This window comes from Vibrio sp. B1FIG11 (assembly GCF_905175335.1).
GTDB lineage: Bacteria > Pseudomonadota > Gammaproteobacteria > Enterobacterales > Vibrionaceae > Vibrio > Vibrio campbellii.
Genome location: NZ_HG992752.1, coordinates 2,132,578 through 2,190,248, shown reverse-complemented (window position 1 = coordinate 2,190,248; position 57,671 = coordinate 2,132,578). Strand labels below are relative to the sequence as shown.

Here is a 57,671-nt window from a genome sequence, read left to right as displayed (position 1 = left end):
GGCACTTTTTAGTCAAGGTCTACGGCAAGGTGTAAAGACAATCTCAATTTACACTGTAAATGGGAACTCGTTCTTTTGAATGATATTGATATTTGAGCTAAATAAGCAATTTGTAGTCTAGTCAGTATGGCCATTAAGCATACCTCCACTTTTATTCAGATATCGCTTGCTATGTACCAGTCAAACTTAGGTAGTGTGGCTAATAAATGAATCCAAACTCGATTTAGAAATTCTGTGTTTGTCTGCCTCAAGCTCAGAAATTGCGGGGCATCCTTTAGTGATGTGAGCCTGATTCTGAGAATTGAGAGGTTTGTTCAGAAAATGATTTTGGTTAGACTGAGTTAGGTGATGGGTAGCAGATGGATTGGTTATGTGGAAGATATGCCTTGAATGGTCGGAAGACAAAACGAGGATTTTTGCCCGCTTACCAGGAGATGTTGAACTGGGAAGTGAGCTAAATCAAAAGGAGTTGCCTGAACAGCTTCAAGCAATGAATGCCAGTCAGGCGTTTGTTGATGAAGCTGAAGTGGTTCGATTCATTAACTGTGCTCGTGAGCGTAAAGCTGAAGCATACGAAGGCATCGTCGTCGCACAGATTAAGAATGCTCAGGTAGAAGTTGAACTGTCGAACAACGACATGCTCGCTAGTATGAACATCACTGGCGCTTATGGTGGCCGCGGTTTGCGTGGTCCTGAAATCGTTCAAGCGCTTGCTCATGCGCGAGTGTCGAAAGGCATCAACAAATTGGCGCTCAAAAAAGTCATGGTCGTCAGCAGTCAACTCAAACCCGGAGAGACCTTTACTCAACCCGTCGCTGTTGGTAAACAACCAATTAAAGGTAAAGACGCTATCTTTACGCCTCTCGTCAAAGACATCACCAAACGTATCCTCAAGCCAAAAGAAGGCCAAACCACTTGCGATAAGATTGATTTACGTAACTTAGGTGAAACCATTGCCGTTGATATTGGCGACGAGGTCATGCATCGAACGCCTGCTACCAAGGGTATTCCAGGCTTTACTGTGCAAGGTCGCGTGATTCCTCCTCAAGCAGGCAAAGACAGCCCTATCAAACCGGGCAAAGGAACGGAAATCAGCAAAGCCGATCCTAATCTTCTGATTGCTTCTGTGTCTGGTACGCCTCTCATCAAAGACAAAACCATTGAAGTTGATAATGCGCTGTGTCTGAACAGTGTGGGCGTAAATACCGGACACGTTAAGTTTAAAGGCAACGTCATCATTGGCGGCAATATTGAATCTGGCATGATCGTTAAAGCGACCGGCTCTATTACCGTTGGTGGGTTTATTGAATCCGCTGACGTGCAAGCTGAAGGCGACATCCAAGTTGCGAAAGGCATTATTGGCCACACAGTGAGTGATGGTCAGCCGAAAAGCTGCCACGTTCGAACCAAAACATCGATTCGTGCCAGTTACGCCCAGTATTGTGAATTGCAGTCTGGCGAAGACATAGAGCTAGCTGTGCACAGTATGAATAACGACATTGTGTGTGGACGCAACCTGACGGTACTTGATGCCAGCGGTAAAAACGGCACTTTAAGCGGTGGTGATGCCAAAGTAGGAAGTAAGGTACTTTGTTCTCAACTTGGTGTAGAAGGTGATACAGCAACGAAAATCGAGGCTTTTGCCTGTTACGCTGTATTCAAAGAGCGTATTGCCAACTTAAAAGAAGAATACAAGTCCGCCCAAGAAGGCACGATGGATGTGATTCGTAAGGAGCTTGAATTTAAGAAGCGCCCGAAAGCAGAACGTACCGACGAAGAACAAGCTCAAATCGAAGTATTAAAAGCACAAAACAATGAGCGTCTTGATGAGGTTAAACAGAAGCTAGAACACACAGAGCACGACTTTGAGGTCTCACTGGAAGAGAATATTGTCGAAGCCAAAGATCGCGTTTTTACCCGTGTTACGGTGCAATTTGGAGACGAACAGGTGACAACCAAACGCACCCATGGCGGTTGTGTGTTTAGCTTTAACCAATACGAAATCAAAGTGGCGGCAAATTTAGAGGAAGAAGACGTCGTCGCGATTTAACTCTTTAATTGGAAGTTTGAAAAAAGCCCGTGTATTGAGAGGTACACGGGCTTTTGCTTTTAAACGCTAGGCAATGTGTTCTTGGTAGTAAGCACCAAGCGCGCGGACATCACTGCTGCACATTATCTTCATTGCTTGTTTAATATGGTTAATGGGCCAATCCCACCATTTAATCTCTGACAACATGGCAACACATTTGTCGTCAAAGCGCTGGCGAACAATATGATTGTGACCAACAACAATCGAGTAGGGCGGGACATCTTTAGTGATGACTGAGCGCGCACCAATCACGGCACCATCTCCAATTTTCACGCCCGGCATGATCATCGCTTCGCTGCCAATCCACACATCATTACCAACTATGGTATTACCTGCGCGTTCAAAGCCGCTTTGTACATCTTCTCCAAACTCTTCAGGAGAAAATGGAAAGGTAGAAATCCAATCTACCCGATGGCCTTGATTGCCAGCCATCATAAAGGTCGCGCCAGAAGCGATTGAACAGAACTTGCCAATGATCAGTTTGTCCACTTCACCATAAGCGCCATCTTGCCACTCTTGTTGGGTAACGCTGTCGCCCATCAAATAACGAACCGATTGATCTTCAAATGTTTTACCGTGATAAAACCCCGAGTAATAACTGTAGTCTCCTACCTGAATATTCGGGTTAGTGACATGGTCTTTGATCACTTGTCCTTTTAACCAAGTATCGAATACGTTCATTCGTGATTCTCCATTCCAATTTTAAGTTGTAAGCAGTGTAGAGCCTTTCTATTATTTCCAGTAGATTGTTTTTAGAGAATCATAATTCCCATATGGAAATAAAGTGGCTAAGCTATGTGCCGATGTACATCGCTCTATGTGAAGAGAAGAGTATTGCTGGTGCGGCGAAAAAACTGCGTTGCTCAAACGCGCACGCGAGCCGTCAATTGAGGCAGTTAGAAGAGATTCTGTCAGTGCAGTTGATTCAGCGTACAACAAGGCAATTTAATCTAACTTACGATGGGCTGCGCTTTTATCAGCAAGTAAAGGGTTTGATGGAAGGGGCAGAACAGATTAATGAACAAGTGATGGAAAGTGACCGAGTCGCCGGGCATTTGCGCATCGCCGCGTCGGCGTCATTTGGGGCAGCGTTATTGAACCGAGCCTTGATCGAGTTTCGCCAGTTATATCCTGAAGTGACGTTCGAAGTGATCTTTTCAGAAATGCCTTTGGATCTTATTGAGTCTGGCTTTGATGTGGCGTTTTTCTTCACGAATAATCCACCCGAGGGCTATATTGGCCACCATCTGCGCTCTTTACACTGTAAACCGTTCGCACATAAAGCGTACTTGTCTAACAAACCACGCATAGCTACGCCGGAAGATCTTTATCAGCTTGACCACATTGTGTATCGCAATGAAGTGTTAAATCTCGATACGTGGCACTTTCATCATATGGAAACCAAGCAAAAAGTTTCAGTAGCTTTGCAAAGTGTACTCAGCTTTAATTTGGTTCAATCCATGCTTGAGGCCACTCTTGAGGGATGCGGCGTTGCAATGTTGGATGAATTTGCATTGGAGAAACTCAGCGGAGAAGAGCGATCGCAACTCGTGCCGTTACTCCCTGAATGGCAAACGGATGCGATCCTACCGCTCTATATTCTTTATCCTAAACGTGAGCATTTACCAAAGCGAACGCAGGCGTTTATTGAGTATTTCAAACAGCAATCATTTTAAGCTGTAATCATTTTTAACTGACAGGTTGTCTTGAGCGTGCAGGTCTTTAATCTCTGCAGTGCCTTGAAAGTGTTGATTACAAGTGCGGCAGTAGAATTGAGGCGCTAACTCGTGATAGTGGTTACCGGTAAAGCAGCGTGATACCGATACCATCAAACGGGCTGTTTTGCCGTTGATGTTTTCAGGTTGAGTGTTGATGCGTTTCATCACGCGTTTGTGTTCAGTCGGTTTGTTGCAGTGTGAGCAGAATTTTACAGGCATAAGGCTCTCAAATTGATTCAGTGATGATTAATTGATGAGAGAGTACTTTGCTTAATGATGAAAAAGTAAACATGCATGTAATGATAATTGACAGCAATGCCTATTAGGAAACTCATTGAGTGGCTAGTAACTGAAAAGAAGGAAGATTTCACTCCTCGATATTTTAAAGGCAGGAAAAATATCGAGGAGGAAATCTTAGCTAACTAAAACGAGTGTATGGACATTTACAGCTCGTAACGTAGCCCGAAGTGGTAGTAGCTTTCATCTGCATGTGCACCACCAAACGAGACTTCTTGTGCGTTGTCGTAACCGCGTGAGCCATTACGGTCAACGTAACTGGTGTAGATAGAAGAGCGAGGGGTCAGTTTGTACTGCACTTCAACGGTTGTGTCTGTAAGCTCAAGCTCGTCGCCGTCGCTGTTTTCTAGAGAGCGGTATCCTGCACGTAGCGCCCATTTGTCATTTACACTGTAAACTGCGGTCAGCTCCATGACTTTATCGGTACTGGTTTCAGAGAAGTAACCTTCTAGCTCATCTTCTGAGTAAAGCGCACCTAACATCAAATCACCCAAGTAGTAACGCGTACCTACACCCCAGAAGGTGTAATCGGTATCGTTATCTTCACGCGCATCGCCTTTGCTCTTTTGCATTGCAACTACAGGGGCGAGTGTGCCTAAATCGTCCATTTCTAGGGTGTAACGTAATGTTGCGTTGTAGCCGTAATCGAGTTCAGAGGTGCTGTTACCAAGAATGTAAGCCACCGATGCATCGAAGTTGCCAATGCGGTTTTGGTATTGCAGCGTACCGTCTTGACGGAAAACTTGTGTCGCGGTTTTATCCACTTTATTTGCTTGGCGTGCCATAGATACGTCTGATGACGCGAACACATCACCAATGTCGGTGAACATGATCAACCCTGATGCAACACGGCCACCTGTGATTCGGCCGTAATCTTGCGCATCAATACCGGCCCAAACGTAACGTGCTGTCAGAGAAGGCTTGTCGTTCACTTGGTTGGCGTATTCGGCTGCACCTACTTGGTATTGCGCTTGGCCAATGATAGAGGCGTGTTCGTTGATGGTTTGTGAGCCATTCAAACCAATACGGCCATCAAATTCGCCGTTGGCATCACCGTGTTCATCATTTTTATTAGTGACGTTAAAGCCAAGACGAGAGTAAATGTTCAAAACCGACCCGTCTTCTGCTTGGTAAAGTTGAGCGGCCATCGCTGCGTTCGATGCCATCAGAGTAGGGAGAAGTAGAGTCAAAATGTGCTTTTTCATGTGAACGACCTTTTCGTTTCTATTGTTTTTAAGCACGACAAAGCCCCTTCCGAATAACGGAATAAAATCAATGTCGTGAGAAGTAGAGAGAGGGTGCGCCCTTGAAAGCTCAAGGACGCGAGCTAGTCCATTCCTATAGGGGTTAGAATGATTTAGCTTAAATCAACGTCTTTGCAGCCAAAGAAGTAGGTAGCTAGGAAGCCAACAATGTAAGAGATAAGTAGACCACCGATGAACACCATCATGCCGGCAAAGATGCCGTTAGCCGAGGTCATCAGGGGGATTGCAACGATACCAGATGGGCCAAATACGGTGTTTAGACCGACAGGCAGGCCAAGGTAAGAGACCAAACCGATAAAGAAGCCACCCGCTGCGCCACCAATACAAGCGGTTACGAACGGTTTAACGCGCGGTAGCGTCACGCCGTAAATCAGTGGCTCACCGATGCCAAGTAGACCTGGAATGATGGCGCCTTTTACTTGTGTGCGTAGTAGGGCGTCTTTCTTGGCTTTGAAGTACAGCGCCATAGAAGCACCCACTTGACCGCCACCAGCCATCGCTAGGATAGGAAACAGCGAGTTAAAACCTTGTGCTTCCATCAGGGCAAAGTACACAGGCACAAACCCTTGGTGGATGCCAAATACCACGGAAATTAAGAACAAACCTGCCAAAATCGCGGCGCCTAATGGGTTGTCATTCAAGTTTAGGAACAACCAAGACATGCCTTTGAACAGCTCACCACCGATTGGCATGATGATCAAAAACGTTACTGCACCCATGATCAAAAGCGTGACAACTGAGGTTAAGATCATGTCCAGATCGTCAGGCATATACTGACGCACTTTTTTCTCGACCTGAGCACCAATGATCGCTGCCATCAACACGCCAATAATGTTACCGCGCGGATCAATTGCAAAACCGAAGAACTCATTCATTCCTGAATAAATGCCTGACGTTGCATCAGGGTTGTAACCCAACACAAATAGCGAAGCGAGTATGGCGCCATTGACACCTGAGCCACCAAAAGCTTGTTGAGCGTTGTAGCCAATTAGAATGCTCAAGAACGCGAACAGGCCTTTGCCAAAGACTTTCATGTAGGCAATCAAATCCAACATAAACTGGCTTGGCGTTTGGTCGAGCACGAAGATTTGTTCCAATAACGTGGCAAAACCAAGCAGCAAACCCGCAGCGATAAAGCCGGGAATCAGCGGTGTAAAAATGGTGGCAAACTTACTCAGAAAACGCTGAACCGCGCTGGTTTGCTTACTCTTCATCTGTTTTTTCTGTTCTGCAGCGACAGCAGAAAGATCCTGTTGTGGTGCGTCAGGCTCTTCGCTGTCACCAGAGATTAAGCTGTCGATCAGCTTATTCATCATATCGGCAGCTTGTTGAGCTTTACCGGGACCAAGAATGATCTGGAATTGCTCGTCGCTTTCTACCACACCCATTACGCCGGGAATTTGTTTAATGACGGATTGATCCGCCAAGCTGTTATTCGCGAGAGATAAACGCAAACGTGTCATACAGTTACCGCACTTACTTACGTTGTTACTGCCACCCACTGCGGCGAGCAATTGCGATACTGTGTTTGAGGTAATTTTTGCCATAGGGACTATCCTTCAGGACTCGGGCTATTTAGTTATTATTTAGTGCTGCACGAATAAAACCGTTGTGCTCGGCGAGGCGGGACTTGGCTTGCTCTGCATCCAAATCAGCCAGAATCATTAAAATGGCGGTCTTACAGTGACGTTCACACGCTTCAAGCGCTTTTTCTGCTTGTTCTTTTGTTGCGCCTGTTGCTTCAATCACAATGTTGGTTTGACGCTGAATCAGCTTGGCGTTGGTGGCTTCTACATCCACCATTAAATTGCCAAACACTTTGCCGCTGCGAATCATTGCGCCAGAAGTTAGCATGTTCAGCACCAGTTTTTGTGCTGTGCCCGCTTTCATGCGTGAAGAGCCGGTGACTACTTCTGCGCCCACCACCGGAAGAATGGCGATGTCGGCCGCTTCTGCCATTGCACATTCAGGGTTACATGCGATTGATGCCGTTGTTGATCCAACAGATTTTGCGTACTCCAAACCACCTAAAACATAAGGAGTACGGCCACTGGCAGCGATGCCAACCACAACATCATGCTGAGTCAGATTCAGTGCTTTTAAATCGTCTTGACCCATTTGAGCGTTGTCTTCTGCGTTTTCTACCGCTTTCAAAATCGCTTGATGACCACCAGCAATTAAACCGATAACCATATCTGGGTGTGTGCCATAAGTTGGAGGACATTCACTCGCATCAAGAATACCAAGGCGGCCAGATGTACCTGCGCCCATGTAAATTAAACGGCCACCATTCGCGAACGCTACAGTAATAGCATCGACAGTTTGCGCGATTTGTGGCAATACGGCTTGCACCGCTAAAGCGACTTTCTGATCCTCTTGGTTAATGACTTGCAGCATCTCGATGGTAGAAAGCGTATCGATCTCTGCGCTCGCTGGATTGCGGCTTTCTGTCACCAATCGGCTTAAATCAATTTTCATGTTTTGTACTCTTCGTAAATGTTCAATCTGAGGGCGATTCTATGGAATAAAATATTCAGGTTTGGTGATAAAAATCACACTTGAGGTTATTCTTTGTTCAGTAAAAATTTGGAATAATGACCGAGAATACTGATGAGATAACCTACGTAGAAACAAGGGTTGTTAAGTTAATCAGGCGGTTAAACAAAAGTGTGATTATTTCTGTTTTGGAATAATTTATTTAAAGTTTTTGGAATTTTGTCGTGTCCGTTATCAATAAAATCGTCGCAAGACGTACTCAACTCTCTCAAAGTGGTCGTTTGGTTGGCGATTGGATTGTCGAAAATGCAGCGAAAGCCGCGCAATTGACCAGTCAAGAGCTTGCTGCGCAAGTGCAAGTGAGCCAGTCAAGCATCGTCAAATTCACCCAGAGAATTGGCTATAAAGGCTACAGCGAGTTCAAATTGGCGTTGAACGAAGAGATTGGTCGTAAGCAAGCGATGCAATCCACGCCTCTGCACAGTGACATTTTGGCGGATGACCCGATTGCGGTGATTTCGCAAAAACTGGTTAAAGCGAAAACCGACGCTATGTTCCAAACGACCAATGCGCTCTCTTATGAGGCGTGTCATCAAGCGGTGAAGTGGTTGAGTGAAGCACGTCGTGTGCAAGTGGTGGGCATTGGCGGCTCTGCGCTTACCGCAAAAGATTTGAGCTTTAAACTGCTTAAGCTTGGGATTACCGCGCTATCTGAGCAAGACAGTCACGTACAAATTGCGGTTGCGCGCACGCTCTCTTCACAAGACGTGCAGATCGCGATTTCTTTTTCAGGAGAACGCAAAGAGATTCTGGTGGCTGCGGAAGCGGCGAAAGAGCAGGGAGCAAAAGTGATTGCTTTGTCTGCACCAGGGAGAAGCCGATTGAGAGACATTGCCGACATCACGTTTGATACCATCGCCAATGAAACAGAGCATCGTAGCTCTTCCATTGCTTCGCGTACGGCACAAAACGTGATTACGGATCTGCTGTTTATTATTTTGGTGCAACAAAGAGACGAAAGCGCGCGTCAGTTGATCAGTGATATCAGTACCGATATCAAGCAGATCCTTACTTGATCGCTTCGTATCGCTAGAAATTAAAGATCTGGATCGTGCTGTAACAAAGCAATAAACGCATCGAGATGCTTTTCGATCGTGAGATCCGCCGAGATCGGTGGCAATTCTACTGTAATACAAGGTAGTTGGCGTTCATTGCACCAAGTACCGAAAGACCCTGGCGTTTCGTAATCAACATCGTCAACGATAGGTAGATTGAATTGCTTGCCAAGCCATTTGGCCAAATCAGAATGAGCGGGGTCATCGACAAACGCTAATGGTTCATGAAACGAGACCACAAATTTTGGTCTGCGCAGTTCAATCAAACTAATGAGTGCGTCAACTTCTGGTTCTAGCTGTTCTTTGTTGCCTGTTTTTACTTTCACATCTCGAACAGGTGTATGTGAGCTCCAGCGATAGACTGTGCCGTGCTCTGTCCAATTCTGTGTAGGAAACGCACGGTTTAGATCGACTTGATTGGCGTTGGCTCGCGTACCCAGTTGGTTTGCATCTGGGTTCATCGATAAAATCACATCGTGTTTCAGACACTCCACTGGCAAGCTTCTTAACGCGCACGACAATCCGGCGATTGAGGCGGTCTCGTCGCCGTGTGTCCCCGCGAGAATAAGGCCTCGCGAGTTACTTTCTACTTGTGCTGGGAAGTACAACAACGGCGCGCCCAGTACCGATTTTCCATATGATGTTGGCGTAATTAAAAATGCCGCTCTTTCCGTTCTTGGAATTAGACTCACCGTAATCTCCTGATTGTTCGAGTAGTATCTGTTCATCACTCAAGCTATATATAACTCATGTTACAGCCGTTGAACTTAGCATCTTGAGATTACTCGGATATAAACTGAACACTTAAAGTTCGTCAATGCTTGTATGATGAATAATGGTACTTGCTTCAAAAGACGTGTTAGGAGAACGAAAAACGATATGGATTTTAAAAAGCATTCAACAGCGTTGCTGGTTTCCTCTTTATTGACCCCATTTTTATCCACTTCAGCTTTAGCTGATTCTTTACCTGATGGTGTGCGACTCGCACCAGAACAGCATTTAGTACGAGCAAACGATGCAGAAGCGGCGACGCTAGACCCTGCGAAAGCCGAAGGCTTACCAGAGATGCACGTAATTCGTGATTTGTTTGAGGGATTAGTCATTCAAGACCGCGATGGCAATATCGTTCCTGGTGTTGCGGAATCTTGGCAAACCGAAGACAACCAAACTTTTGTGTTCCATCTGCGTAAAGACGCCAAATGGTCGAACGGCGATCCTGTGACAGCGGATGATTTTGTTTATTCATTGCGTCGTGCTGTGGATCCGAAAACCGCTTCTCCCAATGTTTGGTATCTCAAACTCACTAAGCTCAAAAACATCGCCGACGTAGCAGAAGGTAAAAAGCCACTGGATGATCTTGGTATCACCGCCGTCGATAAACATACTCTGCGCTTCGAACTTGATAGTAAGGTGCCGTACTTTGTCGCAATGACAGGCCACACTTCGATGATGCCCGTACACAAAGCAACGGTTGAGAACAGCGAAAAGCCGTGGAGTGATCCGCAGCAGTTTGTTGGCAACGGTGCATTTGTTCTGGATAAATGGGTGGTGAATGAGCGCATTGAGCTGAAAAAGAACCCAAACTACTGGGATAGCGCGGATACTCATCTCACAGAGGTGACATACATTCCGTTTGAGAACCAAAACGCATCGATCAATCGCTATGCGGTGGGGGAAGTGGACATCACCTCAGATGTACCAACCCATATGGCGCAAAAGCTGAAGAAGGATTACGAGCAAGCGTATACCGCGGTTCCGCTACTTTGTACTTACTACTACGCGTTTAACACCACGCGTCCTCCGTTCGATGATGAGCGAGTTCGAAAAGCCGTGTCTTATTCGATGATGCGTGATGTGATCACGAATGGTGTCACGCAAGTGGGTAACCTGCCTGCTTATACGTTCGCACACCAATACACCGCCGGCTTTGATGCGACTCAGCCAGAATACAGCACATGGACGCAGAAACAGCGTGATGAAAAGGCGCGTGAGCTGCTGAAAGAAGCAGGATACGGTGATGATAAGTCTTTAGATTTCAAATTGCTGTACAACACCAGTGAATCGAACAAGGCCATAGCAGTGGCGATTGCTTCTATGTTGAAGAACAACTTGGGCGCGAAAGTCGAATTAGAAAACCAAGAGTGGAAATCTTATCTCGTTGCCCGTAAGCAAGGGGACTTCGATGTGATGCGTGCTTCTTGGTGTGGAGATTACAACGAAGCATCCACCTTCTTGAGTCTACTGCGCTCTGGTTCATCAGGTAACTTTGCGCGTTACAGCAGTGAAGCCTACGACAAGGCGATGAACAGTGCATTGGCCGCAACGGATGAGAAAGCGCGCCAAGGTTTCTATGACCAAGCCGAGCAATTGTTGGCGGCAGATATGCCAATCGTACCGATTTACTACTACATGCAAGCGCGTTTGGTTCGTCCTACGGTTGGCGGTTTTGCCAAGAATAACGTAGAGGGCCGTATCTACTCAAAAGACCTCTACATTAAGAAGTAGCGCTCAAAACAAGCGATAAATACGAAGCCCCGAAGATGTATCTTGCGGGGCTTCTTTTTATTGTTAGCGAGTGGAGAGCTTGTTCACTAGCATAGCGACTCGTTTGCCAAGATACTCCGCCGTTGCAACATCTGAGGCATGCAACTGACCATCTTCACCGCCTTGAGCAACAATGCCACCTTGTACGCCATATCGGTTCAGATTCTGCTCGCCAGAATTGCTGATCTTATCCAATCCGACCCACATCATGCCATGCTGACTAGCTAGCGTTTGTAGGTATTGTAATGTGCAAGATTGGTCGCCATTCATTGCTCCACCACTGGTAAAGCCAGCCGCAATTTTTCCTGCCCATTTTTGGTAATACCAAGATTCACTGCTTGCATCTGCAAATGCTTTAAACTGTGCTGCTACGCCGCCCATATAGGTCGGTGAGCCAAAGATAACCGCATCGCACTCAGCAAGTTCATCCATTAGGTGAGGATTCACAAAACGTCCCTCAATGATCTCACTGCCTTCAATACGGTGAGAGAGAATTTCAAATCCACCTTGTTGCTCAATGCCCTGTTGTTCAACGCCTGCGGCAATCGCACGAGCAAGCTGACCAGTAACGTCGGTTTTAGAGAAATAAATAATCGCAATTTTGGACACAATGGTTCCTTTTTCATTGTTGATTTTGAATCGTGCGAATAAGGCTAAAACCTCAAGCTTGGTTGAGGTCAAGGGTTGATTTGAAATGGGGTAAGTACGAATTGGTACCCAAAGATATTTTTGAGCTTTCTTCTTTGATAGATCAATGGCATAACTACAGTGAATGTAATGATGGCGAATGTCGTGTATAAAAGCGTCAAAGTAATATCTTAAAAAGGATGAGTAGATGATCGTTTTATCAAGGGTTGTATCACTGTTTCTACTATTGATGTTGGGAGTTATGCTGTACACCGAGCTTTCAATTAGCGACGGTAATACCAATCTTTATGCTTTCATTCCTTTTGCGCTAGTTTATTTATTACCTTTGTTCCCTAATTCGATTCTGGTCAAAATTAAAGTAATAATCATAATGGCTTTCGTGGTCTCTGTGGTGCTGTGTTTCGGTGTTTGGTTAACGTTCCCTGCATCAAGGGGAGCTGTCATCGGTTACTTTTTCGTAATTAACATACCAATATTTTTGACCCTTTATCAGAGGGTGAAAGCGGAATAAAAATAGCTGATGTATACCCGTGATCATTAAGGTGTCTTAGATTCGACATCACTTATCGCTAAAGGATAAATAACTTATGACGATTTTTTTCTTTGCTTGCACTATTTCTATTTTTTGCGTGTATTTAAGGTTCGTAAAGAAGAAGCTTCCTTTGGTTAAAGTGGCGCTATTGGTTTCGGCGATGTGTCATGTTTTTATCATGAAAGAATACAGTGGTGACCTTCAGCTTATGCGTTTTTTCTCTTCACTGTTTTTTGCCATTAATTTTGGGTTATTTGTGACCACCAAGTGATACTAAAAACAGGTGTAGATACATCAGGTTTTTAGTGTGTTATTTCTTTCTATGGGGGATAAGTACGTTAGTTGGTTTTTTGGGCTCCCCACATTCAATAGCTTAGACTTCGATGTGGTTCATGTTGGTGAGTTCAGTAGCAGTTTGTTTGGATACTTTTTGGAAGCCTAAGTAGCAGCATGATATTTATTACGAAGATAAAGAAAGAAGCGAATAAACATGGTTATAATTTCTAGAGTTTTGGCGGGACTATTTCTCATAATGATAACCATTATGATGGTAAAGCTTTATTCATATGGTTATCGACCACCAATATGGATACCGTTATACCTGTATGTAACGCTTTCTCTTCCGTTGTTAAATAATCTGACGATATATAAAATTCGGCACTTTATATTTATTGTTTTTGTTGTTTCTATATTTGCCCATGCTTACATATGGTTTAATCTGCCTGGATTAGCTAATTCAGTCGTTAAGCATTTTTTCGTTATTAATCTCCCTTTGTTTGGTTTACTGATTTACCGAGTTCTAAATGATGAGAAGATTAGTGTTAGTAAATAGCTTGATTTAATGGATTTTTACTTAGTACAAAGTAAAGCAATCTTTCCTCTTCTGGGTATCAGTTCTATGAGCATAAGACTTCGGTAAGACGAACCAAGAACAAACAAAAAGCCGATGTAGATACATCGGCTTTTTCGTGGGCTATTTCTTTCTGCGGGTATAAATGCGTGAGGTGGTTTTTGGCTCCTCAGGCTTGGCTTTTTCTTTTGCCAATTTGAGTACCGCTTTTTGTAGCACAAGTTGTTTGGATACGTGATTAGGTTGCTGCTGGATCTACTGATTGCGACTCGTGTGAGCTGCGTCGTATCTGCAAATAGTGTAGCTAGTATTCGTGCTGCTATAAATGTTGCTCTGTCTGCTAAAGGCTGTGTTAGTTATATGAAGACAGAGTATAATGTTAGTAATATCATGGGCATCACAGATGTTATGAAGACAGTTGTCACCGTGCTATTAGTTATTTTAGGGAATGCTAATTAATAATGTTCATTCGCTTTTTGTTACCATCGCTAACGTTAGTCGTAAGCCTAGTCTGGTGGTTTTATTTACCACCAGAATTCAGACCTGTGAAATTTGAAAGGTTAACAGCTACAAATATTTCATGCGAAAAGTATTACAGTGGGCGGTCACATACATATGGGCTTACCATTTACACTGACGGTAGAGAGTTTTACTTTGATGAAATGTCTTCTTTTAAGTGTTCGCTTTTATTAAATCAAGTGAAGATAACAGATAAAATAGAATTAGCCTTTGACAAAAGAAGTAAAAGTAGTGAGCGCATTCCAATATATCAATTATTAGTTAATGGAGAACTTCTGTTAACTAGCAATTATAGAGATGGTTCCATATGTGAATTTTTCCCTGCAAGGAACTGTCTTAAAATAAGTAATTCAACAGACTGAACCCATTAACTTGTTCATGTTATTAATATAAGCAAAGCCGATGTAGATACATCGGCTTTTTAGTGGGTTATTTCTTTCTGCGGGTATAAATGCGTGAGGTGGTTTTGGGCTCCTCTGGCTTGGCTTTTTCTTTTGCCAGCTTTAAGACCGCTTTTTGTAGCATCAGGTTGTTTGGGTAAGTGATCAGGTTGCCGCTGTCGTGCTTGATCAGCACATGGAACATGCGGATTTCCTGAATCTCACCACTGATGTCTTCGTCTTTATCCACGACTTTAATTCGATCACCGACGCGGTATGGGAAGACAAAGAAGATCAGAAAGCTTGCTGTGATGTTACTTAGAATCGACCATTGCGCGATGAAAGCCACACCCAATACCGCAAAGATAGACGATAGGAAGAGTGACACATCGCCATAGCCAATACCGGTTACGATGGCGAAAAGCGAAGCAAACAAAAACAAGAACGCGACGTTGAAGCAGCGCTGAATAAAGCTCAAGCGCGCTTTGTTTACGCCTTTAGCTTCTGCCAAATTTAGGATCGCACGGTTGGCGATTTTCTTAAGCAAGCGATAAGCGATCAGAATGATGACGCCCATCAACACTTTATAACCGATAGAGCCAGCCGTGAAATACTGACTGATTTGCTCTAAATGCATCCAATGATTCATTTCTTCAACTCGAGAATATTAAGAAGGCGCGAGTTATAGCCGATTTTGGCTCGCTAGTAATTAATTATTTTCAGTGCAGAGTACGATTATTGCTGAACAAATTTTGACCTATATCTCAGTTCCGAATTGAGAGGGAATGAACCCTGATATCTGGTGTGTCGGCAGCTGCTAATCTAGATCAGTAGCTTGTTGATGTTACGTACAGAGAGGGGATGCAATGGAAGAAGATGAAAGGGCCATTATGGGGTTAGTGGCTATTGTTGGTTTTGTGCTGCTTTGGATATTCCTCGAAGAGTTTGGTTACTTTGGTTTATTAACCCTCTATAAATAAGCCCCGTAAAACTCTGGGTTCGACGGGGCTTTGATTTTCTGCTTACGCGGTCTTAGCTTACGGCGCGAACCTTGCCTTGCTTCAAGTCATTCAGCACTTGTGCTTTCGGACCATCAGCAATTACGCTGCCTTTCTCCATCACTATTACACGATCAACAATATCGAGCATTGAGGTTTTGTGCGTAATCAAAATCAGCGTTTCACTTGGTTTTAGCTGTGCTAACTGGTGTTTGATGTGCATTTCTGAACGGTTATCCATTGCACTGGTTGGCTCGTCCATTAAGAGCACTGGAGGACGACCCAAGAACGCTCGTGCAATCGTCACAGCTTGGCGCTGACCACCAGAGAGCATGCCGCCGCCTTCGCCTACTTGACGCTCAAGACCCGCAGGATCTGATTGAGTGAAGGTGGTCACGCCCGCACGGTTGGCGGCGTCTAATACGTCGCGATCATCGGTGAGCGGGCGACCTAGGGTAATGTTGTCGCGAATAGAACCGAAGAACAGATTCGAATCTTGCGGTACGCAGCCGATATTGCGTCGTACATCCACGTGGTGAAGTTGTTCGATGTCAGTGTCATCAATACGCACGTGACCTTCTGTCGGCTTGTACAGACCCATTATCAAGCGTTCTAGCGTGGTTTTACCCGAACCAATACGACCGATGATTGCGACTTTTTCACCTGGATTAATCGTCAGGCTTAAATCACGAATCGAGGCCACTGGCGCATCTGGGTAATGGAAGGTCACACGGTCAATCTCAATCTTACCTTGCACAATAGGGCGGTGAATGTAGCGTTTGCCTTCTTCTTGCTCGTCTGGCATTTCCATCACTTGGTTGATGATGGTCATTGAAGATTTCGCTTGGTTGTATCGAGTTGAAAGCAAAGAAAGCTGAACCATAGGACCAATCGCTCGACCACTCAGCATGGTTGCAGCAATCAAACCACCCATGGTTAGGTCACCATTGGCAATCAAGTACACGCCTAGAATGATCATGCCGACGTTACTACTTTGCTGCACAAAGCCCGCTGCGTTTTGAATACTGTCGGTGATACGACGGCTCTTGATGTTCCAGTTTGCCATGTGCGCAACGGCTTCTTCCCAACGGTATTGGAATTGGCTTTGTGCACTTAGCATTTTCACCGTTTCTAAGCCAGATAAGCTCTCAATCAAGTTGGCGTATTTCTGTGAAGCAAGACGAGAACCTTCTTCAATCGAGCGGCGAAGTGGACCTTGAATCAGCGCCGAGTGAATCATCAGAATCACCACACCAATCATTGGTACGTAAACCAGATCGCCCGCCATCAGCCAGATGATGACTAGGAACAAAATTGCGAAAGGTAAGTCAATTAGCGCACTTACCGTGGCCGAGGTGAAGAACTCACGAATGGATTCGAACTCTTGCAAGTGTCGAGCAAAAGCACCCACTGAAGGTGGTTTGGACTCCATTCGGATACCCATCACTTTGCTAAACAGCTTGGAGGAAATCAGGATGTCGGATTTTTTACCCGCAACGTCGATGAAGTAGTTACGCAGCGATTTGAGTAAGAAGTCGAACAGGAACACCACGAAGATACCGCTCGCCAACACCCATAAAGTCTCAAACGCGAGGTTTGGTACTACCTTGTCGTACACCAAGCGAGTGAACATTGGTGCCGCAATGGCAAAGATGTTGATGAGGAGAGAAGCGATAAGTACATCGCGGTAGATGCGTTTCGATTGCCACAAGGTTGACCAGAACCAGTGACCTTCTTTGGTTTTGAGCACTTCGGGAGAGCGCTCGTCATAACGGAATTGCTTTTTAACTAAAAAGTAGCGACCAGTGTACTGCTCAAGTAGGTCTTCTAGCGGGATGGAGATAGGCACCATTCCGCTTTCTAGGGTGGTGATTTCAGCTTCTTGTTTCTCAACATCGATGCTATTGAGAACGCAAGAATCGCCACCCTTTAGAAGTAAGATAGCCGGCAGAATCAGGCTCGAGATCTTGTCTAATTCTGCACGGTTTTCCTTGGCAACCAATCCGGCCCTTTCCGCCGCTCGTGGTAGCAGAAACGGAGTGAGCTTGCCATCAGAGAGCGGAAGGCCGTTAATCAGCGCTTCCGGTGAGTTGGCTAGCCCGAAGTATCGGCTAACGTAAATGAGCGAATTCAGTAAAGGGTCTTTCATCCTTGGTGTACCTTCGTTATTCCTTGTCGACAATGAAGCCTTGGAAGACTTCAACAAAATGCTCGGTTAGGAAATCCAACTGAATCTGTGTTTCAACACGCGATGCAATCGTCGTAATACCCAAGTTGTGAGCGGTACGAGAAATCGATGTCAGCGTGAATTTTTGTTTCTCGTCGTGCAAGTTGTGGGTGAACAGATAATCCAGTTTTACGTAATTCGGGCGGAATTCCTGAATGTACTCAAGTGACTGGAAGTTACGGCCGTAGTTATCAACACCGAACTCCGCACCCGCTTGACGAATCGCATTACACAACAGAGCTGTGTGGTGCGGATGGTCAATGAAACACGCTTCTGGAAGCTCAAAGTGCAACATAGGAGCCACTTTTGAGTGCTTCTCTAGCATGCTAGTGGTCCAACGAATGAACGATGGTTGAGACAAGCTGCTTTGCGCAATGTTGATGGCTACTGGCTCTTTTAGCTCGCCACTTTCAAGCATCTTGATCATCGACTCGATGACGTATTGGTCGAAGATGTTGGTTGCTTCTAACTGTTCAAGAGCAAACAAGTATTGGTTCGCACGGTAGGTTTCACCATCTTTTTCGATGCTTGAGAACACCTCATTATGGAACACTTTACCCCAAGTATTCTTCGCAGACTGGAAGCGGAATTTAATCCAATCGCTGTGAATCGCTTCTTCAACCAGCGCTTTCCATTGCTGTTTACCCATTAGGTTCGAGGTGTTTTCACCACCCACGAAGCCGTAAGCTTTATCTGGCTGCGCTTTGGCTTTCGATAGGGCGTTATCCACCATCGATAGCACTTCTGTACGTGTTTTTTGATCTTTACTGTGGGCGACACCCAGTGATGCTTTTGGTTTCGCCATGCCAGTAGGATCGGTATTAAGGCCGTTCACACAGTTGACGATGCTGTCTGCGAGAATGCGCAACTCGCTCTCATCCATGTGCGGGAATAGTAGACCAAATTCATCGCTAGACAGACGAGCAATGGTTGCTCCCGGTACATCAATGGTGTTCTTGAGACGTTGAGACAACTCTTTCACGTGGGCATCGGCGCGTTGGTAATCTTTGGTCTCGTAAATGTCACCAATGTACTCAGCATGGAGTAGCGCGATACCCCCTTGCGTTTGCTCTGCCAGCCATTGATCAACTTGGTTGATGTAGAACGAGCGGTTACCCAGTTTGGAGATTGGATCTAGGTAAGCTTGAGCACGCAGACGCTGCGCCTCTTTTGCCTGTTCTTTAAATGACAGTTCGATTTGTGCCGACATCGAGTTGATGCCGTCGACGACTGCAATCAAGTCTTTGGTTTTTGGACGAGCCAATGGGTCGCCAAATTGGTTGTTAGCAATCTCGTGCATTTTCTTCACGATGGCCGCTAAAGGTTTGAGTGAGCGACGTAGGATGTAAGAAATTGCCACTAGACCAGCAAGGAAGATAACGCCAAACGCAGTCAGCAGGCGAATAAAGCCTTGCCACAGCTGCTCGTATGCTGCACCTGGATGGCTGATGATTTCCACCTCTGCAAGCTGCATCCAACCGCTGGTTACCACGCGTTTATCGTGAATGGCTTTGAACAGATTTAAATCGATAAACCATTGCGGCACACTCGTCGGTTTAACCGGGTATGAACGTACGATTTGGTAATCGGAATCTAACGCGGTGAGACGTACGACAGAATAAGTACTGCCGTCGAACAACGCATTAATCACGGATTCAACGGCGACCTTATCTTTGTCTTTTAGATACGGTGCCAGTGCCAAACCAACGGTGTTAATGGTGTTGTTGACCTCTGAACGTTGCTGCTGCTCCAAGCTGTCTCGAGTAGTGTTGAACTGGATTACGAATACTGATGCCATCAAAAGTAAAAAGACCGTAACCATTCCCACTACAAGCTTCTTATATAGGGTCATGTTTTTCACTCGTCATAGTTAATTTTAGGTTTCTTTAACTGCAACTTACGTTCACGCGAGCGTAAGTCATTCCAAAGGCTCAAACGTGAGGCTTTTCCTGCTAGCTCTCCACTGCTGGCAGAAGACTTCATTAGCCACAAGTTTTTACCATTAAAACTGTAAATCGGTAGTAAGTCGCTACGCTTGGAAGCTCGAACAATTTCTGGGTTGAGATTGTCGAGGATGAGCGGCTCAGAGCTTGGTGTTGGGTAATACGCCAGCACCATGTGAAATTGATTTAGTCTGATCGCTTTTACGTAGACCAAGCGCATTTTTGAATCTGGGATTCCGAGTTCGAGCAATGAGAAATACTTTGCTATCGTGAAGTCTTCACAATCACCGGCATTACTGCCTATAAACTCGAGTGGTGTTGCCCAATAGTCTTTTTTGCCCCACAAATTGATGTCATCGACAAAATAGAGTTGGTTAAAAAAGTTGTTCACACCGGAGAGTTTCTTTTTATTGCTCTGGACTTGTAAGGAATCCAAATTCTCTCGCCATGTTTTGACGCGCTGCCCTGCGCGTTCACCATAAACTGAAGTGACCGTATCGACCCATCGTTGCTCTTTGCTGTTGAGCGCCCCAATTTGGAACGAAAAACAACTGATGCTGATTAATAATGTAACTTTACGCTTCAATTTGGATGGCATATTCGACTCACATCACAAGTGTACCCTTGAAATGGGTTCGTTGGTGAGAAAAGTGCTTTTTATTTAACCACTTGTCATCATGTAAGAACACATTGTTTGTACCTTGCAAACACTTACTCCTTCAGTGCGTTGGTTTTGGCACTCAAAATCGGTTTGAGTAGATATTCCAGAACCGTGCGTTTCCCTGTGATGATATCAACAGATGCTGTCATACCTGGAATGATAGGTAAGTCCGCATCTTGTCCGAAACTGGTTTTCTCTGTGCGTACACGGACGATGTAGAAGCTGTTGCCTTCTTCGTCTTGTGTGGTGTCGGCACTGATGTGTTCCAGCTCTCCTTCTAAGCCGCCGTATTTAGTGAAGTCGTACGCAGTGAATTTCACAATTGCATGAAGATCTGGACGCAAGAAAGCGATGTCCTTCGGCGCGATCTTCGCTTCCACTAATAAGGTGTCTTCGGTCGGCACGATTTCTACAATGTCCATACCCGGCTGGATAACGCCACCAACGGTGTTGATATTCAATGTCTTGATGGTGCCCGTTACTGGAGAAACCACCACAGTTCGGTTTACTCGGTCTTCCAAGCCTACCGCTGATTCGACTAGTGCTGAGAGCTGGTCTTGTGTGCTGTTGAGTTTTTCTTGTTGCTCGGAGCGGAATTTCAATGCGACATCGATACGGTTGAGCATCGATTCGCGAATGCCCGATTTGATGACAGGGATCTTCAACTCGCTAGACGTCATTTCTCGACGGGTGTCGTTCACCTGACGTTGAAGCTTTAAGAGTTCAATTCTAGGTACGACGCCTTCATCAGCCAGAGGTTTGGTGATATCCAGCTCTTTCTTTGCATAACGATAGCTTTGACGAAGGTTGCTCACACGCGCTTGAATCTCCACCAAATCCTGTTGTTTCTGCTTAACTTGTTGGTCTATGACCGAAATTTGGTTGCGCAGGTTATCCAAGTCTTCGCGGTATTCTGCTTTCTGGCGTTGAGTCAGGCGAGGGCGGTTCTCTTCAAGTGTTGGTGGGAACGTCAGTTTGCCGTAGTCGATAACGACATTCTTTTCCCAGTTGCTGTCGTCAAAATCACGATTGACTTCGACACTGTTGATTGAGGCTGAAAGCTGCAGTACCGAGGCGGTTAAGTTGGCAACTTGCTGTTCGCGCTCACGAAAATCGGAGCGGAAGCGGGTATCGTCAATCAGCAGCAGTTGCTGACCTTTCTCAACTTGTTGGCCTTCTTTGACTAAGATCTCTTTGACCAAACCACCCTCCAAGTTTTGCACCACTTGGATTTGGGAAGAAGGAATGACTTTGCCTTGGCCTACGGTCACTTTGTCGATCTCAGCCCATGATGCCCAGCCAATGGCCGCAACAAAAAACAGCACCATCACCCACAGCATTAAGCGGGCACTATTTGGCGTGTTTAAGAGCAAAGCAGCGGTTTTGTCATCAACAAAGTCTAGCTCGTCGCTGCTCAGTTTGTTGTAGTTGTCTCGGCTCATCACATTCCTTGTTCTATAAAGACGGTTTATCTTTTTGATCTTATTATTATTAACCGAGCATGTCAGCATGCTCGGTTAATAAAAATGTGTGAAAGGGTAAGCATCCCTTTGTTTACTATGCCTTGAACTGTGTTTTGTCCAACTGATGTTTTTTTAGTTTGTCATACAAGGTTTTGCGCGACACTTGTAATTCTAGTTGAACCTCTTTGAGTCTGCCTCTGTGTCGTTGCAAGGCGTCAAACAACAAGCAGTATTCAAAGTGTTCTGTGCGTTGAGTCATACTTTGGATTTCGATGCTCTTTTCACTGCTCCAATCCTCCATACGAAACACATCGGGTTTTAGCGCTCTTAACTCCGCAAATTGCCTCAATTGTTTGATGTTTTCAGGCCAATCGAGTTCCGTAACCCGTTTTACCTCATCGAGACTAATCTGAGGAGGTTGGAGTTGATAGCGACTCGCTGCGTGACGCACAAAGTGTTTGTATAGGGGACCGATGTCTTCTTTGCGTTCATTCAAGCTTGGCATACGAATCATCCTTACTGAGCTTTCAATGTCTTTGTCGACTGTGTTGGCTGCGCCAAAGACACGTTGCAGTTTTGGGTGTTCAAATAAGCATTGCCACTGTTTTGTCGAGATGTGTTCTGCACTGTGCAGGTACAAACTGCAATGGCTTTTACCGTCCGTAAGATGATGTACGGCTTTGTCTAGTGCATCGAGAGAAAGCTCGTACAAATCTTCGCCAGAAGCAATGAACAATTCATTTTCCGGTGTGGCGTGAATATCGTGAGCAAACTGCGCAGCCAGTCTTCTTCCTGTTCCATCTTCACCGACAAAAATCAGCGGCTGGTGGAGCGGGGTGCTGATCAAGGTACGGCGAATGTCGACCATGGCTTGGCTGTGACCAATCATCTTGGGACCAACATGGGTTTGCATGTCGAGTTCTTTTTTAAGCCAGACGTTTTCTTGCAATAAGGCCAACTTGTCACCAGCGTTATTAAGTGACTTAAGTAACTGATCGGTAGAGAAGGGTTTTTCGAGAAAATCGTACGCACCACTCTTCATCGCTTCGACGGCAGTTTTCACATCGCCATGACCCGTTAAGACGATAAATTGAAAGTGACTATTTTTGCCTAGCAGTGTGCGCATAAACTCTAGGCCATTCATCACGGGCATGTGGATATCAGTGATGATCAATGCCGGTGCGCTTGGGTCTATTTGTTGCAGCGCTTCAACTGCGTTTGGAAAGCAAGTGACGTCAATCCCTTCGATTAATAGCGCTTGAGTAACCGCATCACGGATATGGGGTTCATCATCAACAAAGAAAACGGGATTATGCATGAGAGTGTTCCTCTGCAGGAAGAAGTGGGACTAAAGGCACGCTGACAATAAAGGTCATGCCGCCTGACTGCTGGGATTGCGTATCCATACCACTGAAAGCACTATGATTGTAAGCATTGTGATTGTAAGCACTGAGAGAGCCTTGATAGCTTTCTAAAATACGTTTTGAAATGGTTAAACCCAGCCCAAGTCCCTCAGGTTTCGTGGTGAAAAATGGATCGAATACTTTGGCTAGTGCTTGTTCTGACATACCTGGTCCGTTGTCGGAAATCAGGATATCGCAGTTGTTTTGATTGCACTGTATCGCGATCGAAATTTGTGGATCGACACAGTGTCCTTCCATCGCTTGGGCTGCATTATGGAAGAGGTTTATCAGTACTTGCTCTAGCTCGACGCTGTGAATGGCGAGTTTCACGTCGCATTCAATGTTTGGCACTTTTAGCGTCACCCCTTGTTTGATCAGCTTGCTGCTCAGAATGCGCGTTGCGTTATGTACCGCGTCGTGTAGCACGGACACCTCGTTGTGCGAATTATTGTCCGTTTTGCGCGTAAAGACTTTCAAACGAGCAATGACTTCGGCAATGGTGTCATTAAGAGAGAGCATTTTGCCGAGATTATCTGTCACCATAGAGTAGCGTTCCATCGCCATTAAACGTTGAGAGTTTTCTGTATAGGTGCGAAGTGCAGCAAGTGGTTGGTTGATTTCATGATTGATGCTGGCAGATAGCTCGCCCAATAGTGCGAGTTTCGCGGCTTGAGTGAGCTCTTGTTGGGTTTGCTTGAGCGCTTGTTGACTCTGTTCATATTGGTGCACGGTTTGTTGCAGCTGGTGATTGGCTTGGCTCAGTACTATGGTGCGTTCCGTGACCTTTTCTTCCAAGTTTGTATTCATATTTGCTAATCGTGCTTTATTGACCAGCATTTGAAACCACGCTAAGGCTATTAGGCCAACGAGCGAATACAGCAAAAGGTAAATCACATCCGCTTGCAATACCGCAGCAAACACTTCTTGTTGGCTAATCAGAGCGACAACACGAAAACCTTTGTCGAATAAGTTTGTTGCGTAAGCGAGGTAGTTGGGTGAAACCAATAGCTGATTGTTCTCAAACTGCGTCGCGCCGCTTTGCCCAGTCAACTCGCCACGATATTGAGGCAAGGTATCACCGTATTGTTGAGTCTGGTCAAGCTCTCGTTTTGCCTGTTCAGACAATGGGAATAGGGCTCGGTAGCGCCAGTCGGGCAAGTTGCTCATGAAGACGACATCGTGCACACCGGTAACCAGTAACCCACCATTTTCTTGGGTTAACCCTTTTTCGAGTTGCTCCAAGTTTACTTTAACCGTAATCACGCCTGCGACTTCGCCTCCAACCCAAAGCGGGGATGAGAAAAAGTAGCCGCGTTTATTGGAACGTACGCCCAGCGCAACGTACTGAGCTTTCTCCCCATTTAAAGCGTGTTGAAAGTATGGACGGAAGGCAAAGTTCGAGCCCACAAAGCTGTCGTCTTGCTGGTAGTTACTCGATGCGATAACTAAGCCGGTTTTGTCGTGCACATAGATAGTGTCAGCGAGGCTTTGCGCTAACCAATCGGCGAGCAATAAGTTGAGCGATTCTGATGGCTTACCTACTTTAACGGCTTCAAGCAATCTTGGATCATGGCTGAGTAAGTTGGGGATTTGCTCAAACTTTGCCAATTCATAATCGATTTCTTGGGCGACCTGTGAAGCTTGAGTTTGTAACTTGCTTTGCCACTGATCATGTTGATGCTGGGTTGCGTATTTATGTGTCAACATCAGCCCGACCAGACCGATGGCGAGCAAGACCAACAAAAAATGGCGCAGAGCTTTGGGGTTAAGTAGGTTCACGATTGGCTCACTGGTTTTTAACGCCATGTTATCAAAAGGCATTTAATGATGTTGTGAGCTGCTGCGACAACGTGACACAGCACAAAACTGCAATCAGGGTTCTTGCTTGCTGTCCTTGTATTTCCTTAGTATCGGGCGCACAATCGACAAAAACGAGTGAAGGAGTGAAGATGGAACTTGCTGATATTCGTCGTGAGTACACAAAAGGTGGCCTGCGTCGTAAAGATTTAAAAGCAGATCCGATTGATCAATTTAACCTATGGTTAGAGCAAGCGGTACAAGCGGGGCTAACGGATCCTACGGCGATGACGGTCGCGACTGTGGACGAAAACGGAATGCCGTTTCAACGTATCGTGCTGCTAAAAAGTGTCGATAAAGATGGCTTTGTGTTCTACACCAACTTGGGCAGCCGCAAAGCGCAGCAGCTTGGGCATAACAGCAACATCAGCCTGCATTTCCCATGGCATCCCCTTGAGCGTCAGGTTCACATCACGGGCGTGGCAGAAAAGCTAACGCCGATGGAGAACATGAAGTACTTCACTTCTCGCCCGAAAGAGAGCCAATTAGCAGCGATCGCGAGCAAGCAAAGCAGCCGTATCTCTGCACGTGGCGTATTGGAAGGTAAGTTTTTAGAGCTGAAGCAGAAGTTTGCCAAAGGTGAGATTCCTATGCCAACCTTCTGGGGTGGTTTCCGCGTTAAGCCACAAAGCATTGAGTTCTGGCAAGGCGGTGAACACCGTCTGCATGACCGCTTCTTGTTCTCAAATCAAGAAGGTGAGTGGGACATCGACCGTCTTGCGCCGTAGTCACTTCGATGACGAGATAAAAAAACACCGCCGAAATGGGCGGTGTTTTTGTTTTCTAGTTTGGAAATTCAACGTTCGCCGTTGAGAACAACAGACAACTGATGTTTAAGCAGCGTCTTTGGCACGATGGAGCCGTAACCTGCTTCCATCGCTTTATCGATAAGCTCGTTCTTACTGTTGGCTTCAAATTTAGTGCGCAGACGAGCAACATGCCCTTCTACTGTCTTGGTTGAAATCCCCATCACTTGAGAGATAAATTGCGGTTTCTTACCATAGAGCAGTAAGAACAGCGTCTCTTGCTCACGACAGGTCAGCTTTTCTGGCTCGGGTTTAAGATTAGAAAAACGGAAGATAGACTGTTGATTTGGTGCACCACCAATGGCTCGGCAAACCCAATAGCCGACTTCAATCACAGCGGTATCCGTCAGCTCGCGGCCATAAAAGATGGTGCCAATGATGCTGCCGTCTTCATCTCTCCAAGGTGTCTTGGTAAAAATGTGCGCGCGCCAATGGCCATCTGGATAAGGATGTATGTCAAGGATCTTCAGCGACTCGCCGGTTTCAATCACATGCTTGTCTTGTTCTTGAAAGTCTTGGGCGCACTCAATGGTAGGGCTAGCCATTTCGAAGTCTGTCTTACCGATACAAGCTTCGGGCGAATCGTACCCAATTAACTCGGCGTATTCCTGATTCACATAGCGGAATACCGAATCTTTATCTTTGCATCCCCAACAACCCGGTAGCTGTCGAAGGAGCGACTGTTCTATGGTATTGACTGGAATATTCACAAGGGACTCACTACTGCTATATCGCCTGCATGATTACAGGTCGTTCCCTCACTTTGTTTTGCCTGCGTTTACATTACTGCATTACCTTGATCATGCTTTCGAGAATCGCGCCAGATAGAACTGGAAGAGAGAAGGTCTATCAAGATAGCTCTGCGTGATGATTAACGTCAGGATACAGTGAGATGTCCGATATATTAGCAGCTTATGCCATTGTTTTCATTGGCGATAGGCAAAAAAAAGCCAGCCTGAAGACGGGCTGGCAACACAAGATATAATCTTGTCGACGTGTAGAAGAGGTTCTAAATTACGTAGCGAGGGTCTGCTAAGTAAGTTAGAGGTATCAAGTAGATACCGATGAGCTCAGGGTCGTATGCATCCTAGAGCTCGAGGTCTAATGTATTGAATCGAGAAGAGGTTAGTAAGGGGGGAAATCCCTCTATGCCACTGTTTTTCGGGCATTTCGTGCGCGTTCGATCGTAATTTTCATCTTACCTTTTACATTAATGTGCATTTTCATTGCGAGGATCTTTGCTAAGTGTTTGTCTCACCTTTGGTAATTTTTGCTATCTGCCCGTTTTTGTTAAAAAAATTGGTTGCACATTGACCGTAAGTTACTCTTACATGATCATCGTTCCGGAACTATGATCATGTAGAGAGCCTTGATCGTGTTGGTTTGATCTTGTGCGATTGACTCGGGGAGGAGTTGCAACCCAACCGAGAAGGTATATGATGCCAAGGTGTAAGCTGACCGTGTAAAGACGACTGTTGAAATGAGTAACCCAGATAACCCGAAAGCCCCGCTGCATAAAGAGATCATGCTGCCTAAGCCAGCAGAATTGATCACGCTTCCGTCTTATATGGAATGCCATGATCATGCTTACACCCAGATCGTGATCGGCTTGAAAGGACAAGCGGAATTTGAAGTGCGTGGACAGGGCAATCTGGTCGGTCCGGGACAAGGTTGCATCGTAACGGCGTCTTCTGATCATGCTTTCGGTGGCGTGATTCATCAATCAGACATTTTGGTGCTCAACATGCCAAAGCCAGCCAATGATGACCCCGAGATGCTGCAGAAAATCAATAACCTAGAGCGCTCTCATCTTTACTTCCAGCTGGATGGTCAAATCCAAAAGCTGATTCAGATGCTGGTGCAAGAGATGCGTAATCACCCAGATGACCTACTGCTAAGCCGTGCGTGTAACGATACCGTGATCGCTCTGATGCAGCGTCATATCTCAGCATTTGAAACGTCGAGGAAAGAGTCTCGCTTTGATCTGGATGCGATTGACCGTTACATCGAGCAGCACTTGAGCCACAAAATCAGTGTGGCGCAGCTGGCGGGCAGTGTGTTTTTGGGCGAAAGCCAGTTCCACAGTTTATTTAAAGATCAGATGGGCATTACGCCGCATCAGTATGTGCTAGGTAAACGTATTGATATGGCGCGTGACTTAATTGAACAAGGTCACCTTACGCTTGGACAAATTGCTGAATTTACTGGTTTCTCGAGCCAAAGTACCTTTACGCATACTTTTACTCGTTTACAAGGATTATCGCCTTCTCAGTATAAGAAACAGGTTGGCTAATTATACTGGTATAGTTGCTTATCTGATGACAGCCGCGCATGAGTCGCGGCTTTTTTTGTGCTTGCGTTTTGTACAGGAAAGTCGAACTTTTTTGCGTAATTCTCCGAAAGTTTTCATTGTTTTTGTCCGTTCCTCACAAAAGCGCAATCTAAATCCTTCTTATTCAAACAAAAATTGCTCAAAACCTATCTACCTTTGTTGTAAATGACGGGCAAAGATGAATTTTTACAACACAATATATTATGTAATTGCGTGTGACTATGTAGATGTTTTGTTATAAAAGCGAGTTTTTAGCAAAAAGCTCGGAGTTTTTGACAAGTATTCTTCTCGGGCTCAAAATACACTGCCAGCCATTGATGATCCTCGAAGCGGTTTTCGAGGAGAGAGATTGAGGAAAACGCATGTTTACTGCAACGAACGTGTTAACACCGGAATTTATCGAGCAGCCGCTTGATAAGTTGTGGTCACTGATCTCGCCATTGTACATGGTGGACGAGTCTCAATGGCTAGAGCAATTATTGCCACTAGCGACGCCGACAGCGGAAGAAAAATCGGCAATCACGACCCAAACAACCCAGCTTATCGAAGCCATCCGTGCGGATAAGAAGTCAATTCAGATGATTGATGCACTACTGCTGGAATACAGCTTAGATACTCATGAAGGTATCTTGCTGATGTGTCTTGCAGAAGCCTTGATGCGTATTCCTGACTCAGCAACGGCGGATGCACTGATTAAAGATAAGTTAAGCGTTGCTGACTGGAAATCTCATCTTAAGAGTTCTGATTCAGTCTTCGTAAACGCGTCAACTTGGGGCTTAATGCTAACGGGTAAAGTGATTGGTCTTGGTGAGCAAGAAACCCAGAGCCCAGGTCAGGCTGTAAACCGTCTGGTAAACAAATTCTCAGAGCCTGTGATTCGCAAAGCCATGTATCAGGCAATGAAGATCATGGGTCATCAGTTTGTACGTGGTCGTACGATTGAAGAAGCACAGAAAAACGGTCGCCCAATGCGCGACAAAGGCTTCACTTACTCCTTTGATATGTTGGGTGAAGCGGCGCTGACTACGGCAGACGCAAGCAAGTATTTCAAAGACTACCTAATGGCGATTGAAGCCGTTGGTCGTGAAACGTACGGCAGTGACACAAGCCCTGCTCCTTCTGTTTCTATCAAGCTTTCTGCACTTCACCCACGTTATGAAGTGGCGAATGAAGAACGCGTGATGACAGAGCTTTACGACACCTTAACGCAACTGCTCAAGCGCGCTATCGAAGTGGATGTTGCCATCACGATTGATGCAGAAGAAGCGGACCGTCTTGAGCTGTCACTAAAACTGTTTGAAAAACTGTACCGCAGCGACTTTTTGAAAGGCTGGGGCAAGTTTGGTCTAGTAGTTCAAGCCTACTCGAAACGTGCACTACCTGTGCTCGTGTGGCTAAACGGTCTAGCAAAAGAACAGGGGGATCTGATCCCACTGCGTCTAGTAAAAGGTGCGTACTGGGACAGTGAAATCAAGTGGTCACAACAAACAGGTTACGAGAACTACCCAGTTTACACGCGCAAAGAAGCGACGGATGTTGCTTACCTAGCGTGTGCGCGCTTCCTGCTAAGTGAAGGTGTGCGCGGTAATATCTTCCCGCAGTTTGCTAGTCACAACGCGCACACTGTTACGGCGATTGCTGTAATGGCAGAGCACAAAGATTACGAATTCCAACGTCTGCATGGTATGGGCGATTCGCTTTATAACCATGTGATGGACACTTATGGTCAACCAGTACGTATTTACGCGCCAGTCGGTAGCCATGCGGATCTACTGCCTTACTTGGTTCGTCGCTTACTAGAAAACGGCGCAAACAGTTCGTTTGTGCACCGTTTGGTGGATGCGCGTTGTCCTATTTCAGAGCTGACGCATCATCCTGTTGATGTGCTGACCTCTTTTGAGACGCTACACAACGGTCAAATTCCAATGCCAACCGGCATCTTCCCAGAGCGTAAAAACTCGTACGGTGTGAACGTTGATATCGATAGCGAAGCGAAGCCGTTTGAAGCGCAGGTTGAAAGTTTCCTGAATCAGAAGTGGACCGCGGGTCCGATCATCAACGGCGAAAAACATGCCGAAAGCATGATCAAGGAAAACTCTGCAGAGATCATTACTGCCCCTTACGATCGCCGTATCGAAGTGGGTCAGGTGGCTTTCGCAAGCCTTGATCATGTTTCCGCTGCAATCGAAGCGGCTGATGCTGCATTCCCAGAGTGGAAAGGCACCGCAATTGAACAAAAAGCGGCGTGCCTAGATAAGCTTGCGGATCTGATGGAAGAAAACTTGGCTGAGCTGGTGGCGATTTGTCACCAAGAAGCGGGTAAGACGATTCACGATAGTATTGATGAAGTGCGTGAAGCGGTCGATTTCTGTCGTTACTACGCGAAACAAGCGCAAAACCTTCAACCGTTCGAATTAGAAGGCTTTGATGGCGTGAAACGCATTTCTAGCCGCGAAGGGCTTGGCGTATTCGTTTGTATCAGTCCATGGAACTTCCCATTAGCGATCTTCCTTGGTCAAGTCACAGCGGCATTGGTTGCAGGTAACACAGTTGTGGCTAAGCCAGCTGAGCAAACCAGCTTAATTGCGGCGCGTGCGATTGAACTGATGCTAGAAGCCGGCTTCCCGGCGGGCGTGATTCAGCTATTGCCGGGCCGTGGTGGTGAAATCGGTCATGCATTGACATCTCACGATGCGATTGCTGGTGTGGCATTTACTGGTTCGACAGCAACGGCGCAACGCATCAATGTGACGCTTGCCGAGCGTAGTGCGAAGCCAGTACCGTTTATCGCTGAAACTGGCGGTCAAAACGCCATGATTGTGGATAGTACGGCGCTACCAGAGCAAGTTGTGCGTGATGTGATTCGTTCCGCTTTCGCTTCTGCTGGTCAACGTTGTTCTGCCCTGCGCGTTCTGTTCGTTCAAGAAGACGTTGCGGATCGCATCATCAACCTTATCCAAGGTGCAATGAATGAACTGCATGTTGGTATTCCTTACCTACACAAAACCGATGTGGGTCCGGTTATCGACAGCAATGCAAAGAACAAACTCCTTGCTCACCTAGAGCACATGACAAGTACGCAAACCAAAGTTGCTCAATTGCAGTTGGATGAAGCGTGTCAGCACGGTGATTTTGTATCACCAAGTGCGTTCGAAATCTCGGGCATTGATGTTCTAAAAGAAGAGCAATTCGGCCCTATCTTGCATATTGTTCGCTTTAAAGCGTCTGAGTTGCCAAATGTGGTTGAGCAAATCAACCAAACTGGTTTTGGTCTCACAATGGGCATCCACAGCCGTAACGAAACCACTTACCGTTGGATTGAAAAACACGCTCGTGTGGGTAACTGCTACATCAACCGCGATCAGGTCGGTGCGGTCGTTGGCGTTCAGCCATTCGGTGGTCAAGGTTTGTCGGGTACGGGTCCGAAGGCTGGTGGTCCTCACTACCTATACCGCTTTACTAAACAACATCTTGTTCAAGCAGAGAAGGCGTAAGGAGTCGCATTATGGTTCATCAGATCACGTTTTTTAAAGATGCATTCTCTGCGTGGGAGCAGTGGAATCTGACCGATTTTGATTACAAATGCGAGCATTTGCTGGCATTTAAATCTGCCATTGAAGAGCAGCATAGCGTGGTTGGCAAAGTGGTGTCTTACCACTTACAGCAAGCGTCGTCTCTGTTGGCAGAAACTCATCAGTTGGTGGGTCCTACGGGCGAAACTAACGAGCTGTATACAGCGGGTCGCGGTGTGGCTTTGGTCGTTTGTGAAAACAACCTAGAACACACAGAGAACGCACTGTACAGCACATTTGCAATGATCACCTGTGCTTTGATTGCAGGCAACAGTGTGGTGATTTGCAGTGACAATGCAGAGCTTAATCAACTGGTTAAGCAGGCTGTGGCGTCAGCAAACTTCCCATCTAACTTAGTCCAAGTGGTTGCGTACGATGCGTCTTCCCCGTTGTTAGACAGTGACGTACGTAGTGTGGGTTATGTTGGGCATTCACAGGTTGAGCACGCGCTTAACCTGCAACTGGCTAAGCGTGACGGTGCCATCGTCGGCTTAGTTTCTGAAACGGATTTAGAGTCACCGACATTGACTCATGATCCTCATCTGTCGTTGCGCTTCATTACCGAGCGTACTCGAACGATAAATATTACAGCAGTGGGCGGTAACGCGACTCTACTCGAGTTGGGAAGCGACTCCCACTAACCTGACTTGTGATACCAATCTGAATCAAAAGGGCCTGAGAGCTTATCCGGATTGGTATCTCTTGCTTTGATGTATTGCTGCGATGGCAAAATATCAAAGAGAGCAAGGAAGGAAATAATTATAACGAGGACTATCAAATGATAGAAAATAGCTTTGCTATCACGACCACTTTCGTGGCGTACTTACTAATTATGGTTGCCATTGGCGTTTACGCGTATAAGAGGACTTCCAATTCATCTGACTACTTCCTAGGTGGTCGTAGCCTTGGTCCATGGCCAGCGGCACTCTCTGCGGGCGCATCAGACATGAGTGGCTGGTTGCTACTTGGTCTTCCGGGGTATGCGTATGCAGCAGGTATTGAAGCGTTCTGGCTAGCAGGTGGTCTGCTTGTGGGTACATGGCTAAACTGGTTAATCAGTGCAAAACGCCTACGTACGTACAGCATTCAAACGGATGCACTAACGCTGCCTGAATTCCTGTCGCGTCGCTTTAACGATAAGTCGAAACTGATTCAGACAATCTCTGCGTTCTTCATTCTTCTATTCTTCTATTCTTCCTTTTCTACACCAGCTCAGGCTTGGTAGCAGGTGGTAAACTGTTTGAGACCGTATTCGGCTTGGATTACAGCATTGCCGTTATCGTTGGTACGGTGTGTGTGGTTTCATACACGCTATTTGGTGGTTTCCTAGCGGTATCTTGGACGGACTTGGTGCAAGGTCTACTGATGGCGGCAGCGCTAATGATCGTGCCTGTTGCAGTAATGGACGGTGGTCTAGGTCAACTAGCGACAGATATGCACAACATCAACCCAGAGCTATTAACGCTATGGAACGACGTAAAAGGTGAGCCTCTATCGGCTGTCGCGATCATCTCTTTGGTGGCATGGGGTCTTGGTTACTTTGGGCAGCCGCACATCCTAGCGCGTTTTAAAGCTTCTCGTTCAAACAAAGACCTAACAACAGCGCGTCGTATCGCTGTGGGTTGGACTGCGCTTTCTATGGCGGGTGCAATGCTAGTTGGTCTTGTTGGTCTAGTGTGGGTAACTGGTCACCCTGGTATGCAGGTGGATGATGGCGAGAAAATCTTCATGCTATTGGTGAACACGGTATTCCACCCAGTGATTGCAGGTATCCTATTGGCGGCAATCCTAGCGGCGGTAATGAGTACTGCGGATTCACAGCTTCTAGTATCTTCATCTGCTCTAGCAGAAGACTTCTACAAGCAAGTGATTAAGCCAGATGCAACGTCTGAAGAAGTGGTCATGATTGGCCGTGTAGGCGTTATCGTGATTTCTCTTATCGCGCTATTCCTAGCAATGACGCCAGACAGCTCTGTTCTTGGTCTTGTATCTTACGCTTGGGCAGGCTTTGGTGCTGCGTTTGGTCCAGCAGTTGTGCTTAGCCTTTACTGGAGTGGTATGAACCGTAACGGCGCACTAGCAGGTATCCTAATTGGTGGCGTGACTATCGTGGTTTGGAAACAGCTAACAGGCGGTTGGTTCGACGTTTACGAAATCGTACCGGGCATCATCTTCTCTACCATCGCTATCGTGGTAGTGAGCAAAATGACCGGTGGTGCAGCGCAAGAAGTACTTGAGCAACACAAAGAATACGAGAAGAAATTGGTTGAGCTAGACTAATCATTCTCAAGTGAAAACAAAGCCCGCGACCATCGCGGGCTTTTTTGCTTTTAGTGACGGATTTTGGCGTAAACCACCGTGTTACTCAGTTCCCCTGAGGTAGAAACACGATCGTGTCTAAGCTCACCTTCCAAGTCATAACCGCAACGCTCTGCGACCGCACGGCTTTTAGCATTGCTTGAATCTGCGGTAATCGCAATGCGTCTCGCACCAAGGTCCTCGAACGCGTAGCGCTCTAGTTCAAGCACTGCTTCAGAAATGTAGCCATTCCCTACTGCGCTATCATCCTGCCAGTAACCGATTTCAAATGAAGGTACTTCCTGATCTTTAATCATTAAGCCAACGGCACCAATTAAGCGATCACTCTCTTTTTCAATGATGAAGTAACGTAATTCTTCTTCGAAATTTTCAAAGTTCGCGATGGCTTTTTCTGTTCCCTCAATCATGGCCTCTAGTGTGAGCACATGTGGAACCCAAGGAAGATACACTTCGAGTGTCTTTTGGCTTCGTAATACCGCTTGATGTGCCTCTTCTGCACGCTCTAAACAAGCGGGAATTAGCTTAAGACGTTTCGTTTCCATTCCGGCTCTCCTTTGGGTGAAAAATAAACGAAAAATCATTTAAACAGATGTACTTAGAATGATCTAGTTGTTCGCACAATATTATTCACTTGGTTTGCTTGGAAGAACCTGAGAGAATTGTATGGTTATTCAAATCACTAGGTTCATTATGAAACTTTTAGTAAGAAACTTGGCTCGCCAAACGACTGAGCAAGACATGCGTGCACTGTTCTCTGAGCACGGCAAAGTGGAACTTTGTACATTGGTTCTTGATCAAGAAACCGGTTTATCAAAAGGCTTCGGCTTTGTGATCATGCCAGATGAAGCAGAAGCGATTGCTGCACTGGAAGCGCTGAACATGACCAGCGTAGCGAAAAGCAAGATTCGCGTGAAAGTCGCTCAAGACTAAGAGAGAGAAAAGCCAGCATCACTGCTGGCTTTTTTGTATTAAGTCATTCTCAGTTATCACTCTTATGTTCAAGTTATTTTATTTATTGCGCTAACCACTTTTATCGGAGTACTGATAGGGTTCCTTCGTGGTGTAGCGTATCAATGACTATTCTCCACCTCTTCTAAGCTTATATTCGATAGTTGTTGTAAGTTTCGTTTAAGCGGAAGCGTTTTTACTTCGATTAAGATTAGGTTGATTAAGCCGCCAAGAGAAATCGCTGCAATCACCGCACTAAGAGCACTTCCTTGAGCAGCCAAACCATATAAGCCAACACCAAGCATTAAAACAAAGCTTATCAGTTGTATGGTTACGTGACTTTGAACGATATAACAACCGCTTTGGTAATCTTTTACAATGTAAACAAACTGCCCGAAGCTACCGAGTTCTACTTTGACTTTTCTATCTAACGCATGACAGCGGAACCCTAGTTGATTGAGAGATTTCGCGAGGCTTTCCATGCCAATGACTCCATGTTCTATTTAGTTATCTTTTGCACATCATAATGTCACGATGAGAGCCGCTTAGTTTCGTTGAACAACAAATCTAAGAGGCAAGTCCCACCGTACACTCAATGCTTTCTTTAGTTTGCGGAACGCTTTCAGGTTTAGTTATTCGCATCAAATCTGCATTGGTAGACGCAAACTTCGCGTTCTACGCCTTGCATGCCAAGGATTTTGTTTCCTATATAAGGCACATTTAGTTTCTTTATCACTGACTTTGAGCGTTGATTCTCTGCTAAGTGCATTACTCGAATACCGATGAGTTCGAAATATGATTGAGCAAACTCAACTAGGGTTTTAGATGCTTCAAAAGCATAGCCCTTTCCCCAGTAAGGTACGCCAATCCAATATCCCAATGTACCGTACCCGTCTTCTATTCTCGGTAAACTCACCGCACCAAGCAGTTCTCCTGTGCTACGCAATGTGATGGCATAGACGACACCTCTGCGCTCATAGAACATAGGGCCATGCCCATCTATCCATGTTTTTGCCATTGGTGGTTCGTAAGGGTGTGGTACGTTAGCGGTCATATCTGCGATGATTTTTTCTCCAGCGAGCAAAGCTACACGCTCACAATCGTTGTGATGAAATGGGCGAAGAATAAGTCGTTCGGTGAAGAGAGTGGGTTGTGCTGGCATCTTGGCTTTACCTCACGGATTGGGTATACCAGACATCAAGATCTGGTCAGAAGTGGAATCAAAGTATCTTAAATCGCTAAATGCGAATTGAACACCCGCTTCATTGGTTCTGGGTTGGGCGCCGCGAACCACGTTAAACATCATTCTTGAGGGAGTGACCGTGGGACACTACTAAGTCACGACCACTAACGCGCCAGGTGATGGTTTGATGAAGTCTAGCATGTGTTTTGAAATTACATTCTGCACATGAAATTTGACCTGATTAGGACATAATTCACACTGTAAATTGCTTAAATTCGCATAACGACCCCCTTATTTCTATTTCAATCCAATGTGTGAAGTTTTCTGTAGAGAAATGTAAAGATAAGCACTCAATAATATGTAGTGTGTGATGGTTCATTGTATTGCATACATAGGTGTTATTTTTCATTGTTCGGTCCGAAAGCAGGCGGACTGACCAAGGTCTCAGTTTTCGGGCGCGTGTACGGGAATTTTTGGAGTTAGGACACAAAAAAGAGAAGGGGCTTTTTTATTGTGGAATTATTTTGAACAAAATATGTCAATTGTCAGTAGTAACGAAAAATACAGGGAGAGATTGTAATGCCGGATATCTATTGCTCAGCTTGTAGAAGAGCAACGCAGCACAAAGTGATCATGAAGCGTTGTGAACCAGAGCAAATCCAAACACTGACAGGGAAAGTGGTGAGCTTCACACAATTAATGGCCAAGTTCGTGACTGGTGAACATTATTACGAGATGGAACCACAATACTACTGTCGCTGTTGTAACCATCGCGCTATTGGTGAAGTGGTTCAGCATCCAGCGCGACAGACATCAGCGATCATGTAATCGGCGTTTACGCAGCCAGCTCTTTTTCTGTTGCGAAAGGTAATCCATCGATCATGACTGGCCAGCCATAAGAGGCATATTCAGACGCCAGTGACTTTGCGACCTCGTGCGAAACGGTCGTGTACGTCCATTCGCCAACACCAAACGGCTTGTACGCGAGTTGTAGGGTTAACATTGCTTTCTCCTTGATATTTTTGCCTATTATTGCCTTACAATTTGGCTCAATTCTTTTCTTAAAAGCTCATATTTTTCTCTTCAAAGTTCACCATTCCATTTTTTTGTTAACAAATTTATCTAATAAATAAAGTTACCTAGTTTGCTCAATATATTTATAAATTACATACATAAAAGTTTTCATTTTTGGAACGGTTGGTGCTTTTTTGGACGGGGCAATCGTTAAATTCATATGGGTTTCACACGATGTATATTTCACTATTTGCAAACTGAATAGTTACTATTAATCTGGTGGCTCCTGAGTTGTTACAAGGATGTGGTTAATGGGTTATCAACTAGATAGAATTGATTTACAAATTTTGAGAGTGTTGCATTCTCGAGGGCGAATTCCAGTGGTGGAATTAGCAAAGCAAGTGAACTTGACCACATCACCATGCTCTGAACGCGTAAAAAGGCTGGAGAAAGAAGGCTACATAAATGGCTATCACGCAGAGCTCAATGCAGAGAAGCTTGGCCTAGATGTACAGGTGTTTATTCATATTCGTCTTGATCAAACCAGCTTCTCGATTTTCGAGAAATTTGCCAAAGCGGTAGAGCTCATGCCTGAAATTGAAGAGTGTTATTCGTTGTCAGGTGATTTCGACACCATGATTAAAGTTCGAGTAAAGAACATGAAGGCTTATCAGGAATTTATGTCGAGTAAGCTTGGGACACTACCGGGCGTGATCCAAACTCGAAGTGAAGTGGTTATCGAAGAACATAAGACGGGATTTGGTGTGAACCCTGAATTACTCGGTTAATAAGAGTGGGGATACGTCGATATCAGACACAAAAAAGGAGCCATGAGGCTCCTTTCGTATATCAAGTTCTGGTTAGTTTTTTATGCGCTTACGAATGTGGTTAGTACACCGATAAGGCCACCAAACACACCGCCCCAAACCACGAGCCAACCAAGGTGCTCTTTAATCATCTTCTGCACGATTTCTTTAACCAAAGCGGGTGTCAGCTCACTCAGGCGCTGGTCAATGATGCTTTCAATGTTCTGTTTGATTTCATCCATCATTGCAGGCGATTCCATTTGCTCTTTTAGTGCTTCCTTAATGGTGTCGCTCTTGCTTAGCTCAATAATAGACTCTTGCATCTTTTCCACGAACGGTTGGCGCATGGGTTGCAGTGCTTCTGCACCGCCAAACATTGCAAGCATGCCACCAAACTGAGAGCCTTCGATGACTTCGACCAATGAATCAAAGGCTGGGTTTAAATCGACTTTCTCGATCACAGGCTCAAGGTTAATTTTCATGCCGCCTGCCATTTCTTTATTTAGGAAACGGTCGATGTTTGCTTCAGTAAAGAATTGCTCCATCATCAAGTTTTTGATGGCCAATTTAAATTCTTCAAAACGTGCTGGAATGACGCCTGATCCGTATAAGCCGGGTACTTTTTCAAATAGCATATGAATGGCTAGCCAGTTAGTGATAGCGCCAGAAAAAGCGAACAGACCCGCGTACCAAAGGTAATCATTTTGAATGTGATATCCCGCACCCATCATGGCGATAGCAAGGATATTAGTCAGCAAACTTTTGTTCATAGTGACCGATTATTTATGAATTGATGAAGAATAAGTGGGCATGATTTTATACCTAAGCGATAGGTAGATGCTAGGTTGAGCTCACTTGGATTTATTTGGTAGGGAGAATTGGAATGCGCCAAAAAACAAAACCCGACAATCATTGTCGGGCCACTGCTTTTTCTTAGAAACTCTAAGATTATTTTTTATTGTGCTTTTAGAAGCGGAAGACCTTACGGCAAAGTTGGCATTTCCAGCGCTCTGAGTAGCCGAATAATTTATCCGCCCAACTTTGTTTTACTTGTACGATCTGCATTGAACCACATTTACACATAAGCTAATTACCTTATTATTAGATTAATAACTAAGCCATCAATTGAGTATAGCTGTTTCTCAAAAAGTGAAATTACAAATGAATCCAGCTTGCTACTCTGCGTTGTGTCCACTGCTAACGATTACGCAACGGGGCGCTATACTACCAGAAATTTTGTGACTTGCACCCATAAAAGTGTTTCATAAATGAGATTTTTAGTGATCGTGATCACTAATTGTATGTGGTGAAATATTGGATGGCTTAAGTGGATATAGCAAAATCGTAGAAAAAACGGCGCTTAGAGCGCCGTTTTTTTTGGGGTATTTATTGGTATTGAAGCGCATTAACTCTCTAACTCTTCACCAAGGAAACCACCCGTTTGGTGTGCCCAAAGCTGTGCATAAATGCCGTTGTTGGCAATAAGCTCTTTGTGCGTGCCTTGCTCCACGATGTTGCCTTTATCGAGCACAATCAAGCGATTCATCTGCGCAATGGTCGACAAACGGTGCGCGATGGCGATAACCGTTTTGCCCTGCATCAGCTCGTTCAAGCTCTCTTGAATGGCGGCTTCAACTTCTGAATCCAGTGCTGAAGTCGCTTCATCAAGCACCAGTAAAGGTGCGTCTTTTAGCAGCACGCGTGAAATCGCAATACGCTGGCGTTGACCACCAGACAGCTTCACACCACGCTCACCCACTTGTGCGTCGTAACCCACGTTGCCGAACGGGTCGGTTAGGGTTTCGATAAACTCGTGTGCGTGCGCTTGCTTGGTCGCTTTAATCAGGTCTTCTTCACTTGCATCTGGATTGCCATACAAGATGTTATCGCGGATTGAGCGATGCAGCAGGGACGTATCTTGTGTCACCATACCAATCTTCGAGCGCAGAGAATCTTGCGTGACGCTTGAGATTTCTTGCCCATCAATCTTGATGCTGCCTTCTTCCACATCGTGGAAACGCAATAACAAGTTCACTAAGGTTGATTTACCTGCGCCAGAGCGCCCAACTAAGCCCACTTTCTCACCCGGTTTGATATTAAGGTCGAGGTTGTTAATCACGCCTTTTTTCTCACCATAATGGAAGCTCACGTTGTCGAAGTGAATACCGCCTTGAGGCACTTGCAGATCTTTCGCATCGGCTTTGTCTTTGATGTCGATAGGTTTAGACAGCGTCTTCATTCCATCTACGACGGTACCCAAGTTTTCAAATAGGGCACCGACTTCCCACATAATCCACATCGACATGCCGTTGATACGCAAAGCTAAGCTGACAGCAATCGCAATGGCACCAACGCTAATCGCGCTATCCAGCCACAAATAAATCGACAGCGCAGCCACCGAGAACACCAATAGATAGTTGGAGATCTCTACCGCTACATCGAAGCCGGTCACCAAGCGCATTTGGCGATACACAGTACTCAAGAAGCCTTTCATGCCTTCTTCGGCGTACTCGGTCTCTCGTTTACTGTGCGAGAACAGCTTAACGGTTTGAATGTTGGTGTAGCTGTCTACAATGCGACCTGTCATGGTTGAACGTGCATCTGCTTGCTCGGTAGCCACGGCCTTTAGTTTCGGAACGAAGTGGATCTGAATCGCGATGTACGCCATTAGCCAAACCAACATAGGAATCATCAAACGCCAGTCAGCGGCGGCCAACATCACGATGATGCTGGTGAAGTAAACCAAGACGTAGACGAAAACATCCATCGTCTTCATGACGGTTTCTCGCACCGCCAGAGAGGTTTGCATCACCTTAGTCGCAACACGACCTGCAAAATCATCCTGATAGAAGTTCAGACTTTGATTGAGCAAGTAACGGTGCGCAAGCCAGCGAACCGACATTGGGTAGTTACCCAGCAGAGTTTGGTGGATCAGCAGCGAGTAAACCACCACCAAAATCGGCATGATAACCAGCAGTAAGGTGCCGTAGAAAATAAGGTCCGCTTTGTTGTCTTGCAAAAAGGTTTCTGGGTTGCTGTTGGACAGCCAATCAACCAATTGACCCATGGCACCAAACAGAGAGACTTCTACGATAGCCACAATCGTCGACATGATCGACATAATGATCAGCGGTTTCTCAAAGCCGCGCGTGTAATGGCGTAAAAACGCAAAGATCCCCGCTGGGGGTTGGTCAGGCTGTGATTTGGGGAACGGCTCAGTAAAGCCTTCAAATCGTTTAAACATAACTCATCCTAAAGTTAATAGTTGCCATCTCAGTAATTGAATCCATCAATTCTTCCTGCCTTGGACGAAGCAGTTAATACCGAGTATGAGATAAGACATATTGTGGTCTGCTAGCCAGAAAAGCAGACGTTTTTGCGTATGTGTGAGAGGCGAAAAAATAGTCTAACCGATTGCTTTTTAAATGTAACTAGTTGGTTATAAAGAATTCGCTAGTGCATTATTCTTGAGATGACCATTCACGCGTCACAAAACAGTAAATCGGCAAAGTGACAATAAAAAGTCGGGTTAATGGTGGCTTTCACAGTAATTATTACTTCTGCGTGAGGGAATTATTATTAAAAACAGCAAAACTGAAGTTAACAATAAATTTACAATCTCATCATTCTAGTGAAAAGGAATGTATTGGATGCTATTACACGAATCAGTGCCTCAGAATGCACATGGAAAAGAAGAAAGCACGCAAAGTGCTCTGCGTCATACCGCGAACTGCGTTGTGATGGTGCCGCCGAAAGAGTTTCGTTTTAACGAAGAAACTGCGCAAGACAACGAGTTTCAACACCAAGTATCGCTAACCCAAGAAGAAGTCTCACGTAATACCATGGCTGAATTTGTTGCGATGGTTGAGACCTTGCGAAACGAAGGCGTGCAAGTGGTTGAGTTTGATTACCCTCAATCTGATATCGCTACGCCAGATGCAGTGTTCCCGAATAACTGGTTTAGCACTACCCCAGAAGGTACTTTGTATACCTTCCCGATGGCGTGTGAAAACCGTCAGCATGAGGTTCGCCCAGATGCGTTGGTCGCTGCATTAGCGCACGCGGGTCGAGAAGTGCATCAACAAGACTCACTGACCGAATATCTAGATGAAGAAGCCTACCTAGAAAGCACTGGCGTGATGGTGTTTGATCACTTCAATAAGACTGTTTATGCCGCACTCTCGCAACGTTGTGATCGTCTGGTGTTAGAAGACTACGCCAAGCGCATTGGCTATGATCGTGTCATTTCGTTCCAAACTCGTTTGCCTTCTGGCGCACCGATTTACCACACTAACGTGATGATGGCGGTGGGTGAGCAGTTCTGCGTGATTTGTGATGAGGTGATCCCTGAGTTTGAGCGCCGCTTTGTGCTTAAATCGTTGGCGAAAGACAAGCAGGTTATCTCGATTTCACTTGAGCAGATGAACCAGTTCTGCGGCAATATCCTGCAACTGGAAACGGTACGTGGCGATAAGGTGATTGCTATGTCTCAATCAGCTTACGATGCTTTCTCTCCAGCACAAAGAAATCAACTCGCGACACACGGTAAATTGCTGCCATTTGACGTTTCTACCATAGAATCGATTGGTGGTGGCTCTGTACGCTGTATGTTAGGCGAAGTGTTCCTACCAAGCCGCAAAGCCGTGTTGTAAACCAACCCTGAATTTCCCCTAAAAAGCACCATGTTGAAAGATGTGGTGTTTTTTTATTCGTTTTATCTAAGTAAGACGCTGAGAATGAATACCAAACCATTCGTTTCATCTTAATGTGCTCTGAGTATGATTTTATCCATACATCCTGCAGGTGTACTAGTTAGCTGCTATTTGTATGTATTGTGTTTCATATAAATATAAAGGCTAGTTTATGGTTACGATCAACACGTGCAGAAGGGCGTGGTTGTATTGTTTGATAGGAGTAATGTCATTATTTACCGTCTTTGGCTGTAATGACTCTATCACTGAAACGACCACCTCATTAACATCTCAAATTTCTCACCAACAAAGCTTATCACTTAACGTCTCTAATCGAGTCGATGAGACAGAAATGTCCAATCTAGAACTGCTGTTTGTTTTTGATGTTGCTAATCAGGATGAGACGTTTGCCGTTCGAGTGCAAGATGTTCTAGGAAGAGAAGTGGCTGGTTTCCATCAAGGGGAAGCATTTCAAAGTAATGTCGTGGTGGTTCCTGAGTCTGGAATTGTGCCATTCACCTTTGACGTCGATAACGCCAGCGATGTGAATGGTGGAGTGGCTAAAATGACGGTGATTGTAAGAGGTGATGGCTTCTTCTCTAACTCTCAAGTGTTTGATCTTACCCAAACCACCATGTCGGATAATTACTGGATTGAGATTGTCCCTAAGTCAGAAAAAGCGGAGGAGGCGACCACATTTGTTGAAGAACGTGTTGAGCTAGATGGGCACGTGACCCGCTCTTCCGTTGATGTTGCAACGGTGACCAAAGATGACAGCACGGACGGAGGTAAAATCCTTGATGGTGCGACCGCTAAGTTGTCGATTCCTGCAGGAACAGGATTCATCGGTGAAGATGGACAGCCCTTTACGCCTGTAGGAGAGGTTTCTGTTTCGATGATGCTATTTTCAGCGGATCCAAAAGGCCTAGCTGATGATGAGAATAACCCGCTATACCTTTTCCCTGGTGGTTTATCGCCAGACGGGTTTGATGGCGAGCTCCCAAGCGATATCACCTCACCTGACAGCGTGACCTTTATTTCTGCCGGTTTTGTGGCGATTGAAATTGGCGATGAAAGCGGTAACAAAGTGTCTTCATTCGATGGAGAAGGCGTCAATTTGGAGTTTGAAGTGCCAAAATCCACGGTGAACCCACAAACGGGCGAGCCTTTGGCGTTAGACGATGGCACGATCCCTATTTGGAGTTACACCGACTCAACGGGTAAATGGCGCTACGAAGGTGATGCCGTTATAGAGCAAGAAAACGAAAACACCTTTACCGTCTCGAAACCAATCACTCACCTCTCATACTACAATCTGGATTGGTACGGACAAGATCGCTGTCAACTTGATGTCGATGTTGTGGATGCAAATGGTGACCCCAATAATCAAAAACTGCGCCTTTCTTTTGCCAAAGCTGGCGGCGGTTGGGCTTACAAACCTTCTGGTTGGGGTGATAACCCTGAGAAGCTAAATATCAATCGAGTGCCTGCCTTCGCTGGTCACTTTGATTTGTTGGATAGCCAAGGCAACAGTTTATTAGCGTCGATTGAAGTGGACGGTGAGGTCATTGAAGTAGCCGATGGAACAGAGGGGCTCGATCTCGATGACTTCTGTTTTGGTGTATCGAGTGATTCGACTAAATCCTTCAAGGCGACCTTAAATATTGTAAACCCTCCTCGTATTGATATCGAAACCGGACTGTCGTTAGTTTGTCCAATCGATGAAACGAAAACTCAAACCGTCGACTCAGGTTATTACTACCTTTACTCTGGTTATTCTTACGAAACTTCGGGCCAAATGAATGGAGATACCATCACTTTCTCCAACTTGGTCGAAGACGGGTTATATCGTCTCTACTACTACGGAGGACAAACTTGGCCCAAGTGGAGTTTACTGCCAAAGCAGATACCACCAACATTTCTCTTATGTCGCTGCAGCTTTGTGACAAAATTGAACAAGCCATCAAGACCCGTTTGGTATGTACCGACGATGATATGGCTGTCACACGCTTTAAAGCAGCACCTGATACGTATTTCTGGATGTACAACCGAGACTATTCTCATTACCTATGGGGAAGAACAGACGCTGACGGTAACAGCACGCAGGGTGATGCGGTCGAGTCAATTGAATACATCGGTTCCGCCTACTCTTACTTCGAGAGCCGTTACTACTGGGGTGAACGTACAACCGTTACGACCAGTGCGGATAACGCGATAACTTTTGATATTCAGTTACCGAGCTCTAACGAATATTGTCTTGCTGAATTGCCGATTGATTACCTTCAAACGTTCGTTTTTGCTGAGAACACAGAAGCGCTGGCGGACGGTGTCGCAGAAATCATTATTACTGTTCAGGAACGTGATGAGTTTGGTACGGCTCGCGAATCAAATTCCGGCACTCTGACATTGACGGCTGAGCCATCTGACGGGGTAGTCATCTCAGATATCACCTCCAATGGTGATGGCACATACAGCGCTAAAGTAACCTCAACAAAAGCGCAAGAAGTGGTTATCTCCGGAGAGATTGATGGCAATGCATTAGGAGGCTCTGCTACGGTGGAATTTGTGGCTGTGATCGATTTCTCAAATGCCGTGTTTAGCCGAGATAAAGTGTCCGCCAATGCTGATGGAAGTGAGCAAATAACGGTCACTGTTCAGCTCAAAGATGCGGATGGAAATGACTATGCATCGTCTGGTGGTGAAATTACGTTTGGCGAGCACACAGGGCTAACTTTGGCGTCTTCTCAAGATAATGGCGACGGCACTTACACCGCAGTGTTCACTAGTAAAGTATCACAAACCTTCAATATCACGGCTTCCATTGCCGGTAGTACGCTATCTAATAACATCGATATCGAGTTTACTCCGGTGTTAGATACCGACAGCGCAGATCTCTCAGCTGATAAGAGTTCAGCTAGTGCAGATGGCGTTGACGTTATCACTGTCACCTTGCAGCTAAAAGACAAAGAAGGGAATGATTACACCAGCTCTGGCGGTACAGTCACATTCGATACACCAACTGGGTTAACTCAGGTTGGTAGCCAAGATAATGGGGATGGCTCTTACACAGTGAAATACAAGAGTTCGACTTCAGGATCTTACACTGTAGGAGCATCACTGGACGGCAGTAAATTTGCTGAATCCATTTCCTTTGAATTTACTCCAGTTCTTGACCTCAGCAACACTGAATTTACTCGTGATAAAAGTTCTGCAAATGCCGACGGTAGTGAAGAGATCACGGTGACGGTTCAACTGAAAGACTCTGAAGGGCAAAGCTACACGAGCTCCGCAGGTACTTTATCGTTTGATGAACCTTCAGGATTGACTCTGCTCTCTTCGACAGATAACGGCGATGGAAGCTATACGGCGAAGTATTCAAGTACGACTTCAGGGAGCTTTACTATTGGTGCCTCTTTAGCTGGCGACAGATTGAGTAATTCAATCGACATCGTATTTTCTCCTGTCCTTGATCTAGCAAATACAGCGTTCAGCGCGGACAAGAGCTCTGCCAATGCCGACGGATCCGATCTGATCACAGTAACTATTCAATTGAAAGATACGGAAGGTAACAACTACACAAGTTCAGGTGGTACTCTTGAGCTCTCATTACCAGCAGGAGTGAGTGTCGTTACTTCTCAAGATAATAGTGATGGTACTTATACTGTGAGTTTCTCTAGTTCGAGCTCCGGTACTAAATCAGCAGGAGTATCTATTGGGGGAACCCAGTTATCCAGCTCTATTTCTTTGTCCTATGCTCAAGTCTTAAATCTATCTGCAGCAGCGTTCAGCCGTGATAAAGACTCCGCGAATGCAGATGGTAGTGACCAGATCACCGTAACGGTTCAGCTAAAAGACACCAATGGTGCTGATTACACATCGTCTGCGGGGGAGATTTCATTCTCTGTGCCTAGTGGGGTAACGGAAGAATCAAAAACAGACAACGGTGATGGCTCGTATACGGCTGTCTTTACAACAGTGAACGCAGGTACTTATACCCTTGGTGCGAGCATAGGTGGCACTGAGTTGGCTAATGATATTGAGCTTACTTTTAATGCCGTCATTGATTTATCACAGTCGACATTGCAAGCCGATATCACCACCATCGCGGCAGATGGCAGTAGTACTGCTCAATTGACCATCACGCTGAAAGACTACGCTGGCAATGCGTTTGTTCCAGCATCGAACATTCCTGAGCTCACGACCACAGCGGGCTCTGCTGATATGACTGATTTAGTGAATACTAGCGATGGGGTGTACACAAGCAACATTAGCTCTAGTGTTGTTGGTGAGGTCACTGTTACTGCGACCTATGACTCAGGAACCGTTGGCACGCTAAACCTCACATTTGAGGCGTTACCGCCAAGTGATTCTCAGTCTACCATACAAGTGATATTTCTACCTTTGGTGTGGGTGGCGATCATAGTGCAGTTATCACGGTTGCTTTAAAGAAAGCTGATGGCAGTGCTTACACACAAAGCTACGGTGATTTGGTGTTGAGCCCGGAAGGTACGGGGCTAAGCTATGATACTCCTGTAGATAATGGTGATGGTACGTATACGGTGTCAGTTACTGCAGATACAGCTGGCAGTTATGTCGTGAGTGCTACCGTTGGGGATTTAGTACTGACAAATACGGTGTCGCTCACTGTTACTCAAGTCGATGTTGCCCTAAGTGGCGCGACTCCTGCCTCGATAACAGATTCAACAACGATAACTGTTACCTTACGAGACAGCTCTGGCAACATCATTACGCATGGAGGACATAATATTAGCGTTCGCTTTGCGAGTAGCATTATCAATCAATTGGGCATTGCAACATTCGGTGATGCTCAGTTCAATAGTCTAGACGGTACGTATGATGTAGCGGTTACATGTACTACTCCGACTGAGGGCGATAGTTATAACGTGTCGGTTAAGGTAGATGATTATAGTGATGTGGTGGCTACTATCCCGTTGAGTTGCCCTTAATTAAATCAGCTACGCTTTGTTATTAAAAATGCCACTCAACACTGAGTGGCATTTTTATACGTCGTTTTTCTAAGATTGTTTAGACCGAAGTAACCAACTCTCTTTCATGAGTGTGTTCTTGGTTATCATGACAGCAGTGACTGTGGTGGTCCTCGTAGCCGTCGTAAGCACATTCGCCGATGTTATTTCTCGGACAGATGAAATAATTGCTGCGATCAATCATCTCGGTTTGACAAACTGGACAGTATTTTTCCATTACAACCTCCCACAATAGCGATTGAAAATTTCGTCCGTAGACACGAGTTCAAGAGTAATTTTAGACCCTAGATTATGACCGTGGTGTGAAGGTTTTATGTGTGGATCAGCCCGCTTAACGAGTCTTGACAAAACTCTGACGAAATGAAACTAAATGCGCATTGCAAGGTGCTTGTTAGGCGTATGATTTCAAAAGAAAAGCAATAATTTCCCCATGCTTTGTTTACTCTATGCTTGGCTGTATTCCCCTCTATTTTTTCAGTAACTTTTCGAAGCCATATCACAAATACTGTCATTGGGATCTGGGGATAAATATAGGCTTGTTTATCGGCAATCATCACATGCCTGAACTCGCCTTATTTACTTCATCATTTAAATGTTGAACAAGTCTCTGTTTCTCAGTTTAAAAAGAAGTTGACTAGACTCAAGATGACGGAAAATCAGGGAGAGATTCTATGAAGGTATCCAACATTTTAGTGGCGTTGACGATGAGTTTTTTCACTGCTGGCACTAGTGCAGCCAGTCCATCATTCGATTGCAACAATGATTCTTTAAGTGGAGCTGAGCAAGCCATTTGTAAAAGTGAAATGTTGAGCCAGCTTGATAGACAGATGTCCGAAGTCTACAAAAAGGCGAAAGCGGTGGACGATAAACAAGCTGGTCAACACACGCTGAAAGCTGAGCAAGTTGGTTGGATTCGAGGGCGAAATGAGTGTTGGAAGAGTAATGATGAAGAACAATGTTTGAAGCAGGAATATGAATACCGAATTGCAGAACTTCAAACGCGTTATAGACTCGTCGGTAACTTTGGGGCGGAATTTTACGCTTGTGACGGAAATAAAGCGAAAGAAGTGGTGCTAACACGTTATATGACGGATCCAACTACCCTGATGGCTGAGTTTGGTGACAGTTCCGTTTTTATGGCAGCCTCAGATAAAGATGGTCTCTTCTTGGGTCGAAACGAAAAAGTTCAATACGAGGACGAAGGAATCGTTGCCGTTCAATGGGGATATGAGGCTCCTCTTATGAAATGTAAGCTCAGAGATTAACCTTCAAGAATAAACAAAAACAAGGTCAGCGGTTAGGCTGACCTGACTGATTTAACAAGCCTCAGCATGATGCTCTTGTTGAAAGCGAGAATCTTGCTTTGAGTGTTTTGGTACAAAACAGAGTTTGTCTGCGGACATCTTCAAACCATTTTGCATCTTGATATGAGTCACTGCCCAAATCACGCAACCATGAGGGAGGTTGAACAGTGAACGGGTTTGAGTGAAAAGTACGCCATCATCATAAGCAGGTGTAACGTTGATCGCTTTACCTTGCCATGCTTGACGAACGCTTTTCACATCAATGTTAGGCACAATCAATGAGAGCATTTCTGGCTCAACATCCTTGACGACTTTGAGGCAAATACGGCATCCATCGTAGTATTGTTCAACCCAAACTTTATGGGGAATGCTTTGGTCAACCCAGTCTAACTGCAGTATGTGTTCCATGGTTTATTCCTAAAGTAGATCCAACAAAGGCAGCGCCGAGACACTGCCTTGTTAGGTGGGTAAAAGGTTATTCGTAACTTAGCCCGTGACCGAATTCGTACAAGGTGTCGGCTTCGTCATAACCTGGGTAGTCAGAGTGCTGGTTTAAAATCGCTTGCGCGCTGTTTGCCAGTGCAAATGGAAGCTTGCCTTGAGGAGCAAAGTTGCCTGAAAGGACTTCCATTAAGTTGCTGTCTGATACACCGAAGGTGGCTAAGATTGCGCCCGACTTTTTCATGTTACTTGCGTCATCCAATACAAACGGTTGACGGAAGTTAATCGAAAGCACGGTATTTTCTGCGCCAACTTCACTCATGACAGCTTGGATATCGGTCAGACTTGGCTCAATTTTCCAAGATGCTGCGGTTGCCATTTGGCTGAATGCCAGCAGGTCGAGTTCATCTGGGTTTGCACCGCCAAAGATAAGCTCAGGGTCCGCACCTTCATTGGAAACACGCACGCGAATAACGGCGTAATCGGTGCCTGCTGGTACTGGTGGGCGAGCTTCACCATCTTCATAATCACCTGAGGTCACATCAAAGCCATAGCGCTCGTCACCAGCGATGGTTTCATCCATACCCATCACGTAGAGCGAAACTGCTTTGTCGGCGCTTGGTTTGGCGAGCGGCAGTGTCTTGTCTGTGTTTTGCAGCAGAACCACTGATTTCTTCTGAGCGTAGTCTGCACGTTCTTGATGTTCGGCGTTGCCTAAGATTTCTTGGGCTTTATCGACGTCCACATACGTGTTTTCAAACAAGCCCAGTTGGAACTGCTCTTTGACCAGACGAGTCACTGAAAGATCGACGCGCTCTTCGTCAATCAGTCCTTTGTTGACCAGATTGACGATGACGTCTTTATCGTTAAAGCCAGAGAGAACGTCGACGCCAGCTTCGATAACCATCGCAACTTGTTCGTCGATGGTTTTATCTTCCACACCCCATGCTCGGTCGCCGATGATACCGGTATCGGAATTTACGTTGCCGGTATAGCCCAGCTCACCACGCAGCAGATCGGTCACAATACCTTTAGAGAAGGACATGCCTACATCGTTTGGCATCCACTTTTGATCTACAGGTATGCCGTAATAAGGCATGATGGAAGAGGCACCAGCATCAATCGCGGCAATAAACGGGATCAAGTGATAATCAAAGTTGTCTTTTGGATAGACTTGGTTTTGCCCAAAGTCGTAGTGAGGATCACCGCCGTTTTCTTGAGGGCCACCACCAGGGAAGTGTTTGATCGTAAGGGCGATGCTATCTTGGTCAATAGCTCCATCACCTTGTAGACCGTTGATCAAAGAGCGCATGATATCTGCCGCAAGATCCGCGTCTTCTGTAAAGGTTTCATGCACACGGTACCAACGAGGCTCTGTCGCCAAGTCCATCATGTAGCCATACATACTGCGTAAACCAATCGATGACCATTCTTCATTCATGATGCCCGCAAACTCTTCAATCAGCGCCATATCGCGAGTGGCTGCAAGTCCAGCTTCTTTTGGCCAAGCCGAGAATGCACCCGAAGAGACGTTGATACCCGCTTTTGCAGATGGGTCGATGTGGTTGCGTGCATTGGACTTAAATAGAGCAGGGATACCCATGCGGGTTTTCTCTCGCAGCTCTTGAACACTGTTCATGAAAGTTGCCGCTTCTTTGGATGAAATCTGGCAGCCAGAGCGTCCGCTATCACAGTTTGGCGCGTTTTCTGGTGTTTCCACCACGTTGTTACGGAAGATAAAACGAGTCATCTGAGCATCGGCGATCATGTCCTGACCTTTGCTTGTGACGACTCCGCCTTCACCGGAATTTAGTGTGTCGATAAGCATCATGCCGGCTTTCTCTTCAAGCGTCATTCGGCTAACAAGATCAGCGGCGCGCTCTTCCGGTGTGAGACGCCAGTCTTCAAACGGTTCTAACGTTCCGTTGCCATTGGAATCTCTAAATTGATAACCGTCGACGCTGAGCACGTCGTGTACTCGAGAGAAGACTTCTGGTTGAACATAGCTGTTGTCATCGTCGGATGAATTACACCCTGCGAGAACAAGCGCCACTGCGATAGGAGTGAGTTGGGTAAGACGTTTCATGTCGCTGTCCTAATGTTGGTATAGTTGTTTTCCAGACCAATATTAGTAATTAGCGCAATTTTGGTTAACCAAAATAAATTAAACTGAAGATTTGGATCACCATATTTTTTATTTAGGTGATTTAACTCAATATATAATTAAAAATAGGTTGACCAAATTAAATGTAACCTTAGTTTTGTAGTCTATTTGTTGTTATTTAAATTATTAAAAATCAGTGTCTTACGTTTATGTTATGTCGCTTCCAAATTCTATGTAGTGCTATGGCTGTTATCGTTTACTCCAAAATTATTACCAGATGAGAAAAAGGGCTAAATACATTAGCCCTGATTTAAAGTTTGTGTCTGGTTATTATTTTTACTCGATAGATACAAGCGATATATGGTCAGTAAGTTGGTGATGATAAATGTACTCTCGACCAATGAACCACCGATAGAGCCAAGCCAAATATTGTGGCTGACCCAGCAGAAGGAATTAAACAAAATTAAGCTGCGTAGAGTGATGCCTTGTTTGGAAAAGAGCGCCCAAGTGGCGACGGACGATCCGATTACAGTGAGTAACTCAAAAAAGTGAGTGATGTTTGGCAGGGTCATCAGCCACATAAGAGCAATGAAGAACCACATCACTTTGCGTGATTGGGTTTTGATTGAGGCGAAACTGCGAATGCCATTAATGATCACGCCAATGGCAGCGACGGTTGCGCCCATTAGGGTAAAGTGAATACCCATGATGAAACAAAACGCCATCATCTGATAGCGAAAGCGCATGTCGTCTTTTTGCCAGAATGCCATCACGCCAACCATAAATGCGATGCCACCAATGCCTTGTGCTAACCAGTTTTCCATTTATTTCCCTAGAGTGCTGTTCTTTGAGTCATTAGCTAGCAAGTTAGTACCCTTCAAAGTAGCTGTCATTTTAGAGTTTGATTCACTCTGTGAGTAGATCCTGAATCACGCTCGTGCCTCGCTTTTCAGGATGACGAATAGGGAGATATTTGTCATATCGTCATTCCGACGAGCCTAGGCGAGAGCAGGAATCTACTTACCGCGATAACCCAATCAATTGATCTACGTTTTTAACGAATCAGCCCTCCACAAAGGGAGGGCTGGGCACTTTATCTAAATTGCTAAGGGGTCACCCAAAAGTCTTGAGGTTACTTACCAATTATTACTCATTCACAAGTGCTACTGCTTCGCGAGTTAGGCGTGCAAGTTCTTCCCAGTTGCCCGCTTCGATCAGTTTCTTGTCTACCATCCACGTACCACCACATGCCAATACGCGCGGGATAGCTAAGTAATCTTTGATGTTCGCAGGGTTAATGCCACCAGTAGGCATCAGTTCGATGTCGGTGTATGGTGCAAGCAGTGATTTCACCATGTTGATGCCGCCAGACGCTTCGGCAGGGAAGAACTTCAAGGTGGTTAACCCCATTTCCAGTGCAGCTTCAACTGTGCTTGGGTTGTTCACACCCGGTACGATATCAATCCCGATTTCTTGGCACGCCTTAACGGTATTTGGGTTAAAGCCAGGCGATACGATAAAGGTTGCGCCTGCTTCTTTTGCAGCAATTGCTTGCTCGCGGTTCAGTACCGTACCTGCGCCAATCAGCATGTCTGGCTGGGTTTCACGCAATAGGCGAATCGCTTCTGCAGCCGCTGCTGAACGGAAAGTGATTTCAGCTGCTGGTAGTCCGTTTTCTGCCAGTACTTTACCCAATGGGATAATGTCTTCTGCTTTATCAATGGCGATAACAGGGATGACTTTCAGAGCTTTCAATTGTTCTTTAATGCTAGACATGAGTGTTCCTTAAACGACGCCAAGCGCCGGTTGTGTGAATGCTTTGGGAATGATGGCACCGCGATGTTGAATCACAGCACCTGCCAGCGCGTTGCCTCTTTGACATGAGGTCGCGAGATCGGCGCCAGCAAGGTAAGCCGATAAAAAGCCACCATTGAATGAGTCGCCCGCCGATGTGGTGTCCACCACTTGAGCGATAGGTTGGGTTGGCACGGCTTGTGGAGCCAGAGCCGCGCTCGAACCCTGATTTGTTGAGTCTTGAACCAAGCAGCCATCTGCGCCGAGCTTGACGATGCATTTGCCCACGCCAAGAGAGGTGAGGCGTTCAATGGTTTGCTCTGGTGCTTCGTCACCCCAGATCAATTGCTCATCATCAAAAGTCACTAAGGCAACGTCCGTCAGTTGATACATGGCTTGGTAAACGTTTTTGACGGTTTGATTATCGTCTTGAGGCCATAGTGCTGGCCGGAAGTTACTATCAAACGCGACTTCAACGCCTTGAGCTTTTAGTTCGACCAATAAGTTGAGCAGTGAAATTCGATCTTCTTCTGGCAAGATGGCCAAAGAGATACCGCTGAGAAACACAGTATCCACTTGAGTTAATGCTTGCTTAACCAGTCCAAAGTTTGGATGTTGAAGTAAGTAACGCGCAGCTGATTGGTTACGCCAATATAGGAACGTACGCTCGCCTTGGTCATCAAGCTGAATCAAGTACAAACCCGGCGTGCGAGTCTCATCGCGCAGCACTAAGTCTGTTGATACGCCTTCGTCTTCCCAGCGAGTCAACATGCCCGTACTGATTGGGTCATTGCCAAGTGCGGTAACGTAAGAAACCTTGACTTCATCAGGTTTGTTATTGGCTTCGCAGCCGCGGCTCAAATAAACCGCTGCGTTGAGCGTATCTCCACCAAATGTTTGATGCATTGAGCCGAACGGTTTGCCATTCAGCTCAATCATACATTCACCAATAATGGCGATGTGCTTCATTGGTTACGCCCTCTCTTCAAAGTAGCGTTTTGCGTTACCAAAACAGATGTCTTCGACCATAGGGCCAAGCAACGATAGGTCATTAGGAACTTCGCCGTTCTCTGCCCAACGACCGACCATGTCACACAAGATGCGGCGGAAGTATTCGTGGCGAGTGTAAGACAAGAAGCTGCGCGAGTCCGTTAACATGCCGACGAATTGGCTGAGCAAACCAAGCTGAGAAAGCTGTTCCATTTGGCGTTGCATGCCGTCTTTCTGGTCGTTGAACCACCAACCTGAACCAAACTGCACTTTGCCCGCGATGCCGCCACCTTGGAAGTTACCAATCATAGTCGCCATCATTTCGTTATCACGAGGGTTCAAACAGTAAAGAATGGTGCGAGGGAGCTCGTTGGTTTGGTCCATTTCATCCAGTAGATGTGCTAGTTCAAAAGCAAATGGGCGATCGCCAATCGAGTCAAAGCCAGCGTCGGCACCTAACAGTTGGAACATGCGTGTGCTGTTGTTGCGCTGCGCGCCAATATGTAGCTGCATTACCCAACCCAATTGCGCGTAGCGTTTGCCGAGCCAAACTTGAACCGCGGTAGAGAACTGCGCACATTCAAGCTCGGACAACACTTCGTCATTCAAACGACGGGCCAGCAACGCATCTAAATCAGCCTCGCTTGGGATCGGCGCGTAACGGACGATCTCAATGCCGTGGTCTGCCGCACGACAGCCATGTGCATCGAAGTGTGCCAAACGTTTATCAAGCGCACTTAATAAATCATCAAAGCGGCGGATCTCAATGTCTGCTACTTCGCCCAGTTTGTGCATGTAATCCGCAAACACGTCCAATTCAATCTTAAACGCTTTATCCGGACGCCAGCTCGGCAGCACTTTGACGTTCAAGGTGTCGTCTTCTGCGATAGCTTTATGGTGTTCCAGTGAATCAATAGGGTCATCGGTTGTGCCCGCCATTACGACGTTCATTTGCTGCATGATGCCACGAGCCGTAAATTCAGGTGTCGCAAGTAGCTCATTGCATTGATGCCAAATTTGGTCAGCGGTGTCTGGGCTAAACAGCGTATTGGTAATGCCGAATGGGCGACGCAGTTCTAAGTGCGTCCAGTGGTAAAGTGGGTTGCCCAAGGTTTGAGGAACGGTCTTCGCCCACGCCATGTATTTGTCGTAATCGCTCGCATCACCCGTAATCAAACGCTCTTCAATGCCTGCCGAGCGCATGCCACGCCATTTGTAGTGATCGCCTTCAAGCCAGATTTGACCCAAGTTATCGAACTGACGATTTTGCGCCACTTCTGCTGGATTTAGGTGGCAGTGGTAATCATAAATTGGCTGGTGGAACGCATGCTCATGGTACAAGCGACGTGCAGTTTCGTTTGAGAGTAAAAAGTTTTCACACAAGAAATTCTTCATCGTTAACTCCTATTACAACGCAGCGACAGTGGCACGAGCACCGTTATCGATTAGCGATTGGTAAGCACTGCTCACCGCATCAATCACTTGTGGGTTTTGACCAAGCTCTGCAGGGAAGATGGCTTCAACAGCGAGCAACGCAGGCACAACGGAAACGTTCAAGCCGTGTTGGTCGCAAATCTGACGTAATGTCTCTGCCATTGGATCGCGAACATCAATGTCGTTGCCTTGCTCGTCCGCGCCAGATACGTAGCGCATCCAACCTGCAATCGCTGTTGCCAACCATGAGAAGTTAGAACCTTGAGCAAGATGGAATCGTAAGCTGCCACCCATGCGTTGTGGGATCTTCTGGCTGCCATCCATCGCGATTTGCCATGTTTTGTGTTTCAAGCTTGGGTTAGTGAAGCGCTCGATAAGCAGCTTGGCGTAGCCTTCTAAATCGGTGCCTTCTGGCATGGTCAGAGAAGGGGCTTGTGCTTGCATCATCATGTCGAATGCCGCTTTGCGGTAGCCTTCATCTGTCATGGTGTCAGAGATGTGCGCGTAACCGCCAAGGTAGCCTAAGTAGGCTAGGAACGAGTGGCTACCATTTAGCATGCGCAGCTTCATTTCTTCGTAAGGCACAACGTCGGCAACAAATTCTGCGCCAGCCACGTTCCAATCTGGACGACCAGCCACAAAGTTATCCTCGATAACCCATTGGCGGAATGGTTCACAAGCGATGCCACATGGGTCTTCACAACCAAGCAGTTCAGCGATTTCGGTCAGCGTCTCTTCGGTTGCTGCTGGCACAATGCGGTCAACCATGGTGCAAGGGAAGGTAACGTTGGTTTCAATCCAGTCGCGCAATTCTGGGTCGAGCAGTTGAGCAAACTCAAGTACCGCAGCTTTTGCTACGTGACCGTTCTCTTGCACGTTATCGCAAGACATCACGGTAAATGGCGTCAGACCGCGTTCACGGCGCATCTTCAGTGCTTGCACGATGTAACCCAGTGCCGATTTTGGCTCCGTTGGGTTGGCAAGGTCAGCAATGACTAGCGGGTTGTTTTTATCAAGTGTGCCTGTCGCTGGGTCGGCGCAGTAGCCTTTCTCGGTAATCGTCATTGAAACGATCGCCACTTGTGGCCCTGCCATTTTTTCTAGCACCGCTTGAATGCTGTCGAGGCTTGGGTGGAGTGATTCAGTCACTGAGCCAATCACTTTTACCTCAGTCGATTCTGCGCCTTTCTCTGCCACAGTGTAGAGGTGATCTTGCGCGCGCAGCGATTGAATTAAGTCTTCACCACCAAATAGGTTGATTTCGCAAATGCCCCAGTCAGAGCCCGTTTTGCTCAACATTTCATTGGTGAATAGAGCTTGGTGTGCGCGGTGGAAAGCACCGAAACCAAGGTGAACAATACGGCTTTTAAGTGTTGAGCGGTCGTAGTCCGGAAGCAGAACGTGGTCATTCAGAGTGGAATTGGAAATAGTCTTCATTGTGGTATCCCTTCTCCCGCAGGCGAACCTGCGGGATGGTGTATTTTAATAATTCGTAATCTAAAACTTATAACCAAGCGCTTAGTAGCCAAGAACAAGGTTAGGCAAGAACAGGCTTAGCTGAGGAATAAAGGTCACGGCCATTAGTGCTGCAATCAGTGCAACGTAGAATGGAAGTAGAGGCTTAATCACTTTGTCGATGGCAACGTTTGCCACAGAACAACCGATGAACAACGCGCTACCTACTGGTGGGGTACAGATACCGATAGCCAAGTTGAAGGTCATCATGATGCCGAAGTGTACAGGGTCAATACCCATATCCAGTGCGATTGGCAGGAAGATAGGCGTAAAGATCAGTACCGCTGGTGTCATATCCATGAAGATGCCGACAATCAACAGAATGATGTTGATGATCAGTAGAATCATCAGTGGGTTATCAGAAATTGCTAGTAGAGCATCTGCGATCATGTAAGGAATATCAGCGT

Annotated in this window: 47 protein-coding genes and 2 pseudogenes (1 of these 49 running past the window's edge); 18 read left to right on the top strand and 31 right to left on the bottom strand. The window is 45.9% G+C overall.

The genetic code is table 11. The features are described from left to right. Positions 1 to 370 precede the first annotated feature (370 nt). A complete protein-coding gene (locus tag KHO06_RS26395) occupies positions 371 to 2,050 on the top strand; it encodes a FapA family protein (RefSeq protein WP_212582940.1) in 1,680 nt (559 codons plus the stop codon). Between the two features lie 66 nt (positions 2,051 to 2,116). Here the strand turns inward: KHO06_RS26395 and KHO06_RS26390 are convergent, their stop codons facing one another. Then, on the bottom strand, positions 2,117 to 2,770 hold the full coding sequence (locus KHO06_RS26390; RefSeq protein WP_212582939.1) for a CatB-related O-acetyltransferase: 654 nt from the start codon (positions 2,768 to 2,770) through the stop codon (positions 2,117 to 2,119). A 92-nt stretch (positions 2,771 to 2,862) separates the two neighbouring features. On the opposite strand from KHO06_RS26390, the gene KHO06_RS26385 reads away from it, so the two are divergent. Then, positions 2,863 to 3,765: a LysR family transcriptional regulator gene (locus tag KHO06_RS26385; protein ID WP_212582938.1), complete on the top strand. Its 903-nt coding sequence runs from the start codon at positions 2,863 to 2,865 to the stop codon at positions 3,763 to 3,765. On the opposite strand, the gene KHO06_RS26380 is transcribed toward KHO06_RS26385, so the two are convergent. The 4 genes from KHO06_RS26380 to murQ all read right to left on the bottom strand — a co-directional run bounded on the left by KHO06_RS26380 (position 3,757) and on the right by murQ (position 7,847). Further along, the gene (locus KHO06_RS26380) at positions 3,757 to 4,026 is read right to left on the bottom strand and encodes a hypothetical protein (protein ID WP_212582937.1); all 270 of its coding nucleotides are present in this window, start codon (positions 4,024 to 4,026) and stop codon (positions 3,757 to 3,759) included. The two genes, KHO06_RS26385 and KHO06_RS26380, sit on opposite strands and share 9 nt — an antisense overlap. Positions 4,027 to 4,250: 224 nt before the next feature. Next, a complete protein-coding gene (locus tag KHO06_RS26375) occupies positions 4,251 to 5,309 on the bottom strand; it encodes a porin (RefSeq protein ID WP_212582936.1) in 1,059 nt (352 codons plus the stop codon). 152 nt (positions 5,310 to 5,461) lie between these two features. Then, complete coding sequence (gene murP, locus KHO06_RS26370) at positions 5,462 to 6,916, bottom strand: PTS N-acetylmuramic acid transporter subunit IIBC (RefSeq protein WP_079401573.1); 1,455 nt, start codon at positions 6,914 to 6,916, stop codon at positions 5,462 to 5,464. A gap of 28 nt (positions 6,917 to 6,944) precedes the next feature. After that, positions 6,945 to 7,847, bottom strand: coding sequence for an N-acetylmuramic acid 6-phosphate etherase (gene murQ, locus KHO06_RS26365; RefSeq protein WP_212582935.1), 903 nt, complete (start codon positions 7,845 to 7,847; stop codon positions 6,945 to 6,947). A 242-nt stretch (positions 7,848 to 8,089) separates the two neighbouring features. On the opposite strand from murQ, the gene KHO06_RS26360 reads away from it, so the two are divergent. Next, positions 8,090 to 8,941, top strand: a complete 852-nt coding sequence (locus tag KHO06_RS26360) for an SIS domain-containing protein (protein WP_162092095.1) — start codon at positions 8,090 to 8,092, stop codon at positions 8,939 to 8,941. Between the two features lie 20 nt (positions 8,942 to 8,961). Here the strand turns inward: KHO06_RS26360 and mpaA are convergent, their stop codons facing one another. Then, the gene (mpaA, locus tag KHO06_RS26355; RefSeq protein WP_155647812.1) at positions 8,962 to 9,672 is read right to left on the bottom strand and encodes a murein tripeptide amidase MpaA; all 711 of its coding nucleotides are present in this window, start codon (positions 9,670 to 9,672) and stop codon (positions 8,962 to 8,964) included. A 187-nt stretch (positions 9,673 to 9,859) separates the two neighbouring features. Between mpaA and KHO06_RS26350 the strand changes: the two genes are divergently transcribed. Then, positions 9,860 to 11,485, top strand: a complete 1,626-nt coding sequence (locus KHO06_RS26350) for an ABC transporter substrate-binding protein (RefSeq protein WP_212582934.1) — start codon at positions 9,860 to 9,862, stop codon at positions 11,483 to 11,485. Positions 11,486 to 11,548: 63 nt separating this feature from the next. On the opposite strand, the gene KHO06_RS26345 is transcribed toward KHO06_RS26350, so the two are convergent. Next, positions 11,549 to 12,133, bottom strand: a complete 585-nt coding sequence (locus KHO06_RS26345) for a flavodoxin family protein (RefSeq protein ID WP_212582933.1) — start codon at positions 12,131 to 12,133, stop codon at positions 11,549 to 11,551. 226 nt (positions 12,134 to 12,359) lie between these two features. Here KHO06_RS26345 and KHO06_RS26340 point away from each other — a divergent pair, with 226 nt between their 5' ends. Beyond that, entirely contained in the window at positions 12,360 to 12,683 is a 324-nt protein-coding gene (locus tag KHO06_RS26340) for a hypothetical protein (RefSeq protein ID WP_212582932.1), read from the top strand. Between the two features lie 994 nt (positions 12,684 to 13,677). On the opposite strand, the pseudogene KHO06_RS26865 reads toward KHO06_RS26340, so the two are convergent. The 8 genes and pseudogenes from KHO06_RS26865 to KHO06_RS26305 form a co-directional block, all read right to left on the bottom strand. Then, a pseudogene (locus KHO06_RS26865) lies at positions 13,678 to 13,805 on the bottom strand (mechanosensitive ion channel family protein); the annotation flags it as partial. Positions 13,806 to 14,502: 697 nt separating this feature from the next. Beyond that, entirely contained in the window at positions 14,503 to 15,090 is a 588-nt protein-coding gene (locus KHO06_RS26335) for a mechanosensitive ion channel family protein (RefSeq protein WP_212583449.1), read from the bottom strand. Positions 15,091 to 15,485: 395 nt separating this feature from the next. Continuing rightward, positions 15,486 to 17,600, bottom strand: a complete 2,115-nt coding sequence (locus tag KHO06_RS26330) for a type I secretion system permease/ATPase (protein WP_005428951.1) — start codon at positions 17,598 to 17,600, stop codon at positions 15,486 to 15,488. 16 nt (positions 17,601 to 17,616) lie between these two features. Beyond that, complete coding sequence (locus tag KHO06_RS26325; protein ID WP_043883222.1) at positions 17,617 to 19,530, bottom strand: LapD/MoxY N-terminal periplasmic domain-containing protein; 1,914 nt, start codon at positions 19,528 to 19,530, stop codon at positions 17,617 to 17,619. Positions 19,531 to 19,535: 5 nt separating this feature from the next. Further along, a complete protein-coding gene (locus KHO06_RS26320; protein ID WP_012130390.1) occupies positions 19,536 to 20,219 on the bottom strand; it encodes a transglutaminase-like cysteine peptidase in 684 nt (227 codons plus the stop codon). A 113-nt stretch (positions 20,220 to 20,332) separates the two neighbouring features. Then, positions 20,333 to 21,724 (bottom strand): HlyD family type I secretion periplasmic adaptor subunit, encoded by a 1,392-nt coding sequence (locus tag KHO06_RS26315; protein ID WP_081233013.1) that lies wholly within the window; start codon positions 21,722 to 21,724, stop codon positions 20,333 to 20,335. A gap of 115 nt (positions 21,725 to 21,839) precedes the next feature. Then, the gene (locus KHO06_RS26310) at positions 21,840 to 23,063 is read right to left on the bottom strand and encodes a response regulator (RefSeq protein WP_212582931.1); all 1,224 of its coding nucleotides are present in this window, start codon (positions 23,061 to 23,063) and stop codon (positions 21,840 to 21,842) included. Then, complete coding sequence (locus KHO06_RS26305; RefSeq protein WP_212582930.1) at positions 23,056 to 24,969, bottom strand: ATP-binding protein; 1,914 nt, start codon at positions 24,967 to 24,969, stop codon at positions 23,056 to 23,058. Before KHO06_RS26305 ends, KHO06_RS26310 begins: the two co-directional genes overlap by 8 nt. A gap of 128 nt (positions 24,970 to 25,097) precedes the next feature. Here KHO06_RS26305 and pdxH point away from each other — a divergent pair, with 128 nt between their 5' ends. Beyond that, a complete protein-coding gene (pdxH, locus tag KHO06_RS26300; protein ID WP_005428958.1) occupies positions 25,098 to 25,733 on the top strand; it encodes a pyridoxamine 5'-phosphate oxidase in 636 nt (211 codons plus the stop codon). A gap of 68 nt (positions 25,734 to 25,801) precedes the next feature. Here pdxH and KHO06_RS26295 read toward each other — a convergent pair whose 3' ends face one another. Next, positions 25,802 to 26,521 carry a helix-turn-helix transcriptional regulator gene (locus tag KHO06_RS26295; protein ID WP_212582929.1) on the bottom strand — a complete coding sequence of 240 codons (720 nt, stop codon included), beginning with the start codon at positions 26,519 to 26,521 and terminating at the stop codon, positions 25,802 to 25,804. A gap of 770 nt (positions 26,522 to 27,291) precedes the next feature. Here KHO06_RS26295 and KHO06_RS26290 point away from each other — a divergent pair. The 4 genes and pseudogenes from KHO06_RS26290 to putP all read left to right on the top strand — a co-directional run bounded on the left by KHO06_RS26290 (position 27,292) and on the right by putP (position 33,995). After that, positions 27,292 to 28,104, top strand: coding sequence for an AraC family transcriptional regulator (locus tag KHO06_RS26290; protein WP_045371321.1), 813 nt, complete (start codon positions 27,292 to 27,294; stop codon positions 28,102 to 28,104). 401 nt (positions 28,105 to 28,505) lie between these two features. Continuing rightward, positions 28,506 to 31,637, top strand: coding sequence for a bifunctional proline dehydrogenase/L-glutamate gamma-semialdehyde dehydrogenase PutA (putA, locus tag KHO06_RS26285; protein WP_212582928.1), 3,132 nt, complete (start codon positions 28,506 to 28,508; stop codon positions 31,635 to 31,637). An 11-nt stretch (positions 31,638 to 31,648) separates the two neighbouring features. Continuing rightward, positions 31,649 to 32,356 carry a 1-pyrroline-5-carboxylate dehydrogenase gene (locus KHO06_RS26280; protein ID WP_212582927.1) on the top strand — a complete coding sequence of 236 codons (708 nt, stop codon included), beginning with the start codon at positions 31,649 to 31,651 and terminating at the stop codon, positions 32,354 to 32,356. Positions 32,357 to 32,493: 137 nt separating this feature from the next. Continuing rightward, positions 32,494 to 33,995, top strand: a pseudogene (gene putP, locus KHO06_RS26275) (sodium/proline symporter PutP). Positions 33,996 to 34,045: 50 nt separating this feature from the next. On the opposite strand, the gene KHO06_RS26270 reads toward putP, so the two are convergent. Continuing rightward, on the bottom strand, positions 34,046 to 34,576 hold the full coding sequence (locus KHO06_RS26270) for a GNAT family N-acetyltransferase (RefSeq protein ID WP_212582926.1): 531 nt from the start codon (positions 34,574 to 34,576) through the stop codon (positions 34,046 to 34,048). A 148-nt stretch (positions 34,577 to 34,724) separates the two neighbouring features. Between KHO06_RS26270 and KHO06_RS26265 the strand changes: the two genes are divergently transcribed. Continuing rightward, on the top strand, positions 34,725 to 34,964 hold the full coding sequence (locus KHO06_RS26265) for a hypothetical protein (protein WP_005428980.1): 240 nt from the start codon (positions 34,725 to 34,727) through the stop codon (positions 34,962 to 34,964). A 140-nt stretch (positions 34,965 to 35,104) separates the two neighbouring features. Here the strand turns inward: KHO06_RS26265 and KHO06_RS26260 are convergent, their stop codons facing one another. Further along, positions 35,105 to 35,464: a hypothetical protein gene (locus tag KHO06_RS26260; protein WP_212582925.1), complete on the bottom strand. Its 360-nt coding sequence runs from the start codon at positions 35,462 to 35,464 to the stop codon at positions 35,105 to 35,107. Positions 35,465 to 35,610: 146 nt separating this feature from the next. Then, positions 35,611 to 36,144: a GNAT family N-acetyltransferase gene (locus KHO06_RS26255; RefSeq protein WP_212582924.1), complete on the bottom strand. Its 534-nt coding sequence runs from the start codon at positions 36,142 to 36,144 to the stop codon at positions 35,611 to 35,613. 600 nt (positions 36,145 to 36,744) lie between these two features. On the opposite strand from KHO06_RS26255, the gene KHO06_RS26250 reads away from it, so the two are divergent. Next, the gene (locus tag KHO06_RS26250) at positions 36,745 to 36,993 is read left to right on the top strand and encodes a hypothetical protein (RefSeq protein ID WP_038888678.1); all 249 of its coding nucleotides are present in this window, start codon (positions 36,745 to 36,747) and stop codon (positions 36,991 to 36,993) included. Positions 36,994 to 37,000: 7 nt separating this feature from the next. On the opposite strand, the gene KHO06_RS26245 is transcribed toward KHO06_RS26250, so the two are convergent. Then, entirely contained in the window at positions 37,001 to 37,168 is a 168-nt protein-coding gene (locus tag KHO06_RS26245; protein ID WP_005428989.1) for a hypothetical protein, read from the bottom strand. 322 nt (positions 37,169 to 37,490) lie between these two features. Between KHO06_RS26245 and KHO06_RS26240 the strand changes: the two genes are divergently transcribed. Continuing rightward, positions 37,491 to 37,967, top strand: coding sequence for an Lrp/AsnC ligand binding domain-containing protein (locus KHO06_RS26240; RefSeq protein WP_212582923.1), 477 nt, complete (start codon positions 37,491 to 37,493; stop codon positions 37,965 to 37,967). Between the two features lie 80 nt (positions 37,968 to 38,047). On the opposite strand, the gene KHO06_RS26235 is transcribed toward KHO06_RS26240, so the two are convergent. Both KHO06_RS26235 and KHO06_RS26230 read right to left on the bottom strand, forming a co-directional pair. Then, entirely contained in the window at positions 38,048 to 38,755 is a 708-nt protein-coding gene (locus tag KHO06_RS26235) for a hypothetical protein (RefSeq protein WP_038888680.1), read from the bottom strand. A gap of 635 nt (positions 38,756 to 39,390) precedes the next feature. Further along, positions 39,391 to 41,229 carry an ABC transporter ATP-binding protein gene (locus KHO06_RS26230; RefSeq protein ID WP_212582922.1) on the bottom strand — a complete coding sequence of 613 codons (1,839 nt, stop codon included), beginning with the start codon at positions 41,227 to 41,229 and terminating at the stop codon, positions 39,391 to 39,393. A gap of 406 nt (positions 41,230 to 41,635) precedes the next feature. Between KHO06_RS26230 and KHO06_RS26225 the strand changes: the two genes are divergently transcribed. The 4 genes from KHO06_RS26225 (at position 41,636) to KHO06_RS26215 (ending at position 47,643) form a co-directional block, all read left to right on the top strand. Further along, entirely contained in the window at positions 41,636 to 42,637 is a 1,002-nt protein-coding gene (locus KHO06_RS26225) for an arginine deiminase-related protein (RefSeq protein ID WP_005429011.1), read from the top strand. 265 nt (positions 42,638 to 42,902) lie between these two features. Then, positions 42,903 to 44,894 (top strand): hypothetical protein, encoded by a 1,992-nt coding sequence (locus KHO06_RS26715; protein WP_244858436.1) that lies wholly within the window; start codon positions 42,903 to 42,905, stop codon positions 44,892 to 44,894. Positions 44,895 to 44,941: 47 nt separating this feature from the next. After that, positions 44,942 to 47,122, top strand: coding sequence for an Ig-like domain-containing protein (locus KHO06_RS26710; RefSeq protein WP_244858467.1), 2,181 nt, complete (start codon positions 44,942 to 44,944; stop codon positions 47,120 to 47,122). Beyond that, on the top strand, positions 47,083 to 47,643 hold the full coding sequence (locus tag KHO06_RS26215) for a hypothetical protein (protein WP_212582921.1): 561 nt from the start codon (positions 47,083 to 47,085) through the stop codon (positions 47,641 to 47,643). Before KHO06_RS26710 ends, KHO06_RS26215 begins: the two co-directional genes overlap by 40 nt. A 79-nt stretch (positions 47,644 to 47,722) precedes the next feature. Here KHO06_RS26215 and KHO06_RS26210 read toward each other — a convergent pair whose 3' ends face one another. After that, on the bottom strand, positions 47,723 to 47,899 hold the full coding sequence (locus KHO06_RS26210; protein ID WP_005429013.1) for a hypothetical protein: 177 nt from the start codon (positions 47,897 to 47,899) through the stop codon (positions 47,723 to 47,725). A gap of 454 nt (positions 47,900 to 48,353) precedes the next feature. On the opposite strand from KHO06_RS26210, the gene KHO06_RS26205 reads away from it, so the two are divergent. After that, positions 48,354 to 48,947: a lysozyme inhibitor LprI family protein gene (locus KHO06_RS26205; RefSeq protein ID WP_212582920.1), complete on the top strand. Its 594-nt coding sequence runs from the start codon at positions 48,354 to 48,356 to the stop codon at positions 48,945 to 48,947. A 51-nt stretch (positions 48,948 to 48,998) separates the two neighbouring features. Here KHO06_RS26205 and KHO06_RS26200 read toward each other — a convergent pair whose 3' ends face one another. The 8 genes from KHO06_RS26200 to KHO06_RS26165 form a co-directional block, all read right to left on the bottom strand. After that, entirely contained in the window at positions 48,999 to 49,394 is a 396-nt protein-coding gene (locus tag KHO06_RS26200; RefSeq protein ID WP_005429015.1) for a hypothetical protein, read from the bottom strand. Positions 49,395 to 49,461: 67 nt separating this feature from the next. Beyond that, positions 49,462 to 51,513, bottom strand: coding sequence for a glycoside hydrolase family 3 N-terminal domain-containing protein (locus KHO06_RS26195; protein WP_212582919.1), 2,052 nt, complete (start codon positions 51,511 to 51,513; stop codon positions 49,462 to 49,464). Between the two features lie 317 nt (positions 51,514 to 51,830). After that, positions 51,831 to 52,355, bottom strand: a complete 525-nt coding sequence (locus KHO06_RS26190) for a YgjV family protein (protein WP_212582918.1) — start codon at positions 52,353 to 52,355, stop codon at positions 51,831 to 51,833. A 322-nt stretch (positions 52,356 to 52,677) separates the two neighbouring features. After that, positions 52,678 to 53,307, bottom strand: a complete 630-nt coding sequence (locus KHO06_RS26185; protein WP_005429019.1) for a bifunctional 4-hydroxy-2-oxoglutarate aldolase/2-dehydro-3-deoxy-phosphogluconate aldolase — start codon at positions 53,305 to 53,307, stop codon at positions 52,678 to 52,680. A 9-nt stretch (positions 53,308 to 53,316) separates the two neighbouring features. Continuing rightward, positions 53,317 to 54,294, bottom strand: a complete 978-nt coding sequence (locus KHO06_RS26180) for a sugar kinase (RefSeq protein WP_212582917.1) — start codon at positions 54,292 to 54,294, stop codon at positions 53,317 to 53,319. A gap of 3 nt (positions 54,295 to 54,297) precedes the next feature. Continuing rightward, positions 54,298 to 55,710 carry a glucuronate isomerase gene (uxaC, locus tag KHO06_RS26175; RefSeq protein ID WP_212582916.1) on the bottom strand — a complete coding sequence of 471 codons (1,413 nt, stop codon included), beginning with the start codon at positions 55,708 to 55,710 and terminating at the stop codon, positions 54,298 to 54,300. A gap of 12 nt (positions 55,711 to 55,722) precedes the next feature. Then, a complete protein-coding gene (locus tag KHO06_RS26170) occupies positions 55,723 to 57,186 on the bottom strand; it encodes a fructuronate reductase (protein ID WP_212582915.1) in 1,464 nt (487 codons plus the stop codon). 81 nt (positions 57,187 to 57,267) lie between these two features. Further along, positions 57,268 to 57,671 carry the end of a TRAP transporter large permease gene (locus KHO06_RS26165; protein WP_005429026.1) on the bottom strand. Its footprint extends 898 nt past the window's final position, so 404 of the gene's 1,302 nt are visible here — the last part of the coding sequence; its start codon lies beyond the right edge, outside the window; its stop codon occupies positions 57,268 to 57,270.

Excerpts from the sequence above, each read along its gene's own strand:
- KHO06_RS26395 (WP_212582940.1), top strand. The coding sequence starts at position 371 with ATGTGGAAGATATGCCTTGAATGGTCGGAAGACAAAACGAGGATTTTT.
- KHO06_RS26390 (WP_212582939.1), bottom strand. The coding sequence starts at position 2,770 with ATGAACGTATTCGATACTTGGTTAAAAGGACAAGTGATCAAAGACCAT.
- KHO06_RS26385 (WP_212582938.1), top strand. The coding sequence starts at position 2,863 with ATGGAAATAAAGTGGCTAAGCTATGTGCCGATGTACATCGCTCTATGT.
- KHO06_RS26380 (WP_212582937.1), bottom strand. The coding sequence starts at position 4,026 with ATGCCTGTAAAATTCTGCTCACACTGCAACAAACCGACTGAACACAAA.
- KHO06_RS26375 (WP_212582936.1), bottom strand. The coding sequence starts at position 5,309 with ATGAAAAAGCACATTTTGACTCTACTTCTCCCTACTCTGATGGCATCG.
- murP (WP_079401573.1), bottom strand. The coding sequence starts at position 6,916 with ATGGCAAAAATTACCTCAAACACAGTATCGCAATTGCTCGCCGCAGTG.
- murQ (WP_212582935.1), bottom strand. The coding sequence starts at position 7,847 with ATGAAAATTGATTTAAGCCGATTGGTGACAGAAAGCCGCAATCCAGCG.
- KHO06_RS26350 (WP_212582934.1), top strand. The coding sequence starts at position 9,860 with ATGGATTTTAAAAAGCATTCAACAGCGTTGCTGGTTTCCTCTTTATTG.
- KHO06_RS26340 (WP_212582932.1), top strand. The coding sequence starts at position 12,360 with ATGATCGTTTTATCAAGGGTTGTATCACTGTTTCTACTATTGATGTTG.
- KHO06_RS26335 (WP_212583449.1), bottom strand. The coding sequence starts at position 15,090 with ATGCATTTAGAGCAAATCAGTCAGTATTTCACGGCTGGCTCTATCGGT.
- KHO06_RS26330 (WP_005428951.1), bottom strand. The coding sequence starts at position 17,600 with ATGAAAGACCCTTTACTGAATTCGCTCATTTACGTTAGCCGATACTTC.
- KHO06_RS26325 (WP_043883222.1), bottom strand. The coding sequence starts at position 19,530 with ATGACCCTATATAAGAAGCTTGTAGTGGGAATGGTTACGGTCTTTTTA.
- KHO06_RS26320 (WP_012130390.1), bottom strand. The coding sequence starts at position 20,219 with ATGCCATCCAAATTGAAGCGTAAAGTTACATTATTAATCAGCATCAGT.
- KHO06_RS26315 (WP_081233013.1), bottom strand. The coding sequence starts at position 21,724 with ATGAGCCGAGACAACTACAACAAACTGAGCAGCGACGAGCTAGACTTT.
- KHO06_RS26310 (WP_212582931.1), bottom strand. The coding sequence starts at position 23,063 with ATGCATAATCCCGTTTTCTTTGTTGATGATGAACCCCATATCCGTGAT.
- KHO06_RS26305 (WP_212582930.1), bottom strand. The coding sequence starts at position 24,969 with ATGCCTTTTGATAACATGGCGTTAAAAACCAGTGAGCCAATCGTGAAC.
- pdxH (WP_005428958.1), top strand. The coding sequence starts at position 25,098 with ATGGAACTTGCTGATATTCGTCGTGAGTACACAAAAGGTGGCCTGCGT.
- KHO06_RS26290 (WP_045371321.1), top strand. The coding sequence starts at position 27,292 with ATGAGTAACCCAGATAACCCGAAAGCCCCGCTGCATAAAGAGATCATG.
- putA (WP_212582928.1), top strand. The coding sequence starts at position 28,506 with ATGTTTACTGCAACGAACGTGTTAACACCGGAATTTATCGAGCAGCCG.
- KHO06_RS26280 (WP_212582927.1), top strand. The coding sequence starts at position 31,649 with ATGGTTCATCAGATCACGTTTTTTAAAGATGCATTCTCTGCGTGGGAG.
- KHO06_RS26270 (WP_212582926.1), bottom strand. The coding sequence starts at position 34,576 with ATGGAAACGAAACGTCTTAAGCTAATTCCCGCTTGTTTAGAGCGTGCA.
- KHO06_RS26265 (WP_005428980.1), top strand. The coding sequence starts at position 34,725 with ATGAAACTTTTAGTAAGAAACTTGGCTCGCCAAACGACTGAGCAAGAC.
- KHO06_RS26260 (WP_212582925.1), bottom strand. The coding sequence starts at position 35,464 with ATGGAAAGCCTCGCGAAATCTCTCAATCAACTAGGGTTCCGCTGTCAT.
- KHO06_RS26255 (WP_212582924.1), bottom strand. The coding sequence starts at position 36,144 with ATGCCAGCACAACCCACTCTCTTCACCGAACGACTTATTCTTCGCCCA.
- KHO06_RS26250 (WP_038888678.1), top strand. The coding sequence starts at position 36,745 with ATGCCGGATATCTATTGCTCAGCTTGTAGAAGAGCAACGCAGCACAAA.
- KHO06_RS26245 (WP_005428989.1), bottom strand. The coding sequence starts at position 37,168 with ATGTTAACCCTACAACTCGCGTACAAGCCGTTTGGTGTTGGCGAATGG.
- KHO06_RS26240 (WP_212582923.1), top strand. The coding sequence starts at position 37,491 with ATGGGTTATCAACTAGATAGAATTGATTTACAAATTTTGAGAGTGTTG.
- KHO06_RS26235 (WP_038888680.1), bottom strand. The coding sequence starts at position 38,755 with ATGAACAAAAGTTTGCTGACTAATATCCTTGCTATCGCCATGATGGGT.
- KHO06_RS26230 (WP_212582922.1), bottom strand. The coding sequence starts at position 41,229 with ATGTTTAAACGATTTGAAGGCTTTACTGAGCCGTTCCCCAAATCACAG.
- KHO06_RS26225 (WP_005429011.1), top strand. The coding sequence starts at position 41,636 with ATGCTATTACACGAATCAGTGCCTCAGAATGCACATGGAAAAGAAGAA.
- KHO06_RS26715 (WP_244858436.1), top strand. The coding sequence starts at position 42,903 with ATGTCATTATTTACCGTCTTTGGCTGTAATGACTCTATCACTGAAACG.
- KHO06_RS26210 (WP_005429013.1), bottom strand. The coding sequence starts at position 47,899 with ATGGAAAAATACTGTCCAGTTTGTCAAACCGAGATGATTGATCGCAGC.
- KHO06_RS26205 (WP_212582920.1), top strand. The coding sequence starts at position 48,354 with ATGAAGGTATCCAACATTTTAGTGGCGTTGACGATGAGTTTTTTCACT.
- KHO06_RS26200 (WP_005429015.1), bottom strand. The coding sequence starts at position 49,394 with ATGGAACACATACTGCAGTTAGACTGGGTTGACCAAAGCATTCCCCAT.
- KHO06_RS26195 (WP_212582919.1), bottom strand. The coding sequence starts at position 51,513 with ATGAAACGTCTTACCCAACTCACTCCTATCGCAGTGGCGCTTGTTCTC.
- KHO06_RS26190 (WP_212582918.1), bottom strand. The coding sequence starts at position 52,355 with ATGGAAAACTGGTTAGCACAAGGCATTGGTGGCATCGCATTTATGGTT.
- KHO06_RS26185 (WP_005429019.1), bottom strand. The coding sequence starts at position 53,307 with ATGTCTAGCATTAAAGAACAATTGAAAGCTCTGAAAGTCATCCCTGTT.
- KHO06_RS26180 (WP_212582917.1), bottom strand. The coding sequence starts at position 54,294 with ATGAAGCACATCGCCATTATTGGTGAATGTATGATTGAGCTGAATGGC.
- uxaC (WP_212582916.1), bottom strand. The coding sequence starts at position 55,710 with ATGAAGAATTTCTTGTGTGAAAACTTTTTACTCTCAAACGAAACTGCA.
- KHO06_RS26170 (WP_212582915.1), bottom strand. The coding sequence starts at position 57,186 with ATGAAGACTATTTCCAATTCCACTCTGAATGACCACGTTCTGCTTCCG.